This window comes from Paenibacillus sp. sgz302114, from assembly GCF_056120345.1.
In genome coordinates, this window is record NZ_JBVYOI010000007.1 from 227,299 (window position 1) to 284,969 (window position 57,671).

Annotated in this window: 52 protein-coding genes and 1 pseudogene (2 of these 53 only partly in view); 16 read left to right on the forward strand and 37 right to left on the reverse strand. The window is 49.9% G+C overall.

Translation table 11 applies throughout. The features are described 5' to 3' along the window. From AC0LWF_RS19035 to AC0LWF_RS19060, 6 genes are all read right to left on the reverse strand, one after another. Window positions 1–1,043, reverse strand: partial view of a sensor histidine kinase gene (locus AC0LWF_RS19035; protein WP_474653119.1) — the 5' portion only. Its footprint begins 721 nt before the window's first position; only the first 1,043 of its 1,764 coding nucleotides appear in the window; its start codon is at window positions 1,041–1,043; its stop codon lies beyond the left edge, outside the window. 14 nt (window positions 1,044–1,057) lie between these two features. Further along, window positions 1,058–2,407, reverse strand: coding sequence for an ABC transporter substrate-binding protein (locus tag AC0LWF_RS19040; protein WP_474653120.1), 1,350 nt, complete (start codon window positions 2,405–2,407; stop codon window positions 1,058–1,060). A 19-nt stretch (window positions 2,408–2,426) separates the two neighbouring features. Then, window positions 2,427–4,217 carry a family 43 glycosylhydrolase gene (locus AC0LWF_RS19045; RefSeq protein WP_474653121.1) on the reverse strand — a complete coding sequence of 597 codons (1,791 nt, stop codon included), beginning with the start codon at window positions 4,215–4,217 and terminating at the stop codon, window positions 2,427–2,429. Window positions 4,218–4,243: 26 nt separating this feature from the next. Next, window positions 4,244–5,077 (reverse strand): carbohydrate ABC transporter permease, encoded by an 834-nt coding sequence (locus AC0LWF_RS19050; RefSeq protein ID WP_474653122.1) that lies wholly within the window; start codon window positions 5,075–5,077, stop codon window positions 4,244–4,246. Next, window positions 5,070–5,972 (reverse strand): carbohydrate ABC transporter permease, encoded by a 903-nt coding sequence (locus AC0LWF_RS19055; RefSeq protein WP_474653123.1) that lies wholly within the window; start codon window positions 5,970–5,972, stop codon window positions 5,070–5,072. Before AC0LWF_RS19055 ends, AC0LWF_RS19050 begins: the two co-directional genes overlap by 8 nt. Window positions 5,973–6,042: 70 nt before the next feature. After that, on the reverse strand, window positions 6,043–7,371 hold the full coding sequence (locus AC0LWF_RS19060) for an ABC transporter substrate-binding protein (protein ID WP_474653124.1): 1,329 nt from the start codon (window positions 7,369–7,371) through the stop codon (window positions 6,043–6,045). 196 nt (window positions 7,372–7,567) lie between these two features. Between AC0LWF_RS19060 and AC0LWF_RS19065 the strand changes: the two are divergent. Beyond that, window positions 7,568–8,781 (forward strand): annotated as a pseudogene (locus tag AC0LWF_RS19065) (glycoside hydrolase family 43 protein). Window positions 8,782–8,965: 184 nt separating this feature from the next. Further along, a complete protein-coding gene (locus AC0LWF_RS19070; protein WP_474653125.1) occupies window positions 8,966–9,697 on the forward strand; it encodes an HAD family hydrolase in 732 nt (243 codons plus the stop codon). 180 nt (window positions 9,698–9,877) lie between these two features. Here AC0LWF_RS19070 and AC0LWF_RS19075 read toward each other — a convergent pair whose 3' ends face one another. From AC0LWF_RS19075 to AC0LWF_RS19085, 3 genes are all read right to left on the reverse strand, one after another. Next, window positions 9,878–10,378 (reverse strand): DUF1854 domain-containing protein, encoded by a 501-nt coding sequence (locus tag AC0LWF_RS19075; RefSeq protein WP_474653126.1) that lies wholly within the window; start codon window positions 10,376–10,378, stop codon window positions 9,878–9,880. After that, window positions 10,378–12,570, reverse strand: coding sequence for an ABC transporter ATP-binding protein (locus AC0LWF_RS19080; protein ID WP_474653127.1), 2,193 nt, complete (start codon window positions 12,568–12,570; stop codon window positions 10,378–10,380). The genes AC0LWF_RS19075 and AC0LWF_RS19080 overlap by 1 nt, the downstream gene beginning before the upstream one ends. Before the next feature lie 590 nt (window positions 12,571–13,160). Next, the gene (locus AC0LWF_RS19085; protein WP_474653128.1) at window positions 13,161–13,382 is read right to left on the reverse strand and encodes a hypothetical protein; all 222 of its coding nucleotides are present in this window, start codon (window positions 13,380–13,382) and stop codon (window positions 13,161–13,163) included. Window positions 13,383–13,492: 110 nt separating this feature from the next. Here AC0LWF_RS19085 and AC0LWF_RS19090 point away from each other — a divergent pair, with 110 nt between their 5' ends. Genes AC0LWF_RS19090 through AC0LWF_RS19100 form a run of 3 tightly spaced genes read left to right on the forward strand, consistent with a single transcriptional unit; the run spans window position 13,493 to window position 17,386 of the window. After that, complete coding sequence (locus tag AC0LWF_RS19090; RefSeq protein ID WP_474653129.1) at window positions 13,493–15,076, forward strand: spore germination protein; 1,584 nt, start codon at window positions 13,493–13,495, stop codon at window positions 15,074–15,076. 7 nt (window positions 15,077–15,083) lie between these two features. Continuing rightward, window positions 15,084–16,274 carry a Ger(x)C family spore germination protein gene (locus AC0LWF_RS19095; RefSeq protein WP_474653130.1) on the forward strand — a complete coding sequence of 397 codons (1,191 nt, stop codon included), beginning with the start codon at window positions 15,084–15,086 and terminating at the stop codon, window positions 16,272–16,274. After that, window positions 16,271–17,386, forward strand: a complete 1,116-nt coding sequence (locus AC0LWF_RS19100) for a GerAB/ArcD/ProY family transporter (RefSeq protein WP_474653131.1) — start codon at window positions 16,271–16,273, stop codon at window positions 17,384–17,386. The genes AC0LWF_RS19095 and AC0LWF_RS19100 overlap by 4 nt, the downstream gene beginning before the upstream one ends. Window positions 17,387–17,445: 59 nt before the next feature. Here the strand turns inward: AC0LWF_RS19100 and AC0LWF_RS19105 are convergent, their stop codons facing one another. From AC0LWF_RS19105 to AC0LWF_RS19115, 3 genes are read right to left on the reverse strand one after another with little or no spacing between them, the layout of a single operon-like run. After that, complete coding sequence (locus AC0LWF_RS19105; RefSeq protein ID WP_474653132.1) at window positions 17,446–18,099, reverse strand: M48 family metallopeptidase; 654 nt, start codon at window positions 18,097–18,099, stop codon at window positions 17,446–17,448. After that, window positions 18,089–18,541, reverse strand: coding sequence for a protein-tyrosine phosphatase family protein (locus tag AC0LWF_RS19110; protein ID WP_474653133.1), 453 nt, complete (start codon window positions 18,539–18,541; stop codon window positions 18,089–18,091). The genes AC0LWF_RS19105 and AC0LWF_RS19110 overlap by 11 nt, the downstream gene beginning before the upstream one ends. A 42-nt stretch (window positions 18,542–18,583) precedes the next feature. After that, entirely contained in the window at window positions 18,584–19,603 is a 1,020-nt protein-coding gene (locus AC0LWF_RS19115) for a sialidase family protein (protein ID WP_474653134.1), read from the reverse strand. Window positions 19,604–19,858: 255 nt separating this feature from the next. Between AC0LWF_RS19115 and AC0LWF_RS19120 the strand changes: the two genes are divergently transcribed. Next, on the forward strand, window positions 19,859–20,254 hold the full coding sequence (locus AC0LWF_RS19120; protein ID WP_474653135.1) for a VOC family protein: 396 nt from the start codon (window positions 19,859–19,861) through the stop codon (window positions 20,252–20,254). A 72-nt stretch (window positions 20,255–20,326) separates the two neighbouring features. Here the strand turns inward: AC0LWF_RS19120 and AC0LWF_RS19125 are convergent, their stop codons facing one another. The 10 genes from AC0LWF_RS19125 to AC0LWF_RS19170 all read right to left on the reverse strand — a co-directional run bounded on the left by AC0LWF_RS19125 (window position 20,327) and on the right by AC0LWF_RS19170 (window position 28,317). After that, window positions 20,327–21,349, reverse strand: a complete 1,023-nt coding sequence (locus tag AC0LWF_RS19125) for a LacI family DNA-binding transcriptional regulator (RefSeq protein ID WP_474653136.1) — start codon at window positions 21,347–21,349, stop codon at window positions 20,327–20,329. A gap of 257 nt (window positions 21,350–21,606) precedes the next feature. Beyond that, window positions 21,607–22,077, reverse strand: coding sequence for a glycoside hydrolase family 127 protein (locus tag AC0LWF_RS19130; protein ID WP_474653182.1), 471 nt, complete (start codon window positions 22,075–22,077; stop codon window positions 21,607–21,609). A 126-nt stretch (window positions 22,078–22,203) separates the two neighbouring features. Continuing rightward, window positions 22,204–23,193: a Gfo/Idh/MocA family protein gene (locus AC0LWF_RS19135; RefSeq protein WP_474653137.1), complete on the reverse strand. Its 990-nt coding sequence runs from the start codon at window positions 23,191–23,193 to the stop codon at window positions 22,204–22,206. Beyond that, on the reverse strand, window positions 23,190–24,227 hold the full coding sequence (locus AC0LWF_RS19140) for a zinc-dependent alcohol dehydrogenase family protein (protein ID WP_474653138.1): 1,038 nt from the start codon (window positions 24,225–24,227) through the stop codon (window positions 23,190–23,192). Before AC0LWF_RS19140 ends, AC0LWF_RS19135 begins: the two co-directional genes overlap by 4 nt. A gap of 164 nt (window positions 24,228–24,391) precedes the next feature. Continuing rightward, window positions 24,392–24,577 (reverse strand): HAD family hydrolase, encoded by a 186-nt coding sequence (locus AC0LWF_RS19145; protein WP_474653139.1) that lies wholly within the window; start codon window positions 24,575–24,577, stop codon window positions 24,392–24,394. Further along, window positions 24,571–24,984 carry an HAD family hydrolase gene (locus tag AC0LWF_RS19150; protein WP_474653140.1) on the reverse strand — a complete coding sequence of 138 codons (414 nt, stop codon included), beginning with the start codon at window positions 24,982–24,984 and terminating at the stop codon, window positions 24,571–24,573. The genes AC0LWF_RS19145 and AC0LWF_RS19150 overlap by 7 nt, the downstream gene beginning before the upstream one ends. Before the next feature lie 228 nt (window positions 24,985–25,212). Then, window positions 25,213–25,428 (reverse strand): hypothetical protein, encoded by a 216-nt coding sequence (locus tag AC0LWF_RS19155; protein ID WP_474653141.1) that lies wholly within the window; start codon window positions 25,426–25,428, stop codon window positions 25,213–25,215. Between the two features lie 149 nt (window positions 25,429–25,577). Beyond that, window positions 25,578–26,135, reverse strand: coding sequence for a TetR/AcrR family transcriptional regulator (locus AC0LWF_RS19160; RefSeq protein ID WP_474653142.1), 558 nt, complete (start codon window positions 26,133–26,135; stop codon window positions 25,578–25,580). Between the two features lie 16 nt (window positions 26,136–26,151). Continuing rightward, window positions 26,152–27,288 carry a cytochrome P450 gene (locus tag AC0LWF_RS19165; RefSeq protein ID WP_474653143.1) on the reverse strand — a complete coding sequence of 379 codons (1,137 nt, stop codon included), beginning with the start codon at window positions 27,286–27,288 and terminating at the stop codon, window positions 26,152–26,154. Window positions 27,289–27,333: 45 nt separating this feature from the next. Then, complete coding sequence (locus AC0LWF_RS19170) at window positions 27,334–28,317, reverse strand: helix-turn-helix transcriptional regulator (protein ID WP_474653144.1); 984 nt, start codon at window positions 28,315–28,317, stop codon at window positions 27,334–27,336. 107 nt (window positions 28,318–28,424) lie between these two features. Here AC0LWF_RS19170 and AC0LWF_RS19175 point away from each other — a divergent pair, with 107 nt between their 5' ends. The 8 genes from AC0LWF_RS19175 (at window position 28,425) to AC0LWF_RS19210 (ending at window position 33,843) form a co-directional block, all read left to right on the forward strand. Then, a complete protein-coding gene (locus AC0LWF_RS19175) occupies window positions 28,425–28,904 on the forward strand; it encodes a hypothetical protein (RefSeq protein WP_474653145.1) in 480 nt (159 codons plus the stop codon). Window positions 28,905–28,915: 11 nt separating this feature from the next. After that, window positions 28,916–29,392: a GyrI-like domain-containing protein gene (locus AC0LWF_RS19180; protein WP_474653146.1), complete on the forward strand. Its 477-nt coding sequence runs from the start codon at window positions 28,916–28,918 to the stop codon at window positions 29,390–29,392. Window positions 29,393–30,174: 782 nt separating this feature from the next. Further along, window positions 30,175–30,756, forward strand: a complete 582-nt coding sequence (locus AC0LWF_RS19185; RefSeq protein WP_474653147.1) for a sulfurtransferase TusA family protein — start codon at window positions 30,175–30,177, stop codon at window positions 30,754–30,756. A gap of 23 nt (window positions 30,757–30,779) precedes the next feature. Then, on the forward strand, window positions 30,780–31,898 hold the full coding sequence (locus AC0LWF_RS19190; protein WP_474653183.1) for an MBL fold metallo-hydrolase: 1,119 nt from the start codon (window positions 30,780–30,782) through the stop codon (window positions 31,896–31,898). Between the two features lie 30 nt (window positions 31,899–31,928). Beyond that, window positions 31,929–32,156 carry a sulfurtransferase TusA family protein gene (locus AC0LWF_RS19195; RefSeq protein ID WP_474653148.1) on the forward strand — a complete coding sequence of 76 codons (228 nt, stop codon included), beginning with the start codon at window positions 31,929–31,931 and terminating at the stop codon, window positions 32,154–32,156. Between the two features lie 29 nt (window positions 32,157–32,185). Next, on the forward strand, window positions 32,186–32,965 hold the full coding sequence (locus tag AC0LWF_RS19200) for a sulfite exporter TauE/SafE family protein (protein WP_474653149.1): 780 nt from the start codon (window positions 32,186–32,188) through the stop codon (window positions 32,963–32,965). Between the two features lie 44 nt (window positions 32,966–33,009). Then, entirely contained in the window at window positions 33,010–33,489 is a 480-nt protein-coding gene (locus AC0LWF_RS19205) for a DsrE/DsrF/DrsH-like family protein (RefSeq protein WP_474653150.1), read from the forward strand. A gap of 90 nt (window positions 33,490–33,579) precedes the next feature. Continuing rightward, the gene (locus AC0LWF_RS19210; protein ID WP_474653151.1) at window positions 33,580–33,843 is read left to right on the forward strand and encodes a metal-sensitive transcriptional regulator; all 264 of its coding nucleotides are present in this window, start codon (window positions 33,580–33,582) and stop codon (window positions 33,841–33,843) included. A gap of 213 nt (window positions 33,844–34,056) precedes the next feature. On the opposite strand, the gene glmS is transcribed toward AC0LWF_RS19210, so the two are convergent. From glmS to AC0LWF_RS19250, 8 genes are all read right to left on the reverse strand, one after another. Continuing rightward, the gene (gene glmS, locus AC0LWF_RS19215; protein WP_474653152.1) at window positions 34,057–35,889 is read right to left on the reverse strand and encodes a glutamine--fructose-6-phosphate transaminase (isomerizing); all 1,833 of its coding nucleotides are present in this window, start codon (window positions 35,887–35,889) and stop codon (window positions 34,057–34,059) included. 748 nt (window positions 35,890–36,637) lie between these two features. Next, entirely contained in the window at window positions 36,638–37,984 is a 1,347-nt protein-coding gene (gene glmM, locus AC0LWF_RS19220) for a phosphoglucosamine mutase (protein WP_474653153.1), read from the reverse strand. Window positions 37,985–38,037: 53 nt separating this feature from the next. Then, window positions 38,038–39,552 carry a CdaR family protein gene (locus AC0LWF_RS19225; RefSeq protein WP_474653154.1) on the reverse strand — a complete coding sequence of 505 codons (1,515 nt, stop codon included), beginning with the start codon at window positions 39,550–39,552 and terminating at the stop codon, window positions 38,038–38,040. Further along, window positions 39,545–40,384 (reverse strand): diadenylate cyclase CdaA, encoded by an 840-nt coding sequence (cdaA, locus tag AC0LWF_RS19230; RefSeq protein ID WP_474653155.1) that lies wholly within the window; start codon window positions 40,382–40,384, stop codon window positions 39,545–39,547. The genes AC0LWF_RS19225 and cdaA overlap by 8 nt, the downstream gene beginning before the upstream one ends. 143 nt (window positions 40,385–40,527) lie before the next feature. After that, complete coding sequence (locus AC0LWF_RS19235) at window positions 40,528–41,157, reverse strand: zf-HC2 domain-containing protein (RefSeq protein WP_474653156.1); 630 nt, start codon at window positions 41,155–41,157, stop codon at window positions 40,528–40,530. 122 nt (window positions 41,158–41,279) lie between these two features. Continuing rightward, window positions 41,280–41,846 (reverse strand): RNA polymerase sigma factor SigW, encoded by a 567-nt coding sequence (gene sigW, locus AC0LWF_RS19240; RefSeq protein WP_177182770.1) that lies wholly within the window; start codon window positions 41,844–41,846, stop codon window positions 41,280–41,282. Between the two features lie 186 nt (window positions 41,847–42,032). Further along, entirely contained in the window at window positions 42,033–44,840 is a 2,808-nt protein-coding gene (gene ppc, locus AC0LWF_RS19245) for a phosphoenolpyruvate carboxylase (RefSeq protein ID WP_474653157.1), read from the reverse strand. Window positions 44,841–45,364: 524 nt separating this feature from the next. Then, window positions 45,365–46,270 (reverse strand): helix-turn-helix domain-containing protein, encoded by a 906-nt coding sequence (locus AC0LWF_RS19250; RefSeq protein WP_474653158.1) that lies wholly within the window; start codon window positions 46,268–46,270, stop codon window positions 45,365–45,367. Window positions 46,271–46,401: 131 nt separating this feature from the next. Here AC0LWF_RS19250 and AC0LWF_RS19255 point away from each other — a divergent pair, with 131 nt between their 5' ends. Together AC0LWF_RS19255 and AC0LWF_RS19260 are read left to right on the forward strand one after the other, a co-directional pair. Further along, complete coding sequence (locus AC0LWF_RS19255) at window positions 46,402–47,469, forward strand: fatty acid desaturase (protein ID WP_474653159.1); 1,068 nt, start codon at window positions 46,402–46,404, stop codon at window positions 47,467–47,469. Window positions 47,470–47,475: 6 nt separating this feature from the next. Next, on the forward strand, window positions 47,476–47,748 hold the full coding sequence (locus AC0LWF_RS19260; RefSeq protein ID WP_474653160.1) for a Rieske 2Fe-2S domain-containing protein: 273 nt from the start codon (window positions 47,476–47,478) through the stop codon (window positions 47,746–47,748). Window positions 47,749–47,940: 192 nt separating this feature from the next. Here AC0LWF_RS19260 and AC0LWF_RS19265 read toward each other — a convergent pair whose 3' ends face one another. The 7 genes from AC0LWF_RS19265 to AC0LWF_RS19295 all read right to left on the reverse strand — a co-directional run. Further along, window positions 47,941–50,025: a DUF5054 domain-containing protein gene (locus tag AC0LWF_RS19265; protein ID WP_474653161.1), complete on the reverse strand. Its 2,085-nt coding sequence runs from the start codon at window positions 50,023–50,025 to the stop codon at window positions 47,941–47,943. Window positions 50,026–50,040: 15 nt separating this feature from the next. Then, window positions 50,041–50,934 (reverse strand): carbohydrate ABC transporter permease, encoded by an 894-nt coding sequence (locus tag AC0LWF_RS19270; protein WP_474653162.1) that lies wholly within the window; start codon window positions 50,932–50,934, stop codon window positions 50,041–50,043. A gap of 16 nt (window positions 50,935–50,950) precedes the next feature. Further along, window positions 50,951–51,841 carry an ABC transporter permease gene (locus AC0LWF_RS19275; protein WP_474653163.1) on the reverse strand — a complete coding sequence of 297 codons (891 nt, stop codon included), beginning with the start codon at window positions 51,839–51,841 and terminating at the stop codon, window positions 50,951–50,953. A 92-nt stretch (window positions 51,842–51,933) separates the two neighbouring features. Further along, entirely contained in the window at window positions 51,934–53,637 is a 1,704-nt protein-coding gene (locus AC0LWF_RS19280) for an extracellular solute-binding protein (protein ID WP_474653164.1), read from the reverse strand. 167 nt (window positions 53,638–53,804) lie between these two features. Next, window positions 53,805–55,556 (reverse strand): sensor histidine kinase, encoded by a 1,752-nt coding sequence (locus AC0LWF_RS19285; RefSeq protein ID WP_474653165.1) that lies wholly within the window; start codon window positions 55,554–55,556, stop codon window positions 53,805–53,807. Further along, entirely contained in the window at window positions 55,553–56,962 is a 1,410-nt protein-coding gene (locus AC0LWF_RS19290; protein ID WP_474653166.1) for a response regulator transcription factor, read from the reverse strand. The genes AC0LWF_RS19285 and AC0LWF_RS19290 overlap by 4 nt, the downstream gene beginning before the upstream one ends. Before the next feature lie 23 nt (window positions 56,963–56,985). Beyond that, on the reverse strand, window positions 56,986–57,671 hold the 3' portion of the coding sequence (locus AC0LWF_RS19295) for a MalY/PatB family protein (protein ID WP_474653167.1). The gene runs 526 nt beyond the window's last position; 686 of the gene's 1,212 nt are visible here — the last part of the coding sequence; its start codon lies beyond the right edge, outside the window — the gene reads right to left on this strand; its stop codon occupies window positions 56,986–56,988.

Here is a 57,671-nt window from a genome sequence, read left to right on the forward strand (position 1 = left end):
CTTGCCGTAACCGGGAACATGACCTGAAGCTCCCCTTGTTCGACCTTGCGCATCAAGCGGCTCAGCTTGCGCAGCGGATTGGCCATCCGGAAAGCAATAAACACGGACAAGAGCATCGCAAGGCCGATGCAGACAACCATTGCCACTGACATGGAGTTACGGACGACGACGCTATCCTTCATAAGCGCGCGAACCGGCACGGCGCTTAGTGTCGTCCATCCGGTTACAGGCGAAGTGACATAAGCGACCAGCAAATTGCCGGATTTGCCGGAGCCATCCACATGGGCGACGCCTTCTCCTTGCAGCTGGCCCCAGTCCGCCGTTAGCTTCGAGCCATTCTGTTCGATGACCGTACCGCCGCTTGCATTAATGATCTTCAACGCTTCCTTCTCGCCCAGACTCACTTGCTTCAAAATATTGCGCACCGAGTTCGGATCTATATCGATGACAATATAGCCGATCGTCTTGCCCGTATCGAAGCTTCTCAGCTCGCGGGCAATCGAGAAGACGTTATATTTGGTGCCGCTCGTCGATTGAATTTCATGCGTCGTTATAAAAGTCGGCTGGCCGAATTGCGACTTGGTCTGCTTTAGCCATTCGGTGCTCTCGTCCAGCATATATGTCGTCATATATTGGCTGTCGGGCATGACGACGTATGAAGCGCCTTTCTCTCCATACAGCGATACGCCCATAATGTCGACGCGGCCATTGATGAAGATTTTCGATACAAAATTGTTTAAGTGTGAAATTTCGTCAAGCGTAAGCGGCTGCCCTGTCGTTCGCGCCGAGCCGATATAGTCGAGAATTTCCTTATAACTATACGGAGATAGCGTGAGCCGGTTCAGCTCATTCATATACGTGTCGATATTGAGCGTCACTTGCTTGATCGTTTGCAGCTGGTAGCTGCCGACATTCGTTTCCATCGTGCCCTGAAAGCGTGCGAACGAGTAGAGGCCCATAGCCGACAACGGCATGACGACAAGGATGAAGTTGACGAGAATCAGCTTGCGTGCAAGCCCCTGATTTCTGAACCACCGTGGCAAACTCCGCAGCCAGCTCATGAGTTCGTACGCAGCGCCGCGTTTACTTTGTCCGTTGCTTTGCGGAGCGTTTGCTCAGGCGACTGCTGTTTGTAATTCATTCGTTCAAATTCCCCTATAAGTATTTCTATGATCGACCATTGCTTGACGTTGCGGGGCCAGTAAGCAACATAGTTGGCAACCGCAGCATAGTCGCTCCGGTATTTAAGTTCGTTAAACGCCTTATCCTTCACGACCTTGGTCATGCTGGGCACATGGCCTGCTTCCGCCCACATCTCGCCATGCTCGACCATCCACTTGGCAAACGTCATGATCGCCTTGCGTTTCTCCGCAGGCATATCGCCTTTCTTCGGAATGGCAAGGGTATGGGAATCGCCCCATGCAGACGGCAGATCATACAGCTTCGGAACCGGAATCACGCCAAATTCAAGCCCTCTCACATGCTCCAGCGCGCCTGTCGCCCACATGCCGAGGAAGAGCACCGCCGCCTTGCCGTCCGAGAACAGCTTGAATGAATCGTTAATATTCGGCGGAATCAAGCCTTCCGTATTCAGCCGATGAATAAACTTTAGCGCTTGCAGCGCCTGCGGATTATCGAAGGCAGCCTTGGTGCCGTCTTCGCTATACATCGCGCCGCCGCCCTTCATCTGGTTGTACAAGCTCCACCAGAGCCAAACCGAATCGATACGAGTGCTTGGCTCAGCAAGCGGCGCTACATCTGACGGCACGGATTTCTTAATCTGTTGCAAGAAAGCGTGGAAGCCTTCGCTCCCTTTGCCAATGATCGGCTTGTCCGAAGCATCCAAGAGACCTGCCTGCTGCAGAAATGCTTTGTTGTAATACATGACAAGTGCGTGCGTATCGAGAGGTACCGCGTAGGAATGCCCGTCATACACGGTGGAAGCGAGAATATTCGGATTGAACTGTTTCCAATCGAGCCCGGTCTCCTCCGCAGGTGCTGTCAGGTCCTCGATGTAGCCGTTCTGGACAAACTGAGGCATGCTGGTCGTATGAACAATTGCAACATCCGGCGCGTTTCCGGCCAGAATTGCAGTACGAAGGCGCGAGTAATAGTCATCCAGCCGCGAGTTGGTCTGCACGACTTGAATGCCCGACTGCTCCTTATTGAAGCGATTGACCATCGCAGTCATAAACTGATTGTCTCCACCGCTAAACGGAGTCCAATAGTCGATTCGAATGGCGGCATCCCTGTTTGGCTGTACCTTTGTCTCGGATCTATTGTTGTCTCTACAGCCGCTGAGCAAACCGCTGAGGATGGCTATTAGCGCTATGATCGCTGTCAGCTGAGACCAGCTGCCGTTACCGCGATTGAACCCACTTGCTGCATGTCCCTTGTTGCCCTGCACCTTCGCATACCTCCGTCTATCAACCCGTAATGTCTATGTAGTCAATGCTTGGATTGCCAGATACCGCCTCGATCTTGATCGTGTGAACGCCTGCCTTCAAGCTCACAGTGACATCTACCGGAACGAACACATTCCGATCCGTCTTGCCCACTTCCACCGTCTTCGTCTTGTCGCCGTCAATCGTAATCTTCAATTGAACCGCTTGCTCGCCTGAGTTCGAAGCCGCAATTCGCAAGGTATAGTCGCTCTTCTCAGGTACAGCAATATTCGTGAACTGTACAGCGGATGCGGACTTGGCATCGCCAGCATCGTCACCTTCGCCGCTCGGCGCAAGCTTCGCGACTCCCCAGCCGGACGCGAACGGATTTTCTTCAGCTTCCGCTTTCCCTTCTGCCCCCGCATTCTCTGCTTCATAGCGCGGGATTTCAATTGCCGCTATTTCCAGTCCTGCTCGTGCAGCAGGCAGCGAAATGACATTGTTGTCCGATTGCAGCAGCGCAGCTTGCGTATACACATATCCGGTCTGCTCTGCCTTCGTTGGTGCCAGCTCGACAGGCGCTGCCATCTTGTCGCCGTTCACCAATAGATCCACTGACAGCGAATCTCCGCCCGTATTGCGATAATGAATAAGCAGCGGCACTTCCGTATCAAACTTCGCAGGAATGCCATCGAACTCCAGCCGCTCTCCTGCTTTTCTCGCTTGCTCCGCCTTAATGACTCCCGCTCCCGCAGGCGCAACAATCGCAGTATCCAGCGATAGCGGCTTGCCGAACTCAGGCATGCCTGCCTCGTTCCAGCTCACTCGCTGCGCTCTTGCTTTTCGGTTGTTCCAGCCGTCTGAACTGCCAGTCGTAGCGTGGTAAACGATCCAGTCCTCTGTTCCGTCTGGCGAAGTGACGAATGAGTTATGCCCTGGCCCGAACACGCCAGCCTGCTCATTCATCTGCAGCAGCGGCTGCTCGGACTTCTTCCAATTGGCCGCTACGAGCGGGTCTGTTCCCGGTTCGAGCGCCAGCAATCCGAGACTGTAGAACGGCGTCCAGCTGCCCGCTCCCGAGTAGACGATGAACAGACGTCCATCCTTCTTGCTTCGCAGAATGGACTGCCCCTCGTTAATGTAAGGCGGACCTCCGGCCTGCTCCCAATCGAGCGTCGGCTCATTGAGCAGAACGCGTGGACCACTGATCGTCAGCGGATCGCTCATCGGCGCAATGTACGTGTTCTGCTGCACGTTCACATCGCCTTCCCAGCCGGACCAGACGAAGTACAGCTTCCCTTCATGCTCCATCGCAAGGCCGTCGATCGCCCATTTGTTCGTCTCGTCCTTCACTTGACCTTTGAACGCGTAATCGCCCATCGGGTCTTCTGTATCCGCTTCCAATACATACATGCGGTGATTCTCGTTTAAGCCGTCATCCGCGGCAAAATAGATATACCACTTGCCCTGAATATACTGAATTTCAGGTGCCCATAGATTCGCCGAATATGCCGTATCAAGCGGCGGATACCAGACTGTCTTGCTCTGCGCCTGGCGGAAGTCCAGCGTTCTCGACTTCATGACCATCACATCAGCGCCATTATGCGTAAACGTCATATAATAATAGCCATCTTTATAAACAACGCTCGGGTCCGGCGTATCCATCTCCGCGAGCGTATTCTTGAACGTGCCTCCGTGTCCATTATAAACGACAGGCTCATTCGCTGTCCCTTTGTCCATCCGATCACTCCCTATCCAAATTCCTACAATTGCTATAACCAGCAAGCAGGCTGAGGCGAGCAGGGCGCTTGTTCGCTTGCCGAGTTTCTTCACTGATATCCCCTCCCTCTTCTACTCTACTATTTAATGCCGGATTGCGTAACTGCCTTAACGAAAGAACGCTGGCCGACAATAAATACGAGCAGTACCGGAAGTGTCGCAATAACCGTCATCGCCATAAGCTTGCCATAGGACTGCGTATAGCTGCCCTGTGCCATCAAGGAAATACCTGCCGTAATGGTGCGCATCTCCGGCGAAGTGGTGACATAGAGCGGCCAGACGAAATCGTTATAAATGCCCATGAACGTGAAGATGCCGAGCGTGACGAGCACCGGAACGGACGATGGAACAAGGATGCTTGCATAGATGCGCCATTTGTTCGCCCCGTCGATACGCGCCGCCTCTTCGATTTCTCTCGGGAACGACTTATAGAACTGGAAGAGCAGGAAGACGCCGAACGCCCCGCCCGAATACGGCAAAATAAGCGCGTAGTATGTATTAATGAAGCCAAACGAGTTGAACTCCATATACATCGGCAGGAACGTCAGAATGCCTGGAATCATGAGCGAGGCGATGAACATCGCGAACAGCGTTTTGCGGAATGGCAGATCCTTCAGCCGTGCCAGTGCATACGCAGCCATCGAATCAATAATGAGGACAATGGCCGTGCCCGCGACGCCAGAGAACAGCGAGTTCGTAATCCAGCGAATAATCGGCACGTTCATCAGCTCGCCATTCAAGCCTTGGCGATAGTTGTCCCAGGTCAGCTTCTTCGGAATAAAATTCATCTGGCCGGACAGCGCTTCAAAATCATTTTTCAATGAGGTAGAAACCATCCATACGAGCGGCAATATGAAAATAACCGCTAGCAGAATGGCGAGTATCGACAGTGCGAAGGACTTCGATTTACGCATCTTGTTGCTCCTTTCCTGCATACGCGAGACGGTATTGCACAAGCGAGATGAGCATAATGGATACCGCCATGACGATGGCCATCGCCGAAGCGGAACCGATCGACTTGCCCTTGAACGCTTCATCAAGCACATTCATCAGCAGCACCTTCGTGCTGTCCCCAGGACCACCGCGCGTTAACAAGAATGGCTGTGCAAAAATGTTAAACGATGCAATGGTCGACGTAATGAGCACGAACAGCATGACCGGACGAATCGTCGGCAGCGTAATGCCCGTGAATTGCTGCCACGCATTCGCGCCGTCAATCGAAGCTGCTTCATAATAATCCTCCGGCACTTCGTTAAGCGCATTAATGAAAATAACCATATTGAAGCCGACGGTCCACCAAATCGTAGTCGATACGAGCGAGAGCCAGGCCCATGGCAAGTCGGTCAGCCATGGAACCGGCGCGATCTCGAACTTCTGAAGCAGACTATTAATGAGGCCGGCGTTAGTATCGAACATCATGAGCCAGATGACCGCCATGACAGAAGCGGAGATGGCGAAGGGCATAAAGTAGACGGTGCGGAACAAGCCGCGAATGCGGTCTGGCAGGCGATTAACGAGCAGCGCCAGTCCAAGGCCTACGAGCATTAAGAGCGGAACGGAATAGAGCACGAATTGAACGGTATTCCATAAGCCGTGGAAGAACTGCGCGTTAAGATAAGAGCCGAACGTGAAGATTTCGGCGTAGTTGCTGAAGCCGACAAATTTATGCTCATCGGACAGCAGTTCGAAATTATGCAAGCTGATATACACGCCGTAGCCAATCGGGAACAGCATAAACAGCGCGAAACAGATCGTGTAAGGCAATGCGAATAGAGATGAGCTAAGCCGGGATTGCCACGTTGCTTTCATTATGTACCCCTCCTGCAAAGATAAGGAAAGACGGGAATCATGTTGTTCCCGTCTCCCTTTTCATGATCGTTTATTTCATCGCCTGCTTGGATTTCGCTACTGCATCGTCAAGCGCTTTCTGCGGATCTTTCTTGCCGAGCAGCGCACTGCTTAGCTCACCCCAGATCGGATCGGAGATTTTGCCCCAGTTCAATACGTTCGGCGCGAATTGGACATACGAGAAGCTGTCTGCGATCGAGCTTTGCGGCAGCGCTTTGAAGTCCGCGCTTTCCAGCATGGGCTTCGCTGCAAGCGCTTGGCCGGACTTTGCCCAATCGAGGGAGTTCGATGCGACATATTTCAAGAAGTCGCCGATACCGTCAAGCACTTTCGCGTCGGTAACATCCTTCGGAATGGCGAAGTTATGGGAGCCGGCGAATACCGCTTGCTTCGCTTTGCCGATTTGCGGTACAGGTGCGATGCCATAGTTAAGGCCTGCTTCGTCGAACTGGCTCTTCATCCAAGGACCGTTGAACTGAATCGCGTTCTTGCCTTGCAGGAACAGCGTGTTCTCGCCGTCTTGCTGCACGTTTCCTGGCGAGAAGCCTTTATCCACCAAGCCGCGCATCCACTGCACCATCTCAACCGCTTCAGGCGAGTTGTACGAAACATCGCTGCCATTCCACAGATCGCCGCCATTTTGCCAAACAAGCGTTGGGAAAATGAACTGTTGCGGCCATAGCGTCGGCACAACATATCCGTATTGACCTTTGCCTTTGTCAGTCAGCTTCTCAACGGCGGAGTCGAATTCTTCACGGTTCGTCGGTGGCGCTGTAATGCCAGCCTTCTCGAACAAGTCTTTGTTGTAGTACATGACGAGCGGATGAATATCGAGCGGGATGCCGTACCATTTGTTCTCGATGGTCGAGTACTGAACAGGCGCTTCTACATAGTCCGTCTTGTTGATGCCTGTCTTGGAGGCAATGTCGTCGAGCGGCTGCAGCTGGCCTTTGCTTACGTAAGTCGGGATTTGATCCACGTGCATAATCATCAGGTCCGGGCGTTCCTTGCCCGTGCTGAGCGCGACATCGAGCTGCTTGTAATATTCGCCGTTCGGTTGAATGACGAATTTGATTTTATATTGATCTTGAGCGGCGTTGTAATTCTCAACGATCTTCTTCATGAAGGTGCCGTCAGCGCCGGAGAATGGCGTCCAGAACAGAAACTCAGTCGGCTCGCCTTTCGTTTCGGCAGGCTTGTTGTTTGCTTCTGCATTCGTTGCCGCTGTATCTGTATTGCCTGCCGATGCCGTGTTGCTGTTACCGCTGTTATTGTCGCCACCGCCACAACCGGCCATGACTACCGCTGTAATATTCAACATTAGGAAAAGCGTGCCAAATCTCTTAATCGATCTTCTCATCCTCTTGTTCCCCCTGGTCGATAGGTTGAAAGACGAATCATCTTCCTGAACCTCATATTAATGGGATCGACAGGCGGAAAAAATGACATCCCTTTGGATGAATTGGACATATTTTTGGATGAGTGGATAGGCTATGATGTTTAGTTGCAAACGTGCAAAAATATGTCCGTGAATGCTATAGATATGACCTATTCGGATGCGCGGCGGCGTGATCAACTCATTTGTGCAAGCGCTTACCACAATGCTGAGGACAGATCCTTGGGTTTATAAGCACACAGATGGCTATTATTATTTCACGAAAACAACCGGCGGGACGTCACGCTTTGGAAGTCGAAGTCGATTACAGGCGTAGATGCGGGTACACAAAGCGTCATCAGCACCGGCTGCTGCAACGTGTGGGCACCGGAAATCCACTATATAAATAGCAAGTGGTACATCTATTATGCGAAGGACGATGGCAATAACGACAATCACCGGATGTATGTGCTGGAGAACAGCTCCGCCGACCCGATGACCGGCACTTGGGTGAACAAAGGTCAAATTACGGATTCTACGAACCGCTGGGCGATTGACGGCACGGTGCTGAACGTTAGCGGCAGCCTCTACTTTATTTGGTCCGGCTGGGAGAGCACGACGAATGTGCGGCAAATTCTCTATATCGCGCATATGAGCAATCCGTGGACGATTGATTCCGCGCGGACCGAGATTGCAAGACCTGTGAATAGCTGGGAGACGAATACGTCCCCGGCGGTGAACGAAGGTCCGCAAGTGATCGTTCGCAGCGGCGTCATTAGCCTCGTTTATTCCGCAAGCGGCAGCTGGACGGACGGCTACTGCCTTGGCCTTATTACAGCAAGCACTTCGAGCAATCTGCTAAGTGCTTCCTCATGGACCAAACGCAGCCAGCCGATCTTCCAATCCGGCAACGGCTTGTACGGTCCGGGACACCACGCCTTCACCAAGTCTCCGGATGGCACCGAGGATTGGATCGTCTACCATACAGCGAAGTACGCAGGCCCCGGCTGGAACCGGGAAATCCGCGCGCAGAAGTTCACTTGGAACGCGGATAACACGCCGAATCTAGGCTCCCCTGCTGCGCCGAATGCATCTATTGCGATTCCTTCGGGCGATTCTGTCCGTACCCGCTACGAAGGTGAAGAAGGCACATTCGCAGGCGCCGCTTATGCATCCGGCAGCCCGAACGGCTCCGGCGGCAATAAAGCCGGCCATCTCGACACGGCAGCGAGCTATGTGCAGTCGCAAGCAACTTCTATATCGCGAACAAAGGCTGGGAGAACTGGGGCACATCCACGAAGCGGATTACGCTGAATGCTGGCTGGAATACGGTCCGTTTCGCCAAGGGGAACGGCTATGGGGAAACTGGATTGTTTTGATATTTTCCCGGCTTAGGCGGGTTTCCCCTCTCTGAGCCCTGTAACTTGCCTTGGCACCGATCTACATAACACCTCATAAAAACGCAGCCGCGATTCGGCTGCGTTTTCTTCTTGACTATGTTTATTCAACCACCTTAACGAAGGAACATTTACCGAGTATAATAAATTGGTAGTTTCATCCATTAGAAGGAGTGAGCCCCATGCAGCCGAAAGCGATTTTGTTCGATCTAGACGATACGCTCATCGCCTTTGAGCACGGCCTCGACCTCGATCGTTGCTGGCAAGTCGCATGCAGTAACCATCTGCAGCTTAACCCGCATGAACTGGACGAGTTGATTGCCCGCATCAAGTCAGAAGCAAGATGGCATTGGAGTGATCCCGACAGGCATCTGATCGGACGACTTAATCTGGACAAGGCGAGAACCTCGATTATCGGGGCAGTCTTCGATAAAATCAATCTTCCCGGCGCATCCCTCCTCGCAGCGGAGCGCATTGCAATCGATTACGGCTCTGCGCGCAATCAAGCGATTACGCTTCATCCAGATGCAATTGAGCTGCTTGTACACCTGCGGTCGCTTGGCATCAAGCTCGCCCTGCTCACCAATGGCAGCGCAGCCGGCCAGCGTGACAAAATCAACCGGTTCAAGCTTGCCCCCTACTTCGACTGTATTCTCATTGAAGAAGAGTTCGGCCATGGCAAACCCCACCATAGCATCTATCAGCATGCACTGAAGCAGCTTGACGTCCGCGCCGACGAAGCCTGGATGGTTGGCGACAATTACGAATGGGAAATCATCGCCCCCCAGCAGCTCGGTATTCGGGGTATCTGGGTCAACCCAAGCGGAGCAAATCGGCAAGATGCGCATGAAAAACCAGCTCCGTTCCGGACGATTGGAGTTGTGAGCGAGCTTCGCGCTCTTCTCGAAGAGTAGATATTCAACCTTGGTAGATAAGGGGTAAAATAAACACGCAGCCGCGACTGGCTGCGTTTGCTTATACCTCCTCCCGTCACTTTTAGTTCGGAATAGGAATAAGCGCGCTGCTTCCGATACACGACTAAAAGGCGTTCGAAGGCTCACATTGCTCGCCTACGAACGCCTCTATCTCTCGACTTACAATACTTCTTCGAGCTGCTTGCGGCTGTGCGCATCCAACTGCCGCCAATCGGCAATTTCGCAGCGTTTGCCGCTAATGTCCGTGAGCACCACACGCCCCTCACCCGGATACTGCATAAACTCATGCAGATTGCGCATTACAATTCGCGTCTCGCCAAGATGCGTCTGCAGCTCCCAGATCCATAGATCCGATTTGTTCTTCACGCTCTCCACTCGCGTAACGCGCGGCATAAAGTAGCGCAGCTGGAGCTCCTTCGCAAGCTCCACACCACTTTCTTCATGCAGCTCCTTCACGTCAGCAACGATGCCTAGCTCCTCGCCCTTTGTATTGCGAATCGAGATATACTCCGTCGCATAGAGGAACGGGAACGCGCGGTATACTTCAAGCTCCTCATACGTCTGGCCGTCCACGATTCCTTGAAACACTCCGCCCGGACCGCGGCTGAAGTAGACATCATCCGGCGAGAAAAGCCGGATATCATACTTATCTGTCTCCATTAACCTTCAACCCCCTTAATCTTGGACAGCTCACGCTGCGCATCCACGAGTTTGCGGTATACACCGTCTTCTTTGTCGAGAAGCTGCTCATGCGTGCCGACCTCCACGATCTTGCCTCGCTCAAGCACGACGAGCCGGTCTGCATTGCGAAGCGTGGACAGACGGTGCGCGATAGCGAACGTCGTTCGGCCCTTGACTAGACGCGAGATCGCTTCTTGAATTTGGCGCTCAGTCTCGGTATCCACGGATGCGGTCGCTTCATCCAGAATAAGAATGCGCGGATCGTGAATGATCGCGCGGGCAATAGCTACCCGCTGCTTCTCCCCGCCGGAGAGTTTATGGCCGCGCTCACCTACTCGCGTATCATAGCCGTCCGGCAGCCGAACGATGAAGTCATGCGCATTCGCAATCTTCGCTGCACGCATAATCTCAAGTGGTGTTGCATCAGGTTTGGAGTATGCAATGTTCTCTGCAATCGTGCCGTCGAACAGGAACGTCTCCTGCAGCACGACGCCGATCTGCTTGCGCAGGTCAGTCTGACTGATGCTGCGCAGGTCGGTGCCGTCAATCCGAATCGCGCCTTCATCGGTGTCATAGAAGCGGCAGATCAAGTTGATGAACGTCGACTTGCCAGCGCCGGAATGGCCGACCAAGCCGACCATCTCGCCTGCCTGAACGGTCAGATTCACTCCTTTAAGGACAGGATGATGTCTCTCGTATCCGTAGGTTACATCCTCGAATTCGACCTCGCCTTTAATAACACCGAGCGACACCGGATTCTGTACATCCGGCACGTCGGATGGTGTATCCATAATCTCGAATACTCTGTGTGCAGCCGCCATCGCATGGCTAGCCCAGTTAATCATCTGGCTGACCCACTGAAGCGGACCGAAGAGCATACCGAGGTAAGCGATAAGCGCCATCAGCACGCCGAGCTGCATATTGTCATGCAGCACCTTGACGCCGCCGTTATACCAGATCAGAAGCGTACCAAGCCCCGCAATAAAAGCGAAGGCTGGAAACATAAACGACCAGAGCCCTTCCATGCGGATATTCCGCTGTACGACTTCTTTATTCGCTTCCGCATAGCGAGATAGCTCATCACGCTCACGGCCGAATGCCTTCACGACGCGAATGCCTTGCAGCGAGTCTCCGACAAGCGTGTTAAGCCGGAATATGGAACGCCATTGCTGATACCAGCGCCGCCCGATCTTGGGCCATATCGTCATCGACAATGCAACCATAACCGGTACGGGAAGTATCGCGAACAGTGTCAGCTGCCAATCAAGTCCAAACATAATAACAAAGATAGCAATAATCTTCAGCAGCTCCGCCGATATGAACACGACGCCATCCGTCATGAACTGCCGCATCGCCTCGGAATCGTTATTCACCCTGCCAATGAATTGGCTCGTCTGCCTGCGATCAAAAAATGCGAGCGAGAGCCGCATGAGCGAGCTGTAAACGTCCTTGCGCAGATCGCCCATCAGCTTGGAGCCAACCCAGACGCCGATCAAGCTGCGAATCGTCTGCATCATTGCCATGAGTAGCATGGTTGCACCAAGTCCAAGTACGACAAGCAGCAGCGTGGAGCCAAGATCCTTCGGCCCGAGCACATCGTCGATAATGACTTTCGTTAGATAAGGCGGTACCAGCTCGACAAGCGTTGTCGTTATCAATAGGCCAGCTGCAGCCACCATCTGCAGCTTATACGGTTTCGTGTAACGAAGCATCCGCGCCGCTACCTTCGAATTATCTTTGCAGAATTGGCATACCTGCGTACCTTCCGATAACGGATTGCCGCAGCTATGGCAGTTGCGAGGCTGCTCCCGCTCCGAGACAACAGGGCGGTCTTCCCCTTTGGCAAGTGCGCCGAGCAGCTTCGCAGCGAAGCCAAATATCGGCGATAACGCTGCCGTATAACGCGCTATGACGACAGGTCCTTTGTTCGTATCAGCAACCAACGTACCGCCGCCGACTGCACTGACCGCGCGCGCATCTTTCAGCGCAGATACTGCCAGCTGAAGCAATTGCGAGCCGTCCTTCTGCCATACCGTGATTGCTTGCTCCGTAATGGCCAGCCACTGCTCCCCGAAACGCCCATCCTCTAAGAGATCGGTCTTCCCGCTGAACAACAGTTCAGCCGTTAATTGCTTCCGCAGCGCTTCCGGAAGCTGATTCTGGATCGACATGGTTTCCTCCCATTCTTCAATCGCTTGTTATCGGCAGACTAAAAAACGATTAAACTCCCTTATCCCCTTCTGCCACATACGAATATATGTTCGCCATTATCATAATATATCCTGCTTAAATTGTAAACTTTACCCAAAATATTTTTCGTTGAAATCCGCCTAACGAATCCTACAAATACTATTTGCCCGATTTCGCTCCTTTTCGAATTCTAGCGAATCCTAGCGGCGCTATTCACCACAAACCAGCCTCAATTGCCCTAAAATGAGCTAAATAGCGCTGCTGGAGCCCGTTACATTTTTCTGAGCACTATTTTCGCCTCAATAAGATCACTACGATTCGTTAGAGCAGCAACCCCTCGCACAGCAAAAAAGCCCAAGCAAGCTCATGCTCGCTTGGACCCTCATTATTTCGCATAAAACAAGCCATTTTCGGGGAAGCTACCTTCTGCCTCCAAGGTTGGAATGTTCTTCCTGCGACACATTTCCAGTCCCAGAGCGCTGCGGCGGCAGCTTCGGTTTTACTGTTGACTCGGACGCTGCGGCGGTTGCGGGTTACGATTTTATGCCTGCGGTTACGATTACGATTACGATTACGCTTGCGGTTGCGGCCGCTTCGGGCTCTGCTGCTGCTCCGGCTGCTGATTCTGCTTCTTATGCGCCAAATATTGCTTGAGAAGCTTCTTCCCTGTAATGAAGTACCAGACGATCAGCGGCGCGATAATGTTAATGCCCAGAATGAGGAAAACGACGATCCACATAAACCATTCCGTATTGAACACGTTCTGATAGATCCAAGAATGATAGAAATCCATGCCGGCCTGGCTCCTTTACCCTTTTCTGTCATAACTCGCATAAATGCAGTTGTTATTGTAAGCAGACGGGTTCTCGTCTATACCAGGCAGGAGAAAGGATGGAGACGAACATGTCCGCAAACAAAGCAGAGCAGAAGGAGCAGACCGACCGAGCAGTACGTACAGCACAGGCCGTGCAGGAGGAGCAGCTGAACACCTCTTTTACGTCGACGCTTGCCGATAATATCGCAATTATTGATGCCTTGCTCGGGAAGAGCGCTGATGTGCAGCAGCGAGAGTTCCGGTTATGCGGCAATCCGCATTATCCCGGCGTCTGCTGTTTTGTGGATGGGCTGGCGGATACGCTCATTGTCGAAGCGATTCTGAAGGCGCTCATCGTGTTCGGCGAAGATCTGCATCGCGATCCTGCCGCGATCCCGACGGCAGAGGACCTTCGGACGACACTGCTCGTGAACGCTTCAGCGAAGACAACGACCGGGATGCGAGACGGCATTGCCGCTATCGTGTCCGGCGATACGCTTCTCCTCGTTGAAGGGATGGAGGAAGCGATTATCGTCAGCTCCAAGGGCTGGAAAGACCGAAGCATCGAAGAGCCTTCTTCGGAAAATAACGTTCGCGGTCCGCGAGACGGCTTCACCGAGAGCATCCGTACCAATACGGCGCATGTGCGCAGGCGCATCAAGGATCCGCAGCTGCGATTGGACTCGATGGTCATCGGTACACGTTCGCAGACAGACATCAATATCGCTTACATCAAGGACATTGTGAAGGTAGGACTTGTCGACGAGGTCAAAAGACGGCTGAGCGGCATTAAAATCGATGCGATTCTCGAGAGCGGCTATATTGAGGAGCTCATTGAAGATGCCCCGTTGTCTCCGTTCAATACGATCCAGAGCACGGAGCGGCCGGACAAAGTCGCTTCTGCGCTGCTCGAAGGCAGAGTCGCCATCTTCATCGACAATACGCCGGTCGTGCTTATCGTGCCGACCTTCTTCTGGCAGTTCATTCAAGCGCCGGACGACTACTATAACCGCTACTGGGTCGGTTCGTTCTTCCGCTTTGTGCGGTATCTCGCGCTCATTATCAGTCTCGTGCTGCCGTCCATCTACGTTATGCTCGTCTCGTTCCACCACGAGATGATTCCGACCGCGCTCGCGCTGACGATTGCCTCCGGTCGCGAGGTGGTACCGTTCCCGGTGCTGCTGGAAGCGTTAATGCTAGAGATCGCTTTCGAGCTCATGCGCGAGGCCGGCCTGCGAATGCCGAAGCCAATCGGGCAGGCGGTCAGCATCGTAGGCTCGCTCATTATCGGACAGGCAGCCGTGCAAGCGGGGCTCGTCTCCCCCTTCATGGTCATCGTCATCGCGATAACGGAAATTTCGTCCTTCGCCATCCCGAGCTACTCCTCGTCGCTCGCGCTGCGCATCTTCCGGTTCCCGCTTCTCATCGCCTCCGGCGTGCTCGGCTTGCTCGGCTTCGCGACGGTGTTCTTCGTCCTGCTGCTGCATGCGCTGTCGATCCGCTCCTTCGGCGAATCGTATTTGGCCCCGGCAAGCCCGTTCCGTCCGTCGGATCAGCGCGATATGCTGCTGCGGTTTCCAATCTGGATGATGAATGAGCGACCGGATTTTGCTCAAGATACGCAGCGGCTAGGTGAACACCAAATGCCCAAGCCAACACCTAAGGGAGGTTGAGTCATTCATGATGAAACGAGCTGCGTTACTGTTACTTAGCCTCCTCATCCTGATGTCCCAAACTTCTTGCCTTGGGCTGAGGCAAATTAATGAGCTCGCGCTCGTCACTGCCGTTGGTCTCGATCTTGGCGATAAGCCGGGTACGGTCCGGGTATCGGTCCAGATTATCCGGCCGGCCGATGCGCGCGGTCAGACCGGTGCGCCGTCAGGCGGAACAGGGCAGCCGATCTACTCCATTAGCGCGGAGGGAGAGACGATCTTCGATGCGATCCGTAATCTCGGCCGTTTCTCGTCGCGGCGCGTCTACTGGGCCCATAATTTTGTCATCGTCATGCACGAAGACTACGCCAAGAAGGGCATTGAAGATATGGTCGACTTCTTCACCCGCAACCATGAGCTTCGCATGAATACATGGGTCGCGGTAACGCCGAACCGGCCAGATGAAATCATTGCAACGATTACCGGCCTTGAAGTCGTGCCCGGCGAGGCAATCGACCGGCTGTTCCGAAATAATCATATCGTCGGCCGTGCACCCGCGAGCAACATGATGAATCTCGAGGAGGCGTTCTTAAGCAGCTCGACAGAACCTGTCCTTGCTAGAGTTACACTGATACCGCGAGGCATCTCCAATAAGAAGCCAGAGGAGCACGGCTCCTTGCAGCAGGTTGATCTCGCCGGCGCAGCAGCGTTTCATGGCGACAAAATGGTCGGCTGGCTGAATAACAAGGAAACGCGCGGACTCCTCTTCTTCCTGGAGCAGCTTAGCAGCGGCATAGAAGTCGTCAAATGCACCAACAACAATGAGAAGCTGTCGGTTGAATTCAAAGAGGCCCGTACGAAAGTAACCCCGAGCTTCCCGAATAAGGAGCCTCACTTCCGCATTCAGATCAAGACTCGTGCGGATATCGTAGAGAGCGGATGCGGCATTAATTTGGATGATGGGGTACGGCTGGCAACACAAAAGAAGCTCGAGGAGCAATTGAAGCTGAATATTACGAGCGTCCTAGATAAGGCGCAGAAGAGCTATCACACTGACTTTCTAAAGCTTGGAGATGTGTTCCGGAATAAGTATCCGACGGAGTGGCATGGCATAAAGCAGAATTGGAACTTGATGTTTGCGAAGGCTACGTTCGATGTGGAAGTGAAGGCGACTATCAAGAGCGGCGTAGTTAAAGCGGTTGGGACGGAAATCAGATGAATCAGCAGAGCAAATTCCAAATTACGAACGGCATGTTCATCGCGATGATGGTCAATCTCATCTTCGTCAAGGCGATCGGCGTGACGCAAGGCGTCCTCGCCCGTTCAATCGGCCAGGATATGTGGATCGCCACCCTTCTGGGCACACTCCAAGGAATCGCCATGGTGTACATAACCTACCTCGTCTTACGCAAAACACCGGATCTCGATTTCATGTCGCTCAGCCAGAAGCTGCTCGGCAAGTGGTTCGGCAAGCTGATCGCACTGGTCATCTTCTTGTTCTTCCTGGCTGGCTTCGGGCCCATTATGCTTACATTCGTCTATCATTTGCAGGACTATTTCTTGCCAGAGGCGCCGCTTATTCTATTCATCATCGCTCCGCTGCTCGTCGGTGCGCTCGGCTGCTATTACGGACTGGAGGTGATGGCAAGGCTAGCGCTTGTTGGGATGCTCTTTATCTTCCTCCTGAATGTGCTCATTATTATCGGCTCAAAGCATGAATTCGATATTCGGAATCTGCTGCCCGTGCTAGAGAACGGGTTTCCCCGTACCTTCCTCGCCAGCCTGAATTTCGATACCGATTGGGCACTTGCGACGATGCTGGCGGCAGTTGTGATGCCATCGCTGAAGAACGCGGGTCGCATCGGCGGCACGACAGGCATGCTTGGGATTGCGGCAAGCGGGCTGCTCACGTTGATTTGGTCTATCCTCGAAGGAGCCGTGCTGTCATCAGAGGTGACAAGCCAATATACCGTCTCATGCATGAAATTAGCGCGCAACTCGCATATCGGCACCTTCCTGCAGCGCTACGAGATGATTATGATCGCCTTGTATTCGATCCCGATTCTGTTCGAGGTGATGTTCTGCATCTATGCGACCTCGGTATGCGCCGCACGAATCGGGGGACTCAAGAGCAACAGAACGACAATTCCAATCGTCTGCGTCATTCTTGGCGTGTTCGGCTATTGGATTGTGGATGACCATTACCGGGCGATTGATTATCTCGAGGTGACTTGGCCTCGAATCGCGCTGCCGATTGCTTTCGGCTTGCCGGCACTGCTGCTCCTTCTGCGACTGATGCTTGGTAAGAAACTGATTAAACCTCCGAAATAAAATAGTTAGCCCCCGTAATGATTAAGCTCATTACGGGGGCTCTCTTCGTACAAAGCTGATTATAACGTCATCGCCTGGCCATATCTTGCGAGGTATGCTTCCTTCTCTTTGTAGTCCGGCATGATGCTCCCGACAAGCCTCCAGAACGACCGATCGTGATTCATATGCGTGAGATGGCAAAGCTCGTGAATAATGACATAATCAATGACCTCAACCGGCGCCATCGCAAGGCGATAGTTGAAGGTCAATTGCTTCTTCGAGCTGCAGCTCCCCCATTTGGTGCTGGAGTCCACGATTTCAACCGACTTCGGCGCTGTCTTCAGCTGCTTCTGGTAGACTAGAATGCGCTGCTGGATCACTTTCTTACAGCTTGCAAAATAAAACTTTCTCAAGCCAAGCCTGAGCTCCTCTTCCCCGAGACCCGCTGTGTCTATTAATTCATTCAGCTTATAATAGCGGCCAAGGTGAAGGAATTTCCCTTCCTCTTGATATTCCTTTAGCTGCATCAGTTCGCGCGCCTGCTCAAGCGCGTCAAGCTTTTCTGCAATTTGTTTCCCATACTTCCTTACAGCTTGCGCGATTCCTTCTTCACCCGTACCATTAGGCGCCTTAACGGTTACAAACCCGTTCGGCTCAAGCTGGATCGAAAGCTTCGTTCCAGGCCCGTAGACTACATGAACGTCAATGACTCGCTCTTCCCATTCAATTCTCATCTACATTTGGATACAGCTTCTCAAGCGCCTCGCGCTGCTGTGGTTTTATGTTGATTTTTGCTCTAATACTCTTCGCCTTCTGCTCCGCATCCTCTAGCGTATTGCTGATGCCCAAATTAATCAGTGTCCCCGCAGCAACAGCACCTGTTCGGCCTCCGCCTCCATTGCAGTGGAAACCTACCTTTTTGCCACTTTTATAGGCGTCCACTACGTGGTCTATCGCTCGCGCGAACAAGATGTCCTGCGGTTCCGTAGCGTTATCGCCAAGCGGTACTTGAATCCACTCCACATTCTCTTGCGGATATTCGCAGCCGGTCGCTTCCCCGCGAAGGTCAACGATGACGTCGACACCTTCGTTCTTGATCATCGCTTCTACATCAGCCGCTCCACCCATGAAGATACGGTTCTCGTGAAGAGACTGGTACTTCTTCTCCAATGTCATTGCAGAATCAACTCGTTTCAAATAATTTATTGCTACTTTATATCAGTCCACCGCCAATGTCCAGAACGCAATGCGATCCCGATTCCATGTGTATGTAATATACAGCTCATTGCCTTTGGAGACGATGGCAGGGTAGGAATATTCCCCCGGCTCTTGTTCGAGGACGAACTCGTCCTCCCACGTTATACCGTTATCGCTAGAGAAGCGCACGACAAGCGGAGTACGCGGGCTATCCGTCGCATAGCCGGCAACCGGGTTAAAGACTAAGGCTAACTTGCCATTATCCATCAAAGTCACATCGATACCGCTATTGTTATTCGGAAGCGATGTCTTGTACGCTAAGCACCATGTGCGCCCGTTATCCACGGAATCGCTGCGGAAGATCCAGCCCTCCGTGCTGCGCAGCAGCATATGCACGTGCTCTCCGCCCGAGGACCATAGCGTTGGCTGAATGAGCCCCTTGGCAAACCAATGGTCAGCGCCTACATATGAGGCCAGGTCCATGGGCACAAGCTCGCTCCTTGTCCATGTCTGTCCGTTATCCTGCGATACATCAACGAATGCTTCCCAAATTTGCTTCCCTTCCGCAGCAGGATCATGACGCTCCACCGATGCCGGAGCGAGCAGAGTCCCATCCGGCAGCGCAATGGGTTTATTCCGCACAGGACCGCGCCCTCCGACATCCCCCGGCACTAACTCGCGAGGCTGCTCCCAACTGACCCCGCCATCCTCAGAGCAGCTTACATAGGTGTACCAATCGGTGATCTCATGGCCTACTTTATAGAACAACATGAGGGAATTGCCCTGTGCGTACAGGACCGGATTCCAGTGGGCAATCCCCTCCTCATCCATCGCCTTATATGGAGCAGACCAGATGCCCTCTACTCGCCGGGACATCCAGATCGCCACATCGCTGGACTTCTCATGCTTGCCCGCGAACCATGCCGCAACGACATCGCCGTTAGGAAGTACAGCAACTGTCGATGCGTGACTGCTTCGGAACGGCTGCTCTTCTTCGAAAATATATTGCTTATTCGCAATCACTTGAGTTTCATTCGCCACTTGCCACTCACACTCCATCTCATGATATAAGTAGGTATTACATTCGAACATAATACCGATCGTTACGCCGCATGAGCAATTAACTTCTTTCGCTAACCTCTCTATTTTCGCCAAGCAGCAGTGGGACCGCAATGTATTTCCCCGACTCATTTTGCAAAAAAAATATATCATTTCGTTTACATCAGATAGGAAAGGATACCCTGATTAAAGAAAGAGTTAGGGAAGTCAAACTAGTGAAAACCACAGGAGGCCGTCATGGGAAGAGTCGTACATTTCGAGATTCACGTTGATGACATGGACCGCGCGAAGAAGTTTTATGGCGAAGTATTTGGATGGACCTTTGAAGATTGGAGCAGCTATGCGGGCATGCCGTACTTTGGTGCGGTAACCGGCGATGCCGATACGATGGGCATTAACGGAGCCTTGATGCAGCGCCGCGGCGCTTCGCCGCAGCCTGGGCAGCCCGTGAACGGATTCGCTTGTACGATGGGCGTTGGCGACTACGATGCGACGGAAGCGAAGATCCTTGCGCTTGGCGGACAGATAGCATTGCCGAAATACGCGCTGCCAGGCATGGCTTGGCAAGGGTACTGCATCGACACCGAAGGCAATATTATCGGCCTCCATCAACCGGATACGAATGCGAAATAAACAAGGGCTTTCCCGTCGTCGTTCCTGACAATGGGAGAGCCCATTTCTCTTCTGATGCCGAGGTGCAGCCCACTAGTTCTCGTTATTGCCGATTGTGCTTACACGCCATATTAAGGTGGTGTCGACGACTTCTTTGTATGATTTCTTATCGTCAGGCTCATTGATTTTGCGAAGAAGAATATCAAGCGCTCGACGTGCCATCTCCCCCTTGGAGCTGCTGATCGAGGAGAGCGGGAACGGTACAAACATTCTGGAATGAATATTGTCAAATCCGATAATCGCGTACTCCTCCGGTATTCGGCAGCCCATCATTTGAAGGACGTACATCGCCTCCCACGCAATGACATCATTGAAGGCAAAAATACCGGTAAACGATTCCTTCTCGACCATCGTTCTGACTGTTTCTCGCGTATCGCCCGGTTCATACCCCACTTCTTTAACAAGAAGGGGATCCACCGTCAGTCCAGCTTCTTCGTGCGCCCGCTTATATCCCATATATCGTTCCTGGGCACTGGAAATCCGATTCCGCCCATTCAAGAACAAGATCCGGTCATGACCATTGTCGAGCAGATGCTTCGTGGCAAGATAACCGCCTTTCTCATCGTCGCATATGACGTAATCATAATCGGTCTCTTCTTTGAATCTTCGGCCAATGAGCACGAACGGAATGCCATTTCGCTTCATGAACTCGATATTCTCGGTGCTGCACTGGGCAGGACAGATGATAATGCCGTCGACGTTCTTGCTTATCGCAGTATAGATCGCCCGCTCTTCCAATTCATTATCTTCCTCGGTATTAATAACAAAGATCGTATAGTTATGCTTCCTGGCAGCCTGCTCGATATCCTTCACCATTATGCCGAAATGCGGGTTGGCGACGTCACTCACAATGACCGCGATCGTTCTTGTATGTCCGGAACGAAGGGAGCCCGCAACAGAGTTGCCGACATAGCCCATCTCTTTAGCCAATGTCTTAATGACTTCTCTCGTAGCTGGAGCAATATCTTCTTTATCCTTGAGTGCTCTTGAGATCGTATTAATGGACAGCCCTGCTCGGCCCGCGATATCTTTCAGTGTTATCTTTTTGCCATCCATGTTTCCCTCTCCTAACAGAACATTAACGTTCATAACTACACGATATCACTTGTCCAATTGGTTCGTCAATCATTAGAGGAGTACCGACTTTTCGCCTTGAGACGAAGAAAACCAAGCAGTTAATTAGCCGCTTGGTTCAGGTACATACTGCCTATTCGATCTTCACATTCCGGTACAATCGCTGTTCCCATCCCTCTGACTCGACCTGTTTGTCGTAATCCAGCCAAATGCTCATCGCGCCTCTTGCACGGTTATTCTTACGGGATGGCGGTGATTTCGTCTCCGTCCGCATCTTTCGCGTACAGAATGACCGCCCCGTCAAAGAAATCCTCGACGCGCTCGATCTCAAACTCAGGCTGAGTCGGAAGCTTGCGATGAACGCCTTTCTGCATATCGGACGTCTCGCGCGTATACTGCACCTGCCCGCGACGAATGACGAATTTCTCGTTATCGACAGACTCGAGACAATAGAGCAGCGGACCGCGTTTAATGGCTGCCTTGTTCGCATGAGTGATTACGCTCGGATGCGCTTCAACCAGATTCACCGGCATATCGAGATGAAGCTGGATCGAATCGTTCCCGCTCCACTCCTGCATTAGGACAGCGAACCCATCAACAAGGTCAAAATGTACAGACTGACCATTCACCTGAATCGTGTAATTCTCACACCACTGCGGAATGCGCAAGCGAACTTGGAACGTGGAAGCGCGCTCGGGAGTTACGGCAATCTCGACCGGCTTGCACCGCGGTCACGGGCAGGTTCGTAATCTTCTGCTTGTCGTATGTCGTAGGCTTTACGGAATTACTGGATTTACTAACCGTATGGTTGTCTATCATCGTTTCTCGTACACCTCTTATCTTGAGACTTTAACCCGCTTGCCTCTCTCGAACGATTGGATCGCCGCATCTGCAATTAACAGCGCGCGATACCCGGATTCTGCATGAATAGGAGGTGCTGCGCCCTTGCGAAGCGCATCAAGCAAGACATCGACATGCTTGTCGAACGTCCGATGGAACTCGCGGTCGACATCATTAAAGTAGCCCGCTTCCCAGCTCTCCCCGATCTCATTGCCAGCTGAATGGAACGTGTACCGCTTCACCGTATCATGGATGACGGCGCGTCCACGCGTGCCGTCAAGCTCGACCCGATGCGTATCTGGATAAGCATACGAGGAATCGTACGTGCCGATCAGACTGCCAACCGCTCCGCTGCCGAAACGAAGCGCGAGGGACATCGTCCGGTAACCGCCGCCTGTCTTGTCCGTCATCTCCGCCATCACGGACTCAATCGGTCCGCACAGATGCTCAAGCATATCGAAGCCATGGCACTGCGTTTCGATCAAGTTCGCATGCGGGTGGCCGGCCCCTCCTTCGCCTCCGAAGCGCCATGATGCGAAGGTTAGATCGCCAAGCCGTCCGGAGCGAATCGCTTCATAAGCCAGCTCCACAGGCTTCGCATAGCGGTGGTTGAAGTTGATCGCGAAGAAGAGATTACGTTTGGCAGCTTCATTAAGGAGAATGTCGGCCTCCTTCAGATCAAACACCAACGGTTTCTCTACGAGCAGAGGCACACCAGCCTGAATGATCTCTAGCGTAGCTGCAAAATGGCCCTGGTTCGGCAGGCACAAGCTCACTAAATCCGGCGATTCCTTCTCCAGCATCTCGGCAATCGAGGTGTAGGGCCGAGTATCGTGTTCACTAGCCCTTGCTTCTGTCCGTTTCGCGTCTCGTCCTACGATTGCGCAGAAGTCTACGTCCTGGCGCGTATCGAATATTCTTGCATGCTGACGTCCCCAGCCGCCCGTGCCGATTAATGCAACCTTCAGCTTCTTTTCCTGACTCATTGCTCGATCACAACTTTCCCCGTGTCGCCTTGGAAGAATAGCTCGTACGCTTCCTGAATCTTATCAACGCCGAAGCGGTGTGTAATGATTTGTTGTAAATATGCCATATGGCTCAGCAGCAGCGGGTGGTTCTCGCCAATTTCGTGATACTGGAAGTACTCGCTGCCCAGCACGCTATGTTCCGGAGCGATCAAGTCGCTAGATACTTGGAGATTCAGCTCCTGCCCGTGACCTACGCATACGAGCACCCCGCGCTGTCCCAGAACCTCTAGCGCGGCGTGCCGTCCAGCGGTTTTGCCGCTCGTATCAATCGCGACGTCAACATCCTTGTAGCCCGCTTCCTCTAGTGCCTGCTTGATCGATTGATTCGCCAGATTCACCGGTATCGCCCCCATCTTCTGAGCAAGATCGAGTCGATATTGAACAAAGTCCGCGATGAATACCGGCATGTTGAAACCAAGCAGAATCTTCGCCATAGCCAGAACGCCTAGACCGATTGGACCCGCACCGACCACGAGCACGGATTGAATGTCTTTATGAACGAGCTGCGCGCGCTTCACGGCATGCCCGCCAGTGCCCATAATATCGAGCAGAATGGTAGCTTCTGTTAGCGGAATGGACGGATCTATCGCGAAGAATACATTCTCGTTCACGACCATATACGGGCCATACCCGCCGCTATGCGAGAAGCCGTAATCCGCTCTCTTGCTCGAGCACTGATTCGTGAAGCCTTGCTTGCAGCTGCGGCACTCGCCGCAGAAATCCATCAGAAAGACGACGCCAGGCGTACCGATGGCGGTCTTCGTCCCTTGCCCTGCAGCAACGACGATGCCAGACGCTTCATGCCCAGGAGTTGTTGTGCTCCCCTCGTAGAACTGGTGGCGGTCAGAGCCACATAGAGCATTCGCTTTCACCTGAAGCAGAAGCTGGCCCTCGCCAGGAACAGGAACGGGACTTTCGCCATAAGAGATCTTTCCATTGCCGATAAATAAAGGGATCGCCATCTTTTGCGGTACGTTAGTGATGCTGCTCATTATGTATTCCTCCATCCAATTTATAATAGCCGCTAACATTAACGATAATATATGATGTAAAAAATATGCCTTATTTTCTCAAAGTGCAGTATTAACGTTAATGTAAGTTCAAAATAAGGTTATCATTAACGTTACTGTTTGTAAATTCAATTTTGTTACCGCTTTCACATTAGCTTTCGAAGGGCATTTCCTACCGTTTCCGCTACGAACGCAGCTTCTTCCCGAATTGCTTGCAAGGAATGGGCCATGGCAAAGCTCTGCTCGCAAGCTCTGAACATCGCTAAATCATTGCACGAATCGCCAATACAGGCCACTCCCTCAGCAGGAACGCCAATATGATTTATTAACAAACGAATACATGCGCCTTTATCCCATCCCGTATTTCATCCAATAGCTGAGGATTTTCTTGAAGGGGCGTCAGGAATCGTCTTCCGACTCGCTCCGTATGATCCGTTGCTTGTATGACATAATTGCAATCCGCACTACAAATGACCGGTACGAACCCAGGCAGCTTCGTGGCTGCTTGCAAGGATAGGGCGAGCTCCGAACCAAACGCATTCGAACGCAGAATTTCACCGTTTAGGCCAATAATGGTCGCCCCATTCTGGCAAGCCGCATAGCAGGCCGTGTCCAGCACATCCATTACCTTCGTGATCTCCTCATACATTCTGCCTGAAGCGAGACAAATCGCCACTCCAAGGCGGCTTGCCTCCTTAATGGCTTGCACATCTTCCTCCGGCAATCTCTTTGCGGGCATTCATTAACGTGCCGTCAATGTCGGATACGAATAGCTTCAACATGGCGATGCTCTCCCTTCCATCTCATAAGTACAAGTATAAACAGGCACAAAAAAACACCTTTACTTTAACGATAATGTAAAGGTGTTCATTCGAATTTGTCAACAAAAAATATGTCCTTTATCCCGTTATCCTTTGACACTGCCAAGCAGGCCTATCGCGCCCATTCCTCCTTATAGCTCCAGAGTTTAGTGCCCCGCCCTCCAGTCAATTCTTGCGTGATCGTATCTCAGTACAGCGACGTATACGCCACCAAGAATGTCTTGATCGATTTCGCTGAAGGTCGCCGTATGCACCTCGCCCCACTTAATTTGATTCTCTGCTGCGCTTGCGGCAGCCGGCAGGGCGATCGCAAGAAGCAATAATAAACTAATGAACACGAGAGTTAACTTGTTTCGACGCATCGTTTGAATCTCTCCTTTGCTTGTTATCTAACTGCATCATAATGCATGCTTCTTACACGCCGCTTACAGCTGAAACTTACATGAGGAGAATTTGTATAAGAAAAAAAGCACCGCCAACCCTATAACGGGGTTAACAATGCTTCGCCTCTTTAAACCTTCAGTAATCCTGTCGTGACCGCTGCATACAGCAGACGGTTGATCTGCTCTCGTTTCGTTTCGCTTTGATGCTGCAAGTAATAGCTGCATAAGCCGTTAAGCATCGTTAGAACGCCAGACGCGGCCATCGGTCCGTCTTCCTTTGCAATTCCCGCTTCGACAAGGATATCAGCTATAAATTGAATATAGTCATCACGTTCTTTCCGTACGGCCAGCAGCACTTCTTCCTCGATACCGTTCGTGATCTCATTGAAGAAAATATGCGCCAGCTCGCTGTACTCCAAGAAAAGATCGACGTTTAACCGAATAACCGTCTCGATCTGCTCTTGAAGCGAACGATCCCGATTGATTTCCGTTCTGATCGTTTCGGTAATCATCTGCAGCCCTTCCGTTATCAGCGCCTTGAACATCTGCGCCTTGCTCGGAAAATGGTAATATAACGTCCCCTTCGCAACGCCTGCTTCCAGCGCAATCTCATCCATACTAGAGCGGTGATAGCCGCTGCGCGAGAACATTCGTGCAGCCGCGTCCAATATCTTATCTCTACTCATAGGCGATAGCCTCCAATCATACCCTAATTCTCATTTGCTTAATACCAAACATCATATCGCTTTCGAGCCTTTCGAGAGGTCCATCTTCAAGACGCTTCAGCCGTTCGATCCGATCAGCTATGGCGTTTAACGCAATCTTCGCTTCAAGCCGCGCCAGCATCGCTCCTAGGCAGAAATGTATGCCTTGCCCGAAAGCCAAATGCGGGTTCGGGCTGCGCCTAACGTTGAATCGCTCTGGTTCGACGAATACATTCTCATCGTGGTTTGCCGATCCAATAAAAGTGTAAACCCTTTGCCCCTCTTTCATCAAATACCCGTTCCAATTGATATCGGCCTTTACCCTGCGTTCCATGATCTGCACGGGTGAACAGAAGCGAAGGGTTTCCTCGACTGTTCCGGAAATAAGCGCCCGATCCTGGCGCAATTCATTGTAGGTTTCCGGGCTGCCCTCGAGACACATAATCATCGACGAAATGAGATTGGTCGTCGTTTCGTTCCCGGCTACAAGCAGCAGGATGCACATTCCGATCACTTCCAGCTCGCTAAGCCCGTTATCATCCGCCATGCAGGACTGTACGAGCGCCGTGATCAGATCATCCTTAGGCTGCTCGCGCCGTTCTTCGATTTGGATGCGAAAATACGCCGTCATTTCCTTCTGACATTGCAAATAACGCGAATAATCTTTGCCAACAAGATCGTCGGACCATCTCTTGAACAGCTCCCTGTCTTCCTGAGGAATGCCCAGCATCTCCGCGATCACGATTACCGGCAGCGGGCTTGCCAAGTCTCCGACGACTTCAAACTCGCCTGAAGCTATGGCCTGGTCAATCAGATCCTCCGCAATCTTCCGGATTTGCGGTTCCATATTCTCTATGACCTTCGCGGAAAAGGCTTTCGCAATGAGCGATCTCATCTGCTTATGTTTCGGTGGGTCTCGCCGTAAGATGCTGCCCTCGATCGGTTCGTCTGCGGTTGGATTCTCTTGCATTTGAGAAGAAAAATGCTCGTAATCGGCAAGAATCCGTTTGACGCTATCATGCGTATACACAGACCATGATCCGTTATCCGAATCGTACAACGCCGCTCCTGCCTCACGCTGCTGTTTGAAACGTTCTAGAGGAAGCAAATCCTGCTGGCTCGCCCACTTCATCATAAACAACCTCCCATAATTGTACTGACTAGTCAGTTTAATTATGAATCAGTTAAAATCGGTTGTCAATAATCTCAAATTGGCTAAACGCTCTTCCATAATGACGCGCAGTTCATCAGGAATCCGCTCAAACCGGACCCCTTTCCCCAAAAACAAAAGCCAATCCGCGTAATACGCCAGCTCCTCAGCATCGGTCACATCCAGCTGAACATTGAAAATCCCGCTCGACTGAAACATCCCGGTAAAGGACAAAATGATCCCCGGCGGGTGCATGCGCTTAAAGCGCTGAATCCCAGTCGCATCAAGCTTCACAACTAGATTGGACTCACGGGCACGAAGCCGTTTTTTGCTTAAAATCTCTTGCTCAGACCACTTCATCTCCTGCTTGGAAATTGCCGAATCCCGCAGCATCGCAACAGGCAAATAGCGAAACCCATCCGTATCGAAATCATAAACCTCGACCAGCCACTGAGCGTTCGAATTGAAAATATGCAGCAGATAAACATCCAGCAGCTGCGGCCAGCCAAGACTGAGCTCATAAGTCACGCGCAAATGCTTGTCCCGCACAGCAAGCGAAATCAGCTGATTCAGTTCCGGCGGCGCCGCATCATCGAGCTCCAGGAGATTCGGATTGGCAGGATTCGTGTTTTCAAAAAGCAAAATATGATTCAGCTCAATCAGCTCGTCTTGCTGGGTTTGCGACGCGATGCCGATGAGTTTTTCCGTGATGGAGCGGCGATTTTGCAGATAGGGCAGCTGCGAATTTTTCGAGGCGATAAAGCTGATAAAAATCGCCTTCAGCTCATCTGGCGTAAAGCGAGCGGCGGGCAGATATTGATTTTGCAGGACATGGTAGCCGCCACCGCGGCCAAGCTCGGTCGTGAGCGGAAAACCCATCGACTGAATCTCGTTAATGTCGCGGATCGCCGTCGCGCGGGAAATCTTGAACTCACGCTGAATCTCGGCAATCGTAAAATGCGCGCGGTTATTGATGTAGCGCATAATTAGGTTCACTCGTTCTGTTTTTTTCATGATTTTATTGTATCAAAAATGTAGCAAAATAAAGGTATCATTTTTTGATACATTCGGGCGATAGAATCAGTCTTGTAAAGAATAAAGCTCACTAAGGAGAGAATAAAATGTCTAATTACTCCATCAAAACAATATCAGAAAACTACAAAATGACTGCTTTCGGTGTTACACTTGAAGACTATAACGACTGGGCAGGCAATGCGGCAAAAACAGCAGCGAAAAAAGCCGAAATCACTGAAAACGGCAAGCTTGATGAACTTCTCGCGCTCGCTGACGGGCAAGAATATCAAATCAACTATGCCATCGACCGCAAGGCTTGGCGCGGCTTCGGCGTGATGGGTGAGTTCGACGTGGAAGGCGCTGTCGTCCTCGAGTTCCTCGCTGGCGACTACCTCGTCGTGCCTGGCACAGGCGCTGACAAAGACCGCCTTGCTGACGAAATCACAGGCAAAGTTTTCGGCGGCTTGTTGGAAGGAATCACAGATTACAAGTACGTTGGCCCTGGTAACTCAACGTTCGTCAAAGCAGAGGAGAACGGTGAATTCTACGGCGAAATGTGGCTTCGTGTAAAAAAAGTCGAAGGCTAAAGGAGTCTCACATGGCAGAATACACGCTTGAACACAAAAAATCATTCACATTGACCGCTTATGGCTTTTCAATCCAGTCAAATTTTCAAGACATGCCAGCTATGCAAAAGGAAAAAGCGGAATTTTGGGGTAGACTCAAGGCTGACGGGCGTTTTATTAAACTCAAAGACGCTGCCAAAGACGATCGCGAATGGTCAGTCAATGAGGTTTATCAAGGCAAACCGTGGAATTATTTCGCGGTAGAAGCAAGAAAATCAGTCGCTGACGCAACGCGCATCATCGAGTTTCCAGACAGCGAGTACATTGTAGTCGCGGGAAATGGCGACAAGGAAACGTTGTTTGATCAGCTCACTTATCGCGCTTTTGGCGAAGTCTTGGCCCAAGTCACCGATTATGCATACATCGGCGGCCCAAATGCGACTTACCGCAAAGATAACGGCGACGGCACTTTCTACGGAGAGTTTTGGGTGCCGGTGGTTAAAAAATAACAAAGAAAAGAGCAGAAGAAATTTCTTCTGCTCTTTTGCCATCCAACAATTTGATGTTTTATTTGACTTAACGATGTGTGAGTTATACCTGCAAATGACATAAAAGTGCCTTATTTACGCGATAATATAACAACCATTTGACACTTTGTATACCTGCTAATGGCATAAACCATTAATTCTATACCTTAAGATGTCATAAAACGGAGTCGAGCTTCAGTTGCCCGGCTCCGTTATTTTTGGAACACGGTAAAGTGCACATCTCCGCCGTAGATAACATCTATGTAACCCGAAATGGAAATTGAGGATTGTCGCTTAAAATAGTTCTCCTTAATCTCACTGCGCTCTGGATTTACTTTGTTGAACCCATCGTACACAGCCTTCGTCATTAAGATCGGCGGACTGGTATCCTTCTGTCACAATTATTCTTGATTCGATTGAGGTTTTATTAGCAACATCCGTCAGTTTTGAAGCAATATTCGCCGGTCGCCCGAGCCAAACGAGCCATTTATTTGGGGTATTCTCCGCTCCATTTTTAATGATACCTGTCTTTGTTACAAGCATCTTACCTTAATCGATGCCGATACCTTTTGACGAACCTAAAAAGCTCATGATCGCTGCAATTGCTGCTCCAGTGAAGACTAGGATCGCCCCATTTTTCGCCTCCGCAAATTTCAACCAGTCGGCTGCTTAATATTCCCAGTTTACTTCATGATACCCCGTGGGGTATATTGAGTCCATAATCAAACATACCCCACGGGGTATATGGAAGGAGACGAATATTAATGACGATTCAGGTAGATAGCATCTTGGACGCCAAAGGACTAGCATGTCCTATGCCAATCGTAAAAACGAAAAAAGCAATGGATGAGATTGAATCTGGTCTTGTTTTGGAAGTCCAAGCCACGGACTCAGGATCCATCGCCGACATTCAAAGTTGGGCAGTCAGAACAGGTCATGCTTACTTGGGAAATAAAATCAATGGAAATGTCATTCATCATTATTTGAGGAAAGCGAGCCCCGTCGACGTTAAGCCGGAGCAACAATATCCTATTAGGTTAATTAACGATGACCTTCAACATCATTTGAAGCAGCCCCATTTGTTAGAGCGTGCCATTATAATCGATGTGCGTGAGCCGGCTGAATATGCATTCGGTCATGTCCCGGGAGCAATCTCCATCCCATTTGGTACTTTGGCAGAACGCGCGTCTGAGCTCGACCCTAGTAAGCATATTTATGTAATTTGCCGCACGGGGAACCGAAGCGATATGGCTGCTCAAGCTCTAACAGGGTTAGGATTTACAAAAGTAACGAATATTATTCCGGGTATGTCTGAGTGGACAGGTCCCATCGAAAGTGAGGAGTGATTTAGATGACAAAAGTTAATCCCATGACCGCCGCTCACTTAGCCAGTCACATTATCGAAGATAAGCCTTTATTTATATTAGATGTTCGTAATGAAGATGATTTTGCATCGTGGAAAATCGAAGGACGTCAAGTTGAAATCTTCAACACTCCTTATTTCGATTTGCTTGATGGCGTCGAAAGCATTTTTAGTCAAATACCTGATGATAAGCCCGTTATTGTCGTTTGTGCGAAAGAAGGCTCTTCGATTTTCGTTGCGGAACAGCTGCTTGAAGCCGGCTTAAAAAATGTCTCCTATCTTGTGGGAGGCATGAAAGCATGGAGTGAGCATCTTGAACCCATTAAAGTCGGTGATCTTCAAAACGGAGGCGAAATATATCAATTTGTGCGAATGGGCAAAGGTTGTTTATCCTACATGATTATTTCTGAAAATGAAGCACTGATCGTTGATACAGCGCGCACGGTGAGTGCTTATGAAGAATTTTCACTCCGCAACGACATTACAATCAAATACCTTGTCGATACCCATCTACACGCCGATCATATTTCGGGTGGCCGTGAACTGGCTCTTAAGGTTAACGGGTCTTACTGGCTCCCTCCAAAGGATGCCGAAGAGGTAACGTTTGATTATCATGCCCTTGAAGAAGGGAACGAACTTACTTTCGGCGGGACAACTGTGAAAGTCGCACCTATTTACTCACCTGGTCACACCATCGGTAGCACGACGCTTCTCGTTGATAATAAGTACCTGCTTACAGGCGACATATTGTTTGTCGAGTCTATTGGTCGCCCCGATCTTGCAGGGAAAGCTGATGATTGGGTTGGTGATCTTCGAAATACCCTGTACAGCACTTATAGAGAACTCGATGAAGATTTAGTCGTCCTCCCTGCTCATTTTGCGAGTGTATCCGAACTTAATGAAGATGGAAGCATCTCCGCACGACTGGGCGACTTGTTCAAGCGCAATGCAGGACTTAACGTAGCAAACGAAATAACGTTCCGGGAGTTGGTATCCATCAATCTTCCACCGCAGCCCAATGCTTACCAAGAAATCCGCCTAGTCAACATGGGGCTATTAAGCCCAGCAGAAGATGAGAAAAGGGAAATGGAAATGGGTCCGAACCGCTGCGCTGTTCACGGCTAACTTGAAAACCAATTTGGAGGCGAAGTATAAATGATTATTAAAAAGGTTGTCGATGCCAAGGGGCTGGCTTGCCCGATGCCAATTGTGAGAACAAAAAAAGCAATGGACGAACTCGTTACCGGAGAAGTGCTGCAGGTACTAGCCACCGATAAAGGCTCCAAACCTGATTTAGCTGCTTGGACTAAATCAACTGGTCATATGCTTATTGAAAGCAAAGAAGAAAATGGTGTATTTATTTTCATGATTCAAAAAGGCTAAGAATACCGTTTTGAATCGGAGGTATTGATATGGACGTGTCTTTCATTATCGTTTTATTTGCAATTGGAATAGCCGGTTCGCTCATTTCAGGAATGGTGGGAATCGGTGGAGCGATTATTAATTTCCCTTTACTGCTGTACGTACCGCCTGCCCTTGGGTTCGATGGATTTAGCTTGCAAGAGGTTTCCGCAATTACAGCTATTCAGGTCTTTTCCGCTACGCTATCTGGCATCTTTGTATACAAGAAAAGCGGTTTGATTAATAAGACGCTAGTCATTAATATGGGATCAGCAATTATTGTCGGAAGCTTCATCGGAGGTTATGGATCAAATTTTGTACCTGATGCCATGATTAGTACCGTATACGGCATACTGGCTACGATAGCAGCTGTTATGATGTTTTTGCCGAAAAAGAATGTTGAACTGATTGAATCGCACGATCTGGTTTTTAATAAGAAACTCGCTGCTTCATTTGCCCTCATCATTGGAATTGCGTCCGGCATTGTTGGCGCAGCCGGGGCGTTTATTACCGTCCCTGTAATGCTAGTCATACTCAAGATCCCAACACGCATTGCGATCGCTTCGTCTCTCGCGATTACATTCATATCGTCTATCGGATCTACAGCGGGCAAGCTGATGGGCGGACATATGCTTCTTGTTCCAGCTATCGTGATTGTTATTGCAAGTACATTTGCGTCTCCTTTGGGAGCAATCATTAGTAAAAGGCTTCAAACGAAGACGTTGCAGTTGGTTTTGTCCTTGCTGATCTGCATCACAGTCGTTAAGATTTGGTTCAATATTTTTTTGTAACTAATAATACCCCTACCGGTATAGGTATATAAGGAGCGAATGAAATGTCTGTTAAAGAAAAGTCGACGATTGTATTATTTAGCGGTGATATGGATAAAGCAATCGCCGCTTTCATAATTGCAAACGGAGCAGCCGCTTATGACCATGAAGTGACGATATTCTTTACCTTCTGGGGGCTGAATGCCCTACGTAAAGATGAGCTAGTACCTACCAAAAAAGGATTTTTGGAAAGAATGTTCGGAAAAATGATGCCTCGTGGCGTAAATAAAATGGGGCTTTCAAAAATGAATTTCGGAGGAATGGGTCCTAAAATGATCAAGCACGTCATGAAAAAACATAATGTCCTGACTCTTCCCCAGCTCATTGAACTGGCACAAGAACAAGGTGTAAAACTCGTCGCCTGCACGATGACGATGGATTTGCTCGGGCTGCAGAAAGAAGAGCTTCTTGATGGAATCGATTATGCAGGTGTAGGAGCTTATCTGGGAGATGCTACTGATGCTAAAGTGAACTTGTTCATTTAATGCTACCCATTCACCCACTTGGTATTGTTATGAATCGGGATATGGGACATAATAATACGTATACCGGTTTGGGTATAAGGAGGGTTACCTATGATACAATACGATGACGATATAAAAAAGCGCATGAAGCGACTTGAAGGTCAAGTTCGCGGCGTTCTCAATATGATGGAAGAGGAAAAGCACTGCAAAGAAGTAGTTGCTCAAATTTCAGCCATTCGAAGTGCAGCCGATAAAGCTATCGCACACATCGTTGCCAAAAACCTTGAGCAGTGTATTCTCGAAGAAAAAGAAGCTGGTAATGATACAAGTAAGGTAGTCGCTGAAGCAATCGAGCTTTTGATAAAAAGTAAGTAAAAAAAAACGGACCATGCGATTAGTTGGCATGGTCCGGTTTTTAAGTTCATTTTTTCTTTTGTATCAACACTGTTAAGCAAACAAGCGTTACAAATATCGTTGCTCCCATGTCCGACAGGATTGCAATCCAAAGCGTTAGCCACCCGGAATCGTAAGCAGAAGGGCTACCAGTTTCAACGGGCTAGAGGTTCCCAAAAATATTCCAACTGATTACTATTCTACAGTTACCGACTTCGCCAAGTTCCTCGGCTTATCAACATCATTGCCACGAGCCAGCGACGCATAGTATGCGATCAGCTGAAGTGGTACGACCGACAATGCTGGGGAAAGCAACGGCAGCGTCTTCGGAATCGCGAACAGCTCGTCGACGGACTTGCCGACTTCCTCTTCCAAGCCCTCGTTCACAACGCCAAGTACATGCGCGCCGCGTGCCTTCACTTCTTTAATGTTGCTAAGCGTCTTCTCATACAGATCCTCTTGGGTGATGAGCGAGACGACAGGAATACCTTCCTCGATCAGCGCTAGCGTACCGTGCTTCAGTTCGCCTGCTGCATATGCCTCGGAGTGAATGTACGAAATTTCCTTCAGCTTCAGCGAGCCCTCTTGCACGACTGCAAAGTCAACGCCGCGGCCGATGAAGAACAGGTTGTTATGCTTCGCAAGCGATTCAGCGAGCGTCTTCAGCACTGCTGCTTCCTCAAGGATGCGCTCCACTTTCTCAGGAAGCTCGTGCATTGCTGCAACCACTTCTGCGATTGCATCCGCATCGCGTGTGCCAAGTGTATCGGCAAGGAACAGGCCGAACAGGTAGAACGCAATCAACTGCGACGTGTAAGCTTTCGTCGAAGCTACCGCAATCTCTGGACCTGCTTGCGTGATGATCACATCATCCGCTTCACGGGCTACCGAACTGCCTACCACGTTCGTGATTGCCATGACGCGTGCGCCGTTACGCTTTGCTTCACGCAGTGCTGCAAGCGTATCCGCTGTCTCACCGGATTGGCTGACAACGATAACGAGCGTATCTGGCGTAATGATCGGCGAGCGGTAACGGTACTCGGAAGCAACGTCCGTCTCCACCGGAATGCGAGCCAGGCTCTCAATTACGGTTTTACCTACCAAACCAGCGTGCATTGCCGTACCGCATGCAACGATTTGGATTTTGCGGATGCCGCGGATTTGCTCTGCAGTCATGCCGATTTCATTCAATACAACCGAGCGGCCATCATCCGAAATACGGCCCATCATCGTGTCGCGGTATGCTTTAGGTTGCTCATAAATCTCTTTCAACATGAAGTGGTCGAAGCCTGCTTTTTCAGCTGTTACAAGATCCCAATCGACACGGAATATTTCCTTGGAAATAAATTCGCCTTCGATCGTCATCAATTCGACAGCGTTCTTCGTCAGAATCGCCATCTCGCCGTCATTCAGGATGTACACATCACGCGTGTGCTCCAGAATTGCCGGAATGTCCGAGCCGATGAAGTTCTCGCCTTCGCCTACGCCGATAACGAGCGGGCTTGCAAAACGAACTGCAACGAGACGATCCGGTTCAAACTCCGTCAATACGCCAAGGGCATATGCACCGCGCATACGCTTCACAGCACGTTGAACCGCTTTGACGATATCGCCATCGTACTCTTCTGCGATCAGGTGGGAAATGACTTCCGTATCTGTTTCCGATACGAACTTCGCGCCTTTCTCGATCAGTTCATCTTTCAGATCCAGGTAGTTCTCGATAATGCCGTTATGCACAACAGAGAACTTATGCGAGTTATCCGTATGCGGGTGAGAGTTGACGTCAGACGGTTTACCATGTGTCGCCCAACGCGTATGACCGATACCAACAGACCCTTCAAGCGGCTGTCCATCCAGCTTCTCCTCCAGGTTTGCAAGACGACCGATCGACTTGCGTACTTCCAATCCGTTCTTCGTAAATACAGCAATACCTGCGGAGTCATAACCGCGGTACTCCAGCTTCTTCAAGCCTTCGATCAAAATATCCTGCGAATCCCGTTTACCGATATATCCTACAATTCCACACATATGAATAGACCTCCGAATTTGGGTATATTACCCTCGCATCAGTCGGATGCCTCGATAACTATGCATGGCGGCGCAAGGCCGCCTAGTCGCCGGCTCCGTCCTGCCAAGGGTTGAATTTGAATAATGAATAAGTTCATACAGAAAAAGACAATAACAAAGAAAGCGCACACCCTGTATGCAAATGGGAAAATAATTCTTTCATTCGAGAACAACACAATAAAAGCAGCACTATACGTCTGCTTTGAACCATAACGCACATCACGGCCTCCGTTGCCGCGCGCGCATCCAATGTAGCTATAGAGCATTCTACCGACCTTTTGTCAGACCAGTCGCCCAGTCTATTTGAGTATCGGCTTACGGTCAAATGCAATACCGGGAGGTCCCCGCCGAACATTCCGAACACCTCCACCTCGTCAGCTTGCCGATTGATACAGCCGGTTATACGCCGTGCGTCCATTTCCATTATGGACAAATCACAGCAGCTGTAAGAATCCGTGCAAGCTCTGGCGCTTTAGTGAAAATTAACATCGACCCTCGCTTTCCATTCCTAAATGTACTATCCTACTATATTCATTTTTATGCGAAGGTGCAACAAATAATTTCCGCAATCGTTTTCAAAAACACGCGAAGTTTGTCGCATTTTTGCACCTTACCACGCACAAAAAACAATCCTGAATGCCGCGATTGCTGCACATTCAGGATTGACTGCATACTCTAATTGGCCGGAGCCATTTCCCATAAACTGATACTATTCTGCACCAAGCTCGGCACGAACCGTATCGACGATCCGGTTCACATACGCTTCAACCTGCTCTTTATCCGGCCCTTCCGCCATGACGCGAATCAAAGACTCCGTACCGGATGGACGAACGAGCACGCGACCGTTATCGCCAAGCTCCTGCTCAACCTCTGCAATCGCAGCTGCAATCGCTGCGTTGTCCTTATACGTGCTCTTGTCCGCTACGCGCACGTTAATGAGCACCTGCGGGAATTTACGCATAAGCGACTTCTGCTCGCTCAGCTTCTTCCCGGAAGCAACTAGCGTATTCGTCAGCTGCAGCGCTGTCAGGATGCCGTCGCCAGTTGTATTGTAGTCGAGGAAGATCACATGGCCGGACTGCTCGCCACCAAGATTAAAGCCGCCGCGGCGCATTTCTTCCATGACGTAACGATCGCCAACCGCCGTTTGAGCCGTGCTCAGTCCAATCTTCTGTGCTGCTTTGAAGAAGCCGATGTTGCTCATTACTGTCGTTACGACCGTATCGTTCTTAAGCGTGCCAGCCCGCTTCATCGCGTCGCCGCAGATGCACAGAATGAAGTCGCCATCTACCTCTTCGCCCTTCTCATCAATCGCGATGAGACGGTCAGCGTCGCCGTCAAAGGACAAGCCGAAGTCAGCGCCGTGCTTCAGCACTTCCTCGCGAAGATATTCCGGATGCGTGGAACCGACGCCATCATTAATGTTGAGTCCGTTCGGCTCAGCGCCTACCGTGATGACTTCCGCACCAAGCTCGCGGAATACCGTTGGCGCAATTTCATGGGCCGAACCGTTCGCGCAATCAAGGACGATCTTCAGACCTGCAAAGCTCTGATTAACCGTTGTTTTCAAGAAATCGATGAACTTGCGCTTCGCCGTTTCATCTACCGTTACCGTACCGATATCGCCGCCTTCCGGGCGAGGCAGCTCATCTACCTCGGCATCCATCAAGCGCTCGATTTCAAGCTCTGTATCGTCAGACAGCTTAAAGCCGTCGCCGCCAAAAAACTTAATGCCGTTATCTTCGACCGGGTTATGCGAAGCCGAGATCATAACGCCTGCATCTGCGCCAAGCTCACGCGTCAAATAAGCGACTGCCGGCGTCGATACAACGCCAATGCGCACAACGCTTGCTCCGATCGACAGCAAGCCCGCAATGAGCGAAGCTTCCAGCATCGGACCGGAAATACGCGTATCAAGACCAATTACAACCTTCGGACGCTCCGCCTGTCCAGCAAGTACATATCCGCCGCAGCGGCCAATTTTATATGCTAGTTCAGGAGTCAGTTCGCGATTCGCGACGCCCCGCACACCATCAGTACCGAAATATTTACCCATTATGCATATTCCCCTTTTATCTATTTGTAGTAAGTTCAAGTGCCGCTTTTCGGCTATTCTTGCGCTTCATTGTTCTTATTCGAGCTGCTGGCCCCGCTTGGGCTATTCTGCGCGTTTCCACTGCCTGAAGCAGCGTCATTCCCGGCAGCCGGTTTCTCCGTCGCCGTCCCATTGCCCGTACCAGTACCACCAGCGCTGTCTCCGCTTGTCTTCCCGCTTCCACCGTCAGCCGCATTGCCTGTGCCATCAGGAGCAGTCGCATTATCATTACTACTGCTGCCATTACTCGGCTGTCCGTCAGTCGGCAACGCATCGGATGGCGTCACGGAAGCCGTCGAGCCATCCGTAATATCCACCGTGATGCTCAGCGACGCATTCGGCGCCTGGTCCACGAATCGCGGCAGATGCATCTCAAGCGGCACAACATGGCTGCCTGGGCCTAGCCCGCTCAAGTCGGCAATGAGCTGCACATCCTTGACGCCAAGCGCAGCCAGCGTATCTGGCGCACCGCGTACAATCGCATCCACCGTGCCGGTCGCAGGCAGCGAAATATTGGCTTTCAATCCGTCCGAGAGCCCGATGAGCGTAACTGGCAAGCTCGACATAACTCGGGACTCCACAGGCACGATCGTATACTCGAATGTCACTTTAACCGGGTCAACCGAAGCAATATCGCCGGTTGGCACCACATCGAGCTCCATCGTACCCGATTGCTTCAATTTCGACAAGTCAATTGTAATGCCGTCATAGTACTCATACGTATCGAGCACATCCTGCGGTCCATACACTGTGATCTGATCTACACTCTGCTTGAAGGATGCAATTGCGAGACCCTCTGGCAGCTCCCCGGTGAAGCCAACCTGCAATGGCAGCTTCTTAAACGGCTTCGTGATCGGCACTTCTACCTCTACCACGCCTGGGCTTATAACCGCATCTGTCAGCTCATTGCCGTCCTGATCGTACGCGGCAAGCTTCATTTTCTTATCAGCGACAGTCTCCTCATCGCCCTCTACCGAGATTGTGCCCCCGACGGAGGCGACAAGGTCCATCTGATCCTTTGGCAGTGTGACATGCACACGATTCGGCTTCACGACCGGCTGCCCGGTCTTATACCCCTTGCCTGGCTTGCCCTCGGTATGTATCGTCACATCATACTCTTTCGTAAGCAGCCGTTCCAGAACGACCGTGACGTTGCTTGGCCTCACTTCAATAAGCTCAAGCCCTCGAGGCAAATTCACTTTAAGCGGCAGCACCTTCCGGCCTTCTGTCGCCTGGCTGAGATCAACAGTAACCTGATAATCATTGTTGCGTTCCGCAATGAGGAAGTCGGACCGCGATCCGCTTACTGTCAAATGCACCTCGCCCGGGTCCAGCAGGCGCAGCGCGAAGTTTTTATCATCCATGCCGATCGGCTTTACTTGAACCGCATCAATTTCACGCGATTCCGTCAAGTTCGCAACCGTATTCGGCGATTTCTCCGAGTCAAAATGAACGACAGCCCACATCAAAATCCCGATCATCAGCGAGATAATTTTGATTGCAGTCGGATGGCTGAGCCACTTATCCATGCTGATTGCCCCCCTTACGCTTCCAGAAAGGCGTCTTATTGCGCTCGCGTTCACGCGACTTTGAGTTCGGATTAAGCTCCTCGAACAGCTTCGAGATGAGCGACTCCTCTTTAATGTCGCGAACGATCATGCCGCCGACAGCGAGTGAGACTTGTCCCGTCTCTTCTGACACGATAACCGAGATGGCATCGCACACCTCCGTAACCCCGATTGCGGCGCGGTGCCTCGTCCCGAGCTCCTTACTGATGAACGGGTTTTCCGAGAGCGGCAAGTAACAGCCCGCAGCCATAATCTGATTGCCTCTAATAATAACGGCACCATCATGAAGCGGCGTATTCGGGATAAAAATATTAATGAGCAGCTCTGAGCTGACAATCGACTCCATCTGAATGCCGGACTCAATATAATCGGATAGCCCTGTACTCCGTTCAAACACGATTAATGCGCCGATTTTGCGCTTGGCCATATAATTAATCGATTTAATGATTTCATTAATGCGGTCGCTAGTGTCCCGCTCTACTACGGAAGAACGGCTGAACAAGCTGCCTCGTCCAAGCTGCTCCAGCGCCCTGCGAAGCTCCGGCTGAAAAATAATCAGAATCGTCACGACCCCGAAGGTGAACATCTGATTCATGAGCCACTTTAACGTATACAGGTCAAACCATGTGCTAAGCGCCCATGTCGCGACGAGCACGATAATTCCCTTGAGCAGCTGCACCGCCCGGGTTCCGCGAACGAGCAAGATGAGTTTATAGATAATATAACTTACGATCGAGATATCAATTAGATCCTTGATCCAGCCTTTCCAGGTCAGATCTGCAAAATAGTTCATCCATCATCTACCCCCAAACACATCTGTCTAGGTATCATTAATCCATTACCCTTATTTCTAACCTTATTCTTTTCTAGAAATGGTGCTCTAACTCCTTTTTTTCTCACAAAAAAACCTCCTTAGTAGGAGGTTAGCAATGCAAACTAGTACGCCAAACTGCTGATGGAATGTGACACTTTGTACCAAAACCAGTCCAGCGCCTGGTCAATCTGCTTCACTTCTCCGGAAATATGGGCAGTCGACGCTTGATACAGCGAACCTGAGATGACCGTTACATCCCCATCCACTTCTCCGTAAACATTCGCTTTGCCATTCTCAACGACCAAGTCACCTTTTAAGTGAGCGCCTTCAGGCACAGTCACAGTATCGCCATTAATGACGACTTGTGCAAGATCCGAACCGCTTACCGTTAGCTCGCTATCCTGCTGCCACATGGCGAGGAAGCTTGAGAACATGACGAATACGAATACCGCTGCAACCGAGAGTCCCGGATGACTGCGCACCCAGCTTGCGAATCCAGCTCGGCGCCGCCGCTTGAATGGAACCGTGTCCATTATGCGTGCTTTAAGAGCGGAGGATTGCTCACTCGTCAAGACTGTACGCCGCTTATCCATCATGGATTCGGTGAGCGCCTCGGTCCGTTCGAGCTGCTCCAGCCTTGTGCGGCATGCCACGCAGGAATCTATATGAAGCTTCAATTCAGCTTGCTCTTCTCGAGACAGCTCATCATCTAAATAATCATGCATCTGCATGATGGCGACGTTGCAATTCATAGCAGCCAATCCTTTCATCATTATAATCTACAGTAGTATACGTTACGTTTCGCCGGCCGAGATGTTTCATTTTTTTAAGATGCCTCGACTGTCAAAATAAAACTTCCGCTCTCGCCCATCTGTTACAGCTTATGCTCTAGCTTCTTGCGAAGGAACTCCCGGCCTCTATGCACACGCGTCTTCACTGTCGTTACCGGCATCCCCAGCACGTCGCCGATTTCTTGCAGCGACAGTTCCTCTAAGTACCGCAGCACCATAACGGATTTATATTTCGCTGGCAATGTCTCAATCGCTTGATGAATGATCCGCTGCGTATCTGAGAGCAGAAGCTCACTCTCCGGTGTCCGGTTATCGCTAGGAATCATTGCGTAGCCGTCTAGCCCTTCATGCTCCGACGATTCCGCATCCAGCGAATAGACCGCTTTGCGCTTGCGCAGCCGATCAATACACAGATTCGTGGCGATCCGGTAGATCCAAGTAGAGAACTTCATCGTGTCGTCGTAGCGCTCCAAGTTCTTGTATACCCGCAGGAACACTTCCTGAACAACGTCCTCTGCTTCCTGCCGGTTATATAGCATTCGGTAAGCCATATGATAAAGCTTGTCCTGATACATCTCAACAAGCTCGGCAAAAGCCCGCTGATCGCCTTTCAAAGCTAATCTTGCTAACCTTGCCTCAACTGATTTCAACGCTACTCCTCCAAACAGCCACTCTTTATATATACAAAAAAACGAATCTTACCTCCATGATTATACATGGAATGCGAGCAATATGGCAAAAAACTACTTTTTCCGCACAATCATATATTTAAACAAAAAAACCGGACTCGAAGCAGCAATGCTGCCTTAAGTCCGGCATTTCATTTCAACACAATATCAACCGGTATTTCTGAGGCCCGCTGCAATGCCGTTAATCGTAAGCAGCACTTCACGCAGCAGCTCCGGCTCGTCAGCTTCACCGTTAGCACGCTTCTCGCGCAGCTCTTTCAGCAGCTGCACTTGCATGTAGCTGAGTGGATCCACGTAAGGGTTACGCAATCGGATCGACTCTTGGATAACCGGTAAATTGTCCAGAATCTCCGCTTGTCCGGTAATTTGCAGAATAAGCGACGACGTCATCTTATACTCTACCTCGATTAGCGTAAAGATCCGATCACGGATTACTTTATCAGCAATCATCCCTGCATATTCTTTGGCAATCTGCAGATCCGCTTTAGCCAGTGCGTTCTGCAGTGTATCGATGAGTGTCGTAAAGAACGGGAACTTCGCATACATGACACGCAATGTATCCAGACGGTTCACATCGCCGCCCACATATTCTTGCAGCGCTGTGCCTGCCGCATACCATGCTGGCAGCAAGTAGCGGCTCTGCGTCCAAGCGAATACCCATGGAATCGCACGCAGATCTTCGAAGCGATCGCTTCCTTTCCGTTTTGCAGGACGGGAACCGATGTTCAATTCGCCTACTTCGGACAAAGGCGTCGACTCTTTGAAGAACGTCATGAAGTCCGGATCGCGGAAGATCAGATCTTGATACTTGTTCAGTGCCGTCTCCGAGATGCCTTTTGCAATTTCGTCCCACTCAGCAGTTGCTCCAGCTTCCTGCTCAGGATACTTCGCAAGTCGCGATGCTGTCACAAGCGCCCAAGTCGCCTGCTCCAAGCTGCGGTATGCGATACCCTTCATCGAGTAACGGGAGGACAATACTTCCCCTTGCTCCGTAATCTTGATACCGCCGCCCACCGTGTGCGGAGGCTGCGCAAGAATACTGCGGTTCAGCGGCATGCCGCCGCGTCCAAGTGCACCGCCACGACCGTGGAAGAATTTCAGCTTCACGTCGAACTTCTTAGCTGCGCTTGTAATCGCATTAAGCGCTACACGCAATTCCCAGTTTGCCGTTACAACGCCGCCGTCCTTGTTGCTGTCCGAGTAACCAAGCATAATCTCATGCAGGTTGCCGCGCGCTTCAACCGATTGACGGTAGATTGGCAGTGCGAATAGCTGCTCCATAATGCCAGGTGCTGCATGAAGGTCATCAATGGTTTCAAACAACGGTACCGCCTGCAACGTGCAGCGAACCGTGCCATTAGCCTCTTTGCGGAACAGGCCGACTTCCTTCGCGAACACCATAACTTCAAGCATGTCGCTCGCGCCCTGTGTCATACTGATCAGGTAGCTGGAGATGCAGTTCACGCCGAACTCCGCTTGAGCGCGGTAGATCGTGCGATAAACATCCAGGCATTCCTGCGTGCTATCCGAATATGCAAAATGCGGCGATGTCAAAGGACGCGGATCTTTAAGCAATGAATGAAGCAGCTCAATTTTCTCATCCTCGGAGAGCCCAGCATAGTTCTCAACAATGTTCATATTCGCGAGTACTTCAGTCATCGCATTCTCATGCTCTTTACTGTGTTGACGAACATCCAGCGCTGCCAGATGGAAGCCGAACAGCTCCACTTGACGAACCAACTTACGGATATGCGTATCTGCAACATAATCGGCAAAATGGTTACGCAAGCTGCGGTCAATCACATACAGATCTGCAATGAGCTCATCCGCGCTATTATAACGCTTCGAAGAGCCCTTCAGCGTATCTTCCGACGTGTTCGCCAGCTTCTCAAGCATATAACCAAGCTTGATCTTGTACGGCTCTTTCTCATTGCGCCACAGCTCTACACTGCGCAGCTCAATGGTCTCACGATCTTTCTTGATGGACTCAAGCAGCTCATCAGAAACCGTAATAATATTCGTGCTGAAGCTAAGCTGTTCCATGACTTCCTTGAGCAACTGCTCATACTTCTTTAGCGCAAGTCCGCGCTGAAGCGTCAGTGTCTCCCAAGTAATCTTCGCGGTAACGGACGGGTTGCCGTCGCGGTCGCCGCCAATCCAGGAGCCGAAACGAAGGTAAGTCGGAACATGCCAATCCTCAGATGGATAGTATTTGTCCAGGCAGCGCTCCAGTTCTTCATAGACGTTAGGAAGCACTTCAAACAACGTCTCATCAAAATAGTACATGCCGTTACGCACTTCATCGATAACGGTTGGTTTACGATCACGCAGCTCGTCTGTCTGCCACAATGTCAACACTTCGTTCAGAAGCTTCTCACGCAGCTTCTCGCGCTCACGATAAGTCAGGTTCGGATTATCGAGCTCGGTCATTTCAGATGCAATACGCTGATGAATGTCCAGAACTGCACGACGTGTTGCTTCCGTTGGATGCGCAGTCATAACAAGCTCAAGTGAGATGTCACCGATAATTTCTTTAACGTTATCAACAGAGATGCCTTTTTCCTTTAGAACTTGGATGGCACTCTCGATTGAGCCCGGCTGTACAGTCTCGCCTGCAGAACGCTCATAGTCACGTTTCCGGCGAATCCGGTGATTCTGTTCCGCAATATTAACAAGTTGAAAATAAATCGCGAAAGCGCGAATGACTTGATGGCGCGTCTCCGGGTTCAATGCATCAATTACCTGCTTGAACTCTTCATACAGCTCCGGCAAAAATTCAGCGCGAAGCGCCTTGCTCATTTCGCGGATTTTTTCAACATTCTCCAGCAGTTCATGTCCGCCCTGATGCACAAGTACATCTCCAAGAATGTTACCAAGGAAACGCACATCGCGGCGCAGCAAGTTATTGGATTGCGGCCTGTTGGTAGTTGCAACAGTTCCAGCTTGTTCCGACATTCTAATCCTCCTCAAGGTTTTGCGAAGAAAGCCACTTCGTAAAGCATGCACATAGTTTTCAACATGCATGAATTCTTCTTCAAACGTTTATTTATACAACCTGATTTGAATATAACTCTATATATCATACTACAAAATGACATGCGGTTGAAGCTTTTTCATTTCGTCAACAAAAGGAACAAGCATGAATAAAAAGAAAAAGCCTTGGTTACCCGCCCAAGGCTTGTTTGTTGTAATATGGAGCGGGTGATGGGAATCGAACCCACGCTATTAGCTTGGAAGGCTGATAAAACAAGTTGGTTCTCTATTGCCCAACCGGGTTGAACCCTTAATTTATAAGGGTCCCATTCCAGTCCCGATTCGGAGATCATTTGCTCTGAAATCAATTTATCTCTATATACGGAAGTCAACATTGTCTTCACAAACATTCGGAAGACCGGACCAGCTGCATTACAGATTCGACTTCATTGCTTGAATAATGAGCGGCATGTTGGTTTGCATAACAGCTTGGCGGCCGCCCTGTTTTATTCTACCGACCGTCTCCACATGCTTGGAGAGCAGCCGATCACCTTTCGGAACACATTCGTAAAGTGCTGGCTTGTCTTGAACCCAAGCTCATGTGCAACATCAATAATCGCTTGGCTTGATTGGAGCATCACGCATGCACGTTCAATTCGAATCCTTTCCAAATAAGCTGCAGGCGATTGCCCGAATGTTTCGTGGAAGATTTTAAAGAAGTGCGATTCGCTCACGTTAACAGACTGCGCCATCTCCGCAACGGAATACCGTTTTTCAGGCGACTGTCCAAGCTGATTGACCAAGTACACCATCTGCTCCCGGAGCCCGGGCTCGATCGTCTTTATCGGTTCAGGCTGAAGCAATCCCAACAAAATTTCAAGCACTTGATGCCTGATAAATAGTTTCGAGCCTTCCCCTTCCTGCTCCAATGTCGCCTTTAGCCGCTCGAATTGCTCCCGCACCCGATTGCTCCCCCGAAATACACGCGGCAGCTGAAGCAAACGCTTGTGAATAAAGTCTCGCTCCTCTTGTAGCAGTCCAAGCCAACTAGATCCGCAGGCAGGATCCTTCACAATCAACCACCAAATACGGCTTGGCTCCATATGATCGAACCTCGCTTTATGCAGCTCTCCCGGATAAGTAAAGAACCACTGCCCTGCGCTCGTCGGGTAGTGAACGCCGTTCATCTCCCATGTCACACTTCCGTGCTCCAAATAAACAAACTCATAAGCTTGCTCATGAGCATGCAATGTAAGTTGATACGCTTCCGAATATTTCTGGCATCCCAGATTAATTAGCTCGGGAACCAGCCCTCCCTCCGATGGCTTCACATCAGACCATTGATCCCTATCCAATTCCGCTGTATCTGGGTAAAGCCAGCGCATCGCACCTGATGATGATTTGCTTGCCATTCTATTACTTCATCCTTTCGATATTCTCTGATGTACCAAAAACTATTTCGTATGATTTGGAAAGCCAGCTCATTCGCGATTCATTACACTATAAAGTAAGCGAGTAACTACATTGGACAAGGAGCACAATTATGAGCGAACAGGCGAAGCGAGATTATAGCATATTGGGGCCAGAGCGAGACAAAGCGATCGGGAAAGGGCTTGTCTCCGCCGATTGGTATACCTGTCCCATTCCGAGGAAACGATTGAAAGAGCTGATGTCCCGTAGAAACGCACCCGCGGTTCGAGACATTCTGTTATGGCTCATTGTCCTTTGTGCTTCAGGCTATGTCGCCTACTTATCATGGGGGACGTGGTGGGCAATTCCCTGTTTTGCTCTTTACGGTACCATATACTCGGTTTCCTCCGTATCGAAATGGCATGAGTATGGCCATGGAACACCTTTCAAGACCGCGTGGCTTAATGAAACCATCTATCAGATCACATCGTTCCTCATTCTCATTCAAGCAACGAATTTCCGCTGGAGCCATGTACGCCACCACACGGATACGATCATTGTCGGCAGTGATCCGGAAATTATGGAACCGCGTCCTCCGATGTGGATGCGGCTGCTCAAATCGCTTCTTCGTATGGACGACCTGCGAATCAATACGGCGAAATCACTATTTAAGCATGCTTTCGGTCGACTGAACGCCCAAGAGAAAGAGCTCATTCCTAGCAGTGAATACCGCTCTCTATTCTGGGAGGCACGTATCTTTCTTTTGCTCTACACCGCTATTATTGTACTTTGCTTCTATGTGCACAGCATCCTGCCGTTGATGTTTGTCGGATTGCCTGCGTATTACGGCTACTTCCTGATGACATGCCTGAACTCCACCCAGCATCTTGGACTGTTCGAGGATAAGCTGGATCACCGGCTCTGCTGCCGAACGTTCTATACAAACCCTATTCTTCGGTTTCTGTATACGAACATGAATTATCATATGGAGCATCATATGTTCCCTATGGTTCCGTTCTATAACCTGCCTGCACTGCATGAAGAAATCAAGCAGTATTGTCCTGCCGCCGCTCCAAGCTTTCGGGCTGCGCTCAGCGAAACAGTGGCCGCCTTATGGCGTATTCGTAAAGACCCTGCTTTTGTCGTAACGCGTTACCGAGAGTTTGCCAATCGCATTGAAAATGACGCCAAAGGGGCTTAAAGCAAAATGACAACGACCAGCAATTGGATTGAAGCTTGCGGCTTGGACGATGTTGAGCAAGAGGACGTCATCCGCTTCGATTATGGTGATCGCACATATGCCATTTACCGCACTGACCGGGATATCTGTTATGCAACCGATGGTCATTGTTCTCACGAAAAGGTACATCTCGCTGACGGGCTCGTGATGGGTAATGTGACGAATGCCCCAAGCATAACGGACGGTTCGATATATCGACCGGCGCACCGATGCGGAAGCCCGCATGCAAAGCTCTTATAACCTACCCTGTCAAGGTTGAGGACGGGAAGATCTACCTGCAATTGACTAAGTAGGCGGCTCGTTATCCCTCCCTTAACTTATAGGAAACGGCACATCAAGCGGCTGGCTTGATGTGCCGTTTCTTTTTTTTCAGTCCAGGGCTGGGTTATCATTCACCGATTCCAGTTCAATACCATGTATTCCTTCACATAATTATTTCAATTCAAGCGAGAATCTGAACTTCATATCATCTTCAAACCACATGCGGAAGTTTGTCCCCCATACGTTGTTATGCAGGTTAAAATGCATGCCGCCCTCCAGTGGAGCAAACTGCTGATTGAACTGCAGCATCCGTTTTTCTCCAGGTGATAGAACGCATGCGTCCGATGTCAATAGCTTCACGCCGCCGTCGCTACCTTCGTAATAAACACCCGTACCCACGGCATGCAGGCTGCGATTGCCGTTCTTCACAACATTAAGCGGCGATACCCTCTCGCCTAGCTTATCCATCTTCCATAGATTCGGATTGTCGACATTTAGCGCCAACGAAAACCAGCTAGCTTCCGGCAGCCGGTTTGCATGCTTTTCAAACCAATCCAATTCGACCTCGATGCGCTCCGTCTCCTTGAAGAAACGATAGCGAATTTGCAGCTTCTTAGGTGCTCCATACGTTTGCGAAGCTTCATCACTCATACTTAACCTCAAGCAAACCTCATCGTATTGCGCGCATTCCCGTACCGTTGCTTCACGAACTCGTGGAGAAAACCGCCTGTGCTCCGGTCTTGGCTCCACAAACTCTATACCTGGCTTTCCAAAGTCAGGCTCCGACCAGAAGCATGTTTCAGCCCAATTGACAACGTAATCTCTGAACCAATTATTATAATGATCCACGCCGAACGTTTCATACTCATAGACGCCGATCCGATGCTGTTCGTCGGCCCACGCTTTTCCCTTCGAATCAACAAGCTTAAAGATGGAGCCGTTACGATCGAACTGGACATCGAAACAGCCTAGTCGCTGCTCTTGTTCGATATCGAATTCGTGCCCACCAGCCTTCGATTCACTCGGAGTCAGTGCAGCAAGCGCCGTTCGCGCCTCGTCTTGCTTATCTTTGGACAGCGCGGCTATCGCACTGTTGATATAATCCCGCTGCTCCTGCCAGGAGCTCTCATACAAACTGAAGCTTTTGCCGGCATCCGTTCCGATGTAGTGCGGGTCACCGCCATAAATGCCGAAGTAGCCTGCATATCTGGCTGGGATTACATCCTTCTTGACGATATCATCCTCCCTAGCTGCATGGAAGTCTTGAACCGAATAATGCTTGAAATCGGTCAAATGCGTCTTCTCGTCCATCCCCCACGTATGCTCGGGAACCAGCATTAGCTGCTCGCAGAAGTCGGCATATTCTTGACTACCAGTATCCAACCGGCCTTCGCCGGCCCACTTGTCGCGCAGCTTCAGCAGTTCCCGATACTGGGCGATCTTTAGCGGGTCGGAGGCCACGCCATGAATCCATGAATCGCCGATTTCCTCGGTCACGACTGGGAATTGATCCTTCAAAGCAATAAGCTTGCTCGCGAAAGCATCCATTGTTGAGGCAACGATAGCTGCGTTCGGGAACTGCTCGGAAAGCCGTTCGTACAGCTCGTGAATACTGCTTGCCGATGGCGGTCCCATATTATCATTCGTATGCGCGAAATACAGAGCTTCATCCAAGCCGTCAACAATCGTCATATTCCCATAGCTGCCCGCATAGTTAACGATGACTTCCGAGCCATCCTTTGCTCTCCATACGAAGACATCCGGAACACTTGGCTTTGTGGAAGCATAATTGACGCCGAGATGAAGAAATTGAATATCATTCTTCGCCAAATACGGGACCATGCCGATCGTATGGCCCGGAACGTCCGTCATCTTGGCGCTAATCGTACGCTTGCCGTACTTCTCATCCAGCTTGCGCGAAATCGACAAGCCGTGCTCGAGCAGCGCCGGATCCATTAGCTCGGTATGCGTCGTAAACGGCAATCCGTGCCACACGATTGTACCGGCTGCAATCGCACTTTCCAATCGGCTTCGCTGTGCTGGATTTGCTGCTTTCAAATATTCATGAATGAGCCAAGAGCCAGTCGTCCAGACGAACTTCGCACCACCTTGCTCCTGCCCCAATTGCTCTGCCAGATCAAGCGCCCCGGGAATAAACGAATGAAAATATTGATCAATAACATTGCTGGCCAAATCCGTAAATCCAATATCCAGATGCGTTTTAAAAACGACATGAACCTTACGAATACTGTTCATTTAAGCCTCTAACTCCTATTCTTTTACGGCACCAAGCACGATGCCATGCACGAAATATTTTTGCAGGAACGGATAAATCGCCAGCAGCGGAACCATTGCCACGATCAGCTTGGCTGAATTGAGCGTCTTATCGGAAGCTTTCGACAGCTCGATGAGTTGTTCTGTCGTCAATGTCTTCATCAGCTCCGGATCGATGCGCACAACAAGCTGTTGAATGTAGGTCTGCAGCGGATACATACTCGGCTTATTCATATAGATGAGTCCGTCGAAGAAGGAATTCCAATGGCCGACAATGCTGAACAATGTGACCGTCGCCAGGGCCGGCATCGAAACCGGTATGAAAATATGCAATAACGTATACCATGGGCCTGCGCCGTCAACGATTGCCGCTTCTTCGAGCTCCTTCGGCAGGTTTCTGAAGAAGTTCATAATGAGAATGACGTTAAAGATAGGTACGGCGCCTGGCAATACGAGCGCCCATAGCGTGTTTTGCAGGTGCAGATCCGTCACTGTCATATAGAGCGGAATGAGCCCGCCGGAGAAGAGCATGCAGAACACCAGGTACCAAATATAAATCGTTCGGCCAGGAAACTTCTTGTTATCTCTCGCTAATGGATAAGCCATGATGACGGTTAATACGAAGTTGATCGCGCCGCCAAGTAGAACCCTTTTCACGGAAATAAAGAAGGCTGCAAAAAATTTGTGATCATTCAAAATAATTTTGTACGATGTCAAGTTGAAGCCAACTGGCCATACGAATACTCTCCCTGCATTTACCGCAGCTTTGTCGCTGAAGGAAATAGCAATCGTGTACCATAATGGAAACAACGAAATGAGTGCGATTAGCGTTAATGCGATATAGATGAAACCATCAGCGCTTCTGCTACCCCATGATTTTGAAAGAACCATGCCTAGACCCCTTTTCTTAGAAGATGCGATAGTTGGCGAATTTATCGGCCAGTTTGTTAGAGATCGTAATTAATATAATGGCAATCACCGACTTCAAAAGACCGACAGAGGTGGCCAGTCCGTATTGCTGATCAACAAGTCCCATGCGATATACGTACGTATCAATAATATCGCCAGACGAATATACAAGCGGATTGTACAGGTTGAACACTTGATCGAAGCCGGCATTCAAGATATTTCCAAGGCTCAGCGTTGACAGCAATACAATCGTTGGCAAAATACCTGGAAGTGTCACATGGAATAATTTCCCAATTCTCGTTGCGCCATCGATCTCGGCAGCTTCATAGAGTGAAGGGTTAATGCCGGCAAGCGCTGCCATATAGACTATCGCACTAAAGCCAAATTCCTTCAGCACATCGCTCCATATGACAATTTGACGAAAATAGTGATTATTCGCCAAAAACATAACAGGCTCTGCATGAAACAAGTGGGTGATCTGGTTAACAATTCCGTCTATAGACAACATCGCAATCAATATCCCCGATAGAATAACCCAGGACATAAAGTGCGGCAAATATACGATAGTTTGTACGATACGCTTAAATGCACGCCTACGAATTTCATTCAATAGCAAGGCAAATGTAACCGGAATAATCATACCAAGGACAATCTTCATCGATGCGATCGTAATGGTGTTGATGAATACCTGTCTGCTGTCCGGAAGCTGGAGCATAAATTTGAAGTTATCAAGACCGCTCCATGTCTGCTTAAAGATCGGAATGCCCGGAATAAAATCTTGAAACGCAATAACGGTGCCGAATAACGGAACTGTACTGAAAATGATGAGCAGCAAAATACCCGGAAGCAGCATTAAGTGATAGTTTAGAAGCCATTTCTTCGAAGTCATCGGTGTTCCACCTATCCTATGGAATGATAGAGAGAAAGCGCCAGCATTCAGCACTGGCGCTCCCCATTGTACTATTTTGGTTTACTATTTGATTACTTGCCGCTGATTTCGTCTGTAACTTCTTTAGTAATTTGTTTACCGCCAAGCGTATTCCATTGATCTACAAACTTATCGAAGCTGTCAAGCGGCTGCTCCCCCATAATAATCTTGAGGAAAGTTTCGTTCTCAAGCTTTTGCAGAATCGACCATTTCGTTTGCATCGACTTGGTTTTACCAAAGTAAAGATTGTGTGACAGGACGACTCTGCTGTCGTTCATCAATGCTGCTCCTTCAAAACGAGCTGCGGCATTAGCCCAAACGGCAACATCCTTCTTCGGATTAGCTTGATTTGTAAAGTAATCCTTATACCAGCCTTTAAGCTCGGAGTCGAGTTTTGAATCGTCTTTCGCATCTACAGCTTCTTGAGCTTGAACATGCGTATCATAAACGGTTGTTTCAGGACCTACCTGAAGCGTATACGGCCACAGCTCCCAATGCTGCTGAACTTCTGGATGATCAGCGTACAGCTGAGCCGCTTCCGGATCTATCTTACGAATACCTTGATACTCTTCATTCAACACGCGAACAACCGCTTCCGGATGCTCGTAACCTTTTCTCACAACAAGGAACTGATTCGTTGGATCCTGATCGCCTGTGTAGAATTTGCCTTCGCCATCAAGCGGCGCGATATATGGCTTCCATTCTGCTTTCGGATCATTCTTAACCGAATCTTCCAGCGGCCAATATGGAATCCACCAAGGACCAAATGCGATTCCGACCTGATTGTTAGCAACTACTTCAGCCGAATCCTTACGGATCGCGAATTGCTTGTCGATGATGCCTTGATCATACATTTCGTGCAATTTGCCAAGCGCTGCCTTCATTTCTGGCAATGTTGAGCTGTACACAACGTTGCCATTCGCATCCTTTACCCATTGGTCAAACGTTGCATGGTAAGCGCCCATGATCGGGTCAAAGCCAGCGTAATTGTTCCAGCCTGCGAGAGAAGGAACACCGGAAATACCAAGCGTGTCATGCTTGCCTTTGCCGTCTGCATCCTTATCAATAAATGTCTTCGCCACGTTAATCAGCTCATCCACTGTTGTCGGCGCTTTCAAGCCGTATTTATCTAGCCAGTCCTGGCGAACCCACATTATATTGTATTGCTGACCGATATTCGTATTAGGAAGACCCATCAATTTGCCGTCGAACGTTGCTCTGCCAAGCACGCGATCACCGTAGGAATCGTAGTAGCCTTTGATGAGATCGCTGGCATTGTCTTTGTAAGCTTGCGACAAATCTTCAACCAGATCCGCTTGTACGAGCTGCTTGAGCTGCTGTTCATTAACGATGAAGGCATCCGGGAGATCACGGCTCGCGATCGAAACACCAATCTTTTGATCATAAGCATCCGGTGTTTCTACCTGCCATGCATTCTTAACCTGGACATTCAGCTTCTTCTCGATCCAACGATAATATTCATTGTTATCAACCGAATCCCCACTCGGGAAAGTAATACTTTTGGTGTTGATCGCTTTCGCGATATTTAGTACAACAGGCTGATCGAATTTGCCGAATGGATCTGGTTTCGCCGCATCTGACGAAGTGTTCGTCGCTGCTTGATTCGTCGAATTATTAGAAGACTTGTTGCTAGCATTGGTTGATGCGTTACTTGAGCTGTTACTTGAGTTGTTACCGCAAGCGCTTACAACAAGCGTTAGCGATATCAAGCCCATAGCTGCTAATTTTTTCTTCATCTGTCATCCCCCATAGAATCTAGTTTGAATATGTTTTAATCATACCCGCAGTAAGTCCGATTCAGGGAGAGAAGTCTGATGATCATAGTTAGAATATGGTTCATCCTACACTAACTCCAGTGAACGATAATCTCATTTTCTACCCTGCTCGAACCATTTTCACACCTTTAGTTCTGAGAACTAAGCGGTATCATCAATTTTACCGTCGTGCCTTGTCCTAGCTGGCTATCAATTGAGAACGAACAATACTCGCCGTACAACGCGCCAATGACTCGTTTGACATAATCAAGTCCAATTCCTAACCCTGAATTTTGCAGCGGATTCTTCTCTTCAAGCATTACTTTCGCGATATCCTCAGCTGACATGCCATTGCCATTATCCTGAACCTCGATCACCATCTTCGACTTGGGTATGTTTGTATAAATGCGAAGCGTAATCTTGCCATCTATCTCACTGAGGCCATGATAAAGCGCATTCTCAACAATCGGCTGCAGAATAAATCTCGGAACATCCGTACCCAGCAACTGATCCTCTATGTTCGCCTCGATCTGGAACTCGCAATCATATCTGACACGCTGCAGCGCTACGTAATCCTGCATGGACGCCAGTTCATCCCGCAGCGCAACGATTTCGCCCTTCTTACCCAAGTTGTAGTGAAGAATACGGGTGAATACAGAAACAAACTGGTCGATCTCTGTTTGACCTTTCATTCTGGCAAGCCATTGAATCGTGTTTAGGGTATTATGAATAAAGTGGGGATTGATCTGATACAGCAGCTTCTCGACTTCAATCTGTCTCTTGTTGTGCTCTCTCTGCTCGATTTCACCGATTAGCTCCTGAATTCGTTCTCTCATCTGATAATACTTCTGCATCAGTGAATCGAACTCAATGATATTGGTGTACCATTCGGGGGAATCGAACCTACTGTTTGACAGCAATTGTATCTCGCTGCCGACCTTTCGAAGCGGCCGATAGACCGTTCTCCACAGTACATAAGCAAATAAAAGACTGATGAACAAACTACCTGAAACGATCAAAATATATTTGAGAAACCATTTGCTGAATTCATTCTCGAAATCCTTCTTGGCAATGACGACCATCAACGTCCAGCCCTGCTCATTATGCTGACCGAACAAATAGTATTCTCCTCGCTTTTCCTTAAACGTATCTGCTGCTGCAGATTCAGGGAGTTTGGTATAGTTGCCAAGCTGAAATGTCTTCGGGAGATCACTGTATACAATGCCTCCTTGCTCGTTAATCAACACATTATAGGCATTCATGCCGTACTGCTGCTTGTCCATAATTTGACCAAACAGTTTATCGTTCGTCTCCACGTACAAATACACCGGATCCGCTCCGGATAAATACAAGGGCCTTACCAATGAGAAGACCGGCTTCTTCATGCCATACCGATATATTGAAGCATGCGGTCCGTAAAATTGAACGCCATTCCTCTCTGTCAGCTTTGGCAGATCATTGAAGTTAAACTTCGGTTCGATTGCCAGGTTTTCAAACTTCACCTCATGTGTCTTCGGCAAATAATAGAACATCACGCCAAGGTTTGGGTTCGTGAAATTGACCAAATTCAAATTTTGCTGAATGCTTTGCCCTAGCTCTAGCTTTTGATAGATGCTGTCCGTTGTCAAATAATCGTTCATTCGCTGTCCGACGCTGCCTTCATTTGTTAGCTGTAAGGAAGCATAATCGATATTGTTCAAGGTGCTATTCAGATTGAAGTTACCTTGGTTCAACGAGTTGAATAAACCGCTTTCAACTTTTTTACTCGTAATTTCTTCGATCGATAAATAAGATACCCATCCTAGCAGTGCAAGTGGAATCAATGCGCTAAGCAGTACGATCAAGATTAAGCGATTCTTCAGTGACTTTGCTTTGCTTTTACGAGTTAGGATTACTTTCATGAAGTCCACCCGCTCCTTCGGCCATGTTGCTTTCGATGCTCCTGCGGATTTTTGCCGAACTGCTTGAAGAACACTCTGCTGAAATACTTCTCGTCCTGGAAGCCAGTTTTTTCAGCGATCATATAAATCGGCAGTTGAGAGGACTCGACCAGTGCTAGCGCCTTCTTCAGTCGCATATTCTTCGTATACTCGCTGTAGGATTGACCTATGATATCTTTGAAGCATCGGCTGAAGTAGCTTCCGCTCATATGAAACTTCGCAGCGAGTTCGTCCCGATTAAAATCATAGTTGTCACTCTCATGAAGAAGCTGAACGGATTTCATAATCGCAAGGATAATAACTGTCGAATATGGCACCGTCCTCGATTGCTTTTGCACAGCATCTCGAAAATCCGCCAGCCATGTCGCAAGTTGATACCATAAGTAACAGGTGTGAATGTTATGAATAATCCCGTCATATTCAACTCCGCTTAACCAGGAAAGCCAATGGGGCAGTTGCATTTCATTCAGTCGGACCGTTACATGGTAATCAGGCTTTAGATGTTCGATCGCGCTTAAAAACTCACGAAATGAAGCGTCATCATAAATCCAACCCATATCACTCCAGCAAGCCAAGAGTTGCGTCCATTCGCCTGTATCGAGATACGAATCGGCTGACGCTACATTATTTAACGAAATCATGCCCATCTTCTGCCCGGACTTAAAGCAATAATAAATCTGCTTTAGTGCGGCTATATCAACTAAACTAATAATCGCATTAACCGATTGTTCATGACTGCCTTCAATATCTACCCAGATCCAATGATTACGCCCAGTGACGAATTGCTGTATCTCGCGATCCATCTCATGATTATCCTTACAGAACAGCCACATTCCATTGCCTGCATCATATACATGCTCTGATCTCGTAAGCCGTTCGGGAAAAGGACTAGGCACATTCGTATATGCAGCTGCAATATCAATAAGCAAGGAATAATGATAGTGCTGCCGTGCTATTACTTTCTCGCTTCTATACAAGCTTACATCCTCACTCTGAAACCGCTCTACGATCCGACCCAATATATCATCGATCTTCTCCGTATCGAGCTGCGTCTTGACGATGTAATCAAGCGCTCCTAGGCGCAGTGCCTCTTGAATATAATCAAAGTCTTGATGACAAGTCAGAACGACCATCCTCGTGGATGGAAATGTCCTCTTGACTTCCTTCATCAGTTCTATTCCGTTCATCACCGGCATCGTCAAATCAAGAAAAAGCAGGTCGACCTGATGCTCCTGCATGAATTCGAGGGCGAGCTTCCCATTTGCAGCCTCGCCTGTGACTTGAATCTGAAACTGCTCCCATGGAACGATGGATATAAAGCCCTTCCTGGCAAGTTTTTCGTCGTCTACGATGAATGCTCTTATCACAACAAATCCTCCTATTTAACGGCTCAAGCGTGAACAAGCGTCACTCCTTTTTCTGCTCCGACTTTCATCGAATGGAAAGCCGTTTCAATTTGCAATAAAGCTTGCTCAACGATGAAGCGAGGACATGCAACATTCATCCGCATAAATCCGCTACCTTCAGCTCCGAAGTGGTAGCCAGCGCTTAGCGCAACCTTGGCCTGATGAACAAAGAAGTGCTCCATTTCCTGATCCGAAAGCCCGAGCCCACGGCAATCCAACCAGATCAGAAATGTCCCTTCCGGCTGTACCGCTTTAATCTCAGGCACTCGTTCTTCCAAGAATCGCGTCACAACCTGCACATTATGCTCCACGTACTGAAGCATCTGTTCCAGCCACTCTTCCCCATGCCGATATGCAGCTTCTGTGGCAATAACGCCAAATGTGTCCGGGGAAGCCATCGATAAATCATACAGAGTCTGAATATACGTGTCGCGCCATTGTGTATTCGGTATAATAACGCTCGACGTATGCTGATCCATCAAATTGAATGTTTTGCTCGGCGCGATACAGGTGATGCTGTTCTGGGCGAATTCCGGCGAGATGGATGCGAAAGGAATATGCTTATGGCGGCTATACACGAGGTCAAAATGAATTTCGTCCGAAACAACCATTATGTTATGTTTGAGGCAAATCTCCCCTAGGCGAATTAGTTCTTCCCGGCTCCACACGC

Excerpts from the sequence above, each read along its gene's own strand:
- AC0LWF_RS19070 (WP_474653125.1), top strand. The coding sequence starts at position 8,966 with ATGCAGCCGAAAGCGATTTTGTTCGATCTAGACGATACGCTCATCGCC.
- AC0LWF_RS19150 (WP_474653140.1), bottom strand. The coding sequence starts at position 24,984 with ATGCCCGCAAAGAGATTGCCGGAGGAAGATGTGCAAGCCATTAAGGAG.
- AC0LWF_RS19205 (WP_474653150.1), top strand. The coding sequence starts at position 33,010 with ATGTCTGTTAAAGAAAAGTCGACGATTGTATTATTTAGCGGTGATATG.
- AC0LWF_RS19280 (WP_474653164.1), bottom strand. The coding sequence starts at position 53,637 with ATGAAGAAAAAATTAGCAGCTATGGGCTTGATATCGCTAACGCTTGTT.
- AC0LWF_RS19060 (WP_474653124.1), bottom strand. The coding sequence starts at position 7,371 with ATGAGAAGATCGATTAAGAGATTTGGCACGCTTTTCCTAATGTTGAAT.
- cdaA (WP_474653155.1), bottom strand. The coding sequence starts at position 40,384 with ATGAACTATTTTGCAGATCTGACCTGGAAAGGCTGGATCAAGGATCTA.
- AC0LWF_RS19265 (WP_474653161.1), bottom strand. The coding sequence starts at position 50,025 with ATGAACAGTATTCGTAAGGTTCATGTCGTTTTTAAAACGCATCTGGAT.
- AC0LWF_RS19120 (WP_474653135.1), top strand. The coding sequence starts at position 19,859 with ATGGGAAGAGTCGTACATTTCGAGATTCACGTTGATGACATGGACCGC.
- glmM (WP_474653153.1), bottom strand. The coding sequence starts at position 37,984 with ATGGGTAAATATTTCGGTACTGATGGTGTGCGGGGCGTCGCGAATCGC.
- AC0LWF_RS19110 (WP_474653133.1), bottom strand. The coding sequence starts at position 18,541 with ATGACATTGGAGAAGAAGTACCAGTCTCTTCACGAGAACCGTATCTTC.
- AC0LWF_RS19180 (WP_474653146.1), top strand. The coding sequence starts at position 28,916 with ATGGCAGAATACACGCTTGAACACAAAAAATCATTCACATTGACCGCT.
- AC0LWF_RS19160 (WP_474653142.1), bottom strand. The coding sequence starts at position 26,135 with ATGAGTAGAGATAAGATATTGGACGCGGCTGCACGAATGTTCTCGCGC.
- AC0LWF_RS19095 (WP_474653130.1), top strand. The coding sequence starts at position 15,084 with ATGATGAAACGAGCTGCGTTACTGTTACTTAGCCTCCTCATCCTGATG.
- AC0LWF_RS19270 (WP_474653162.1), bottom strand. The coding sequence starts at position 50,934 with ATGGTTCTTTCAAAATCATGGGGTAGCAGAAGCGCTGATGGTTTCATC.
- AC0LWF_RS19195 (WP_474653148.1), top strand. The coding sequence starts at position 31,929 with ATGATTATTAAAAAGGTTGTCGATGCCAAGGGGCTGGCTTGCCCGATG.
- AC0LWF_RS19190 (WP_474653183.1), top strand. The coding sequence starts at position 30,780 with ATGACCGCCGCTCACTTAGCCAGTCACATTATCGAAGATAAGCCTTTA.
- AC0LWF_RS19055 (WP_474653123.1), bottom strand. The coding sequence starts at position 5,972 with ATGAAAGCAACGTGGCAATCCCGGCTTAGCTCATCTCTATTCGCATTG.
- AC0LWF_RS19285 (WP_474653165.1), bottom strand. The coding sequence starts at position 55,556 with ATGAAAGTAATCCTAACTCGTAAAAGCAAAGCAAAGTCACTGAAGAAT.
- glmS (WP_474653152.1), bottom strand. The coding sequence starts at position 35,889 with ATGTGTGGAATTGTAGGATATATCGGTAAACGGGATTCGCAGGATATT.
- AC0LWF_RS19235 (WP_474653156.1), bottom strand. The coding sequence starts at position 41,157 with ATGAATTGCAACGTCGCCATCATGCAGATGCATGATTATTTAGATGAT.
- AC0LWF_RS19225 (WP_474653154.1), bottom strand. The coding sequence starts at position 39,552 with ATGGATAAGTGGCTCAGCCATCCGACTGCAATCAAAATTATCTCGCTG.
- AC0LWF_RS19250 (WP_474653158.1), bottom strand. The coding sequence starts at position 46,270 with ATGGCAAGCAAATCATCATCAGGTGCGATGCGCTGGCTTTACCCAGAT.
- AC0LWF_RS19125 (WP_474653136.1), bottom strand. The coding sequence starts at position 21,349 with ATGGATGGCAAAAAGATAACACTGAAAGATATCGCGGGCCGAGCAGGG.
- AC0LWF_RS19200 (WP_474653149.1), top strand. The coding sequence starts at position 32,186 with ATGGACGTGTCTTTCATTATCGTTTTATTTGCAATTGGAATAGCCGGT.
- AC0LWF_RS19135 (WP_474653137.1), bottom strand. The coding sequence starts at position 23,193 with ATGAGTCAGGAAAAGAAGCTGAAGGTTGCATTAATCGGCACGGGCGGC.
- AC0LWF_RS19105 (WP_474653132.1), bottom strand. The coding sequence starts at position 18,099 with ATGAGAATTGAATGGGAAGAGCGAGTCATTGACGTTCATGTAGTCTAC.
- AC0LWF_RS19210 (WP_474653151.1), top strand. The coding sequence starts at position 33,580 with ATGATACAATACGATGACGATATAAAAAAGCGCATGAAGCGACTTGAA.
- AC0LWF_RS19075 (WP_474653126.1), bottom strand. The coding sequence starts at position 10,378 with ATGGAGACAGATAAGTATGATATCCGGCTTTTCTCGCCGGATGATGTC.
- AC0LWF_RS19165 (WP_474653143.1), bottom strand. The coding sequence starts at position 27,288 with ATGATGAAGTGGGCGAGCCAGCAGGATTTGCTTCCTCTAGAACGTTTC.
- AC0LWF_RS19275 (WP_474653163.1), bottom strand. The coding sequence starts at position 51,841 with ATGACTTCGAAGAAATGGCTTCTAAACTATCACTTAATGCTGCTTCCG.
- AC0LWF_RS19255 (WP_474653159.1), top strand. The coding sequence starts at position 46,402 with ATGAGCGAACAGGCGAAGCGAGATTATAGCATATTGGGGCCAGAGCGA.
- AC0LWF_RS19175 (WP_474653145.1), top strand. The coding sequence starts at position 28,425 with ATGTCTAATTACTCCATCAAAACAATATCAGAAAACTACAAAATGACT.
- AC0LWF_RS19085 (WP_474653128.1), bottom strand. The coding sequence starts at position 13,382 with ATGGATTTCTATCATTCTTGGATCTATCAGAACGTGTTCAATACGGAA.
- ppc (WP_474653157.1), bottom strand. The coding sequence starts at position 44,840 with ATGTCGGAACAAGCTGGAACTGTTGCAACTACCAACAGGCCGCAATCC.
- AC0LWF_RS19155 (WP_474653141.1), bottom strand. The coding sequence starts at position 25,428 with ATGCGTCGAAACAAGTTAACTCTCGTGTTCATTAGTTTATTATTGCTT.
- AC0LWF_RS19260 (WP_474653160.1), top strand. The coding sequence starts at position 47,476 with ATGACAACGACCAGCAATTGGATTGAAGCTTGCGGCTTGGACGATGTT.
- AC0LWF_RS19090 (WP_474653129.1), top strand. The coding sequence starts at position 13,493 with ATGTCCGCAAACAAAGCAGAGCAGAAGGAGCAGACCGACCGAGCAGTA.
- AC0LWF_RS19050 (WP_474653122.1), bottom strand. The coding sequence starts at position 5,077 with ATGCGTAAATCGAAGTCCTTCGCACTGTCGATACTCGCCATTCTGCTA.
- AC0LWF_RS19080 (WP_474653127.1), bottom strand. The coding sequence starts at position 12,570 with ATGTCGATCCAGAATCAGCTTCCGGAAGCGCTGCGGAAGCAATTAACG.
- AC0LWF_RS19140 (WP_474653138.1), bottom strand. The coding sequence starts at position 24,227 with ATGAGCAGCATCACTAACGTACCGCAAAAGATGGCGATCCCTTTATTT.
- AC0LWF_RS19170 (WP_474653144.1), bottom strand. The coding sequence starts at position 28,317 with ATGAAAAAAACAGAACGAGTGAACCTAATTATGCGCTACATCAATAAC.
- AC0LWF_RS19185 (WP_474653147.1), top strand. The coding sequence starts at position 30,175 with ATGACGATTCAGGTAGATAGCATCTTGGACGCCAAAGGACTAGCATGT.
- AC0LWF_RS19100 (WP_474653131.1), top strand. The coding sequence starts at position 16,271 with ATGAATCAGCAGAGCAAATTCCAAATTACGAACGGCATGTTCATCGCG.